This is a genomic window from Streptomyces sp. LHD-70 (assembly GCF_031157275.1).
GTDB lineage: Bacteria > Actinomycetota > Actinomycetes > Streptomycetales > Streptomycetaceae > Streptomyces.
The window spans coordinates 113,549-171,219 of the sequence record NZ_JAVIFW010000013.1; the positions used below are offsets into that span (position 1 = coordinate 113,549).

Annotated in this window: 42 protein-coding genes and 1 other RNA gene (1 of these 43 cut by a window edge); 14 read left to right on the plus strand and 29 right to left on the minus strand. The window is 71.8% G+C overall.

The annotated features are described in order from the left end of the window. Both RCO28_RS25210 and RCO28_RS25215 read right to left on the minus strand, forming a co-directional pair. Positions 1-344, minus strand: partial view of an ABC transporter permease subunit gene (locus tag RCO28_RS25210; protein WP_308943549.1) — the beginning only. 574 nt of this gene lie to the left of the window's left edge; only the first 344 of its 918 coding nucleotides appear in the window; the start codon lies at positions 342-344; the stop codon falls past the left edge of the window. Positions 345-346: 2 nt separating this feature from the next. Then, a complete protein-coding gene (locus RCO28_RS25215) occupies positions 347-1,501 on the minus strand; it encodes an extracellular solute-binding protein (RefSeq protein ID WP_308943550.1) in 1,155 nt (384 codons plus the stop codon). A 285-nt stretch (positions 1,502-1,786) separates the two neighbouring features. Between RCO28_RS25215 and RCO28_RS25220 the strand changes: the two genes are divergently transcribed. Then, on the plus strand, positions 1,787-2,530 hold the full coding sequence (locus tag RCO28_RS25220) for a GntR family transcriptional regulator (protein ID WP_308943551.1): 744 nt from the start codon (positions 1,787-1,789) through the stop codon (positions 2,528-2,530). 11 nt (positions 2,531-2,541) lie between these two features. Next, a complete protein-coding gene (locus RCO28_RS25225; RefSeq protein WP_308943552.1) occupies positions 2,542-3,216 on the plus strand; it encodes an HAD family phosphatase in 675 nt (224 codons plus the stop codon). A 75-nt stretch (positions 3,217-3,291) separates the two neighbouring features. Here the strand turns inward: RCO28_RS25225 and RCO28_RS25230 are convergent, their stop codons facing one another. The 8 genes from RCO28_RS25230 to RCO28_RS25265 all read right to left on the minus strand — a co-directional run bounded on the left by RCO28_RS25230 (position 3,292) and on the right by RCO28_RS25265 (position 13,040). Further along, positions 3,292-3,573: an HU family DNA-binding protein gene (locus tag RCO28_RS25230; protein WP_016645140.1), complete on the minus strand. Its 282-nt coding sequence runs from the start codon at positions 3,571-3,573 to the stop codon at positions 3,292-3,294. A 363-nt stretch (positions 3,574-3,936) separates the two neighbouring features. After that, positions 3,937-5,358, minus strand: a complete 1,422-nt coding sequence (locus RCO28_RS25235; RefSeq protein WP_308943553.1) for an NAD-dependent malic enzyme — start codon at positions 5,356-5,358, stop codon at positions 3,937-3,939. Between the two features lie 422 nt (positions 5,359-5,780). Then, the gene (locus tag RCO28_RS25240) at positions 5,781-8,063 is read right to left on the minus strand and encodes a UvrD-helicase domain-containing protein (protein WP_308943554.1); all 2,283 of its coding nucleotides are present in this window, start codon (positions 8,061-8,063) and stop codon (positions 5,781-5,783) included. Between the two features lie 47 nt (positions 8,064-8,110). Beyond that, entirely contained in the window at positions 8,111-8,878 is a 768-nt protein-coding gene (locus RCO28_RS25245) for a zf-HC2 domain-containing protein (protein WP_308943555.1), read from the minus strand. Beyond that, on the minus strand, positions 8,875-9,459 hold the full coding sequence (locus RCO28_RS25250) for a sigma-70 family RNA polymerase sigma factor (RefSeq protein WP_308943556.1): 585 nt from the start codon (positions 9,457-9,459) through the stop codon (positions 8,875-8,877). Before RCO28_RS25250 ends, RCO28_RS25245 begins: the two co-directional genes overlap by 4 nt. Positions 9,460-9,580: 121 nt before the next feature. Further along, positions 9,581-10,132 carry an ABATE domain-containing protein gene (locus tag RCO28_RS25255; RefSeq protein WP_308943557.1) on the minus strand — a complete coding sequence of 184 codons (552 nt, stop codon included), beginning with the start codon at positions 10,130-10,132 and terminating at the stop codon, positions 9,581-9,583. Between the two features lie 157 nt (positions 10,133-10,289). Further along, complete coding sequence (locus tag RCO28_RS25260) at positions 10,290-11,438, minus strand: uroporphyrinogen-III synthase (RefSeq protein WP_308943558.1); 1,149 nt, start codon at positions 11,436-11,438, stop codon at positions 10,290-10,292. A 210-nt stretch (positions 11,439-11,648) separates the two neighbouring features. Further along, complete coding sequence (locus RCO28_RS25265; protein WP_308943559.1) at positions 11,649-13,040, minus strand: nitrate/nitrite transporter; 1,392 nt, start codon at positions 13,038-13,040, stop codon at positions 11,649-11,651. Positions 13,041-13,410: 370 nt separating this feature from the next. Between RCO28_RS25265 and RCO28_RS25270 the strand changes: the two genes are divergently transcribed. The 3 genes from RCO28_RS25270 to RCO28_RS25280 all read left to right on the plus strand — a co-directional run bounded on the left by RCO28_RS25270 (position 13,411) and on the right by RCO28_RS25280 (position 15,433). Next, positions 13,411-13,704 carry a hypothetical protein gene (locus RCO28_RS25270; RefSeq protein ID WP_308943560.1) on the plus strand — a complete coding sequence of 98 codons (294 nt, stop codon included), beginning with the start codon at positions 13,411-13,413 and terminating at the stop codon, positions 13,702-13,704. After that, positions 13,701-13,994 carry a hypothetical protein gene (locus RCO28_RS25275; RefSeq protein WP_308943561.1) on the plus strand — a complete coding sequence of 98 codons (294 nt, stop codon included), beginning with the start codon at positions 13,701-13,703 and terminating at the stop codon, positions 13,992-13,994. Before RCO28_RS25270 ends, RCO28_RS25275 begins: the two co-directional genes overlap by 4 nt. 179 nt (positions 13,995-14,173) lie before the next feature. Beyond that, positions 14,174-15,433: an MFS transporter gene (locus tag RCO28_RS25280; protein ID WP_308943562.1), complete on the plus strand. Its 1,260-nt coding sequence runs from the start codon at positions 14,174-14,176 to the stop codon at positions 15,431-15,433. On the opposite strand, the gene dacB is transcribed toward RCO28_RS25280, so the two are convergent. From dacB to ftsE, 7 genes are all read right to left on the minus strand, one after another. Beyond that, positions 15,327-16,952: a D-alanyl-D-alanine carboxypeptidase/D-alanyl-D-alanine-endopeptidase gene (gene dacB / locus RCO28_RS25285; RefSeq protein WP_308943563.1), complete on the minus strand. Its 1,626-nt coding sequence runs from the start codon at positions 16,950-16,952 to the stop codon at positions 15,327-15,329. The two genes, RCO28_RS25280 and dacB, sit on opposite strands and share 107 nt — an antisense overlap. Positions 16,953-17,036: 84 nt before the next feature. Continuing rightward, positions 17,037-18,014 carry a PHB depolymerase family esterase gene (locus RCO28_RS25290; RefSeq protein WP_308943564.1) on the minus strand — a complete coding sequence of 326 codons (978 nt, stop codon included), beginning with the start codon at positions 18,012-18,014 and terminating at the stop codon, positions 17,037-17,039. Between the two features lie 135 nt (positions 18,015-18,149). Beyond that, positions 18,150-18,538: a transfer-messenger RNA gene (gene ssrA / locus RCO28_RS25295) on the minus strand. A gap of 122 nt (positions 18,539-18,660) precedes the next feature. Beyond that, positions 18,661-19,161 (minus strand): SsrA-binding protein SmpB, encoded by a 501-nt coding sequence (gene smpB / locus RCO28_RS25300; protein WP_308943565.1) that lies wholly within the window; start codon positions 19,159-19,161, stop codon positions 18,661-18,663. Positions 19,162-19,179: 18 nt separating this feature from the next. Then, positions 19,180-20,343 carry a S41 family peptidase gene (locus tag RCO28_RS25305; RefSeq protein ID WP_308943566.1) on the minus strand — a complete coding sequence of 388 codons (1,164 nt, stop codon included), beginning with the start codon at positions 20,341-20,343 and terminating at the stop codon, positions 19,180-19,182. 68 nt (positions 20,344-20,411) lie between these two features. After that, positions 20,412-21,329 (minus strand): permease-like cell division protein FtsX, encoded by a 918-nt coding sequence (gene ftsX, locus RCO28_RS25310; protein ID WP_308943567.1) that lies wholly within the window; start codon positions 21,327-21,329, stop codon positions 20,412-20,414. 50 nt (positions 21,330-21,379) lie between these two features. Continuing rightward, positions 21,380-22,069 (minus strand): cell division ATP-binding protein FtsE, encoded by a 690-nt coding sequence (ftsE, locus tag RCO28_RS25315; protein ID WP_308943568.1) that lies wholly within the window; start codon positions 22,067-22,069, stop codon positions 21,380-21,382. 318 nt (positions 22,070-22,387) lie between these two features. Between ftsE and RCO28_RS25320 the strand changes: the two genes are divergently transcribed. Further along, positions 22,388-22,579 carry a hypothetical protein gene (locus RCO28_RS25320; protein WP_308943569.1) on the plus strand — a complete coding sequence of 64 codons (192 nt, stop codon included), beginning with the start codon at positions 22,388-22,390 and terminating at the stop codon, positions 22,577-22,579. Between the two features lie 116 nt (positions 22,580-22,695). Here the strand turns inward: RCO28_RS25320 and RCO28_RS25325 are convergent, their stop codons facing one another. The 4 genes from RCO28_RS25325 to RCO28_RS25340 all read right to left on the minus strand — a co-directional run bounded on the left by RCO28_RS25325 (position 22,696) and on the right by RCO28_RS25340 (position 27,998). Beyond that, complete coding sequence (locus RCO28_RS25325) at positions 22,696-23,343, minus strand: hypothetical protein (RefSeq protein ID WP_308943570.1); 648 nt, start codon at positions 23,341-23,343, stop codon at positions 22,696-22,698. Between the two features lie 335 nt (positions 23,344-23,678). Then, positions 23,679-24,785 carry a peptide chain release factor 2 gene (gene prfB / locus RCO28_RS25330; protein ID WP_308943571.1) on the minus strand — a complete coding sequence of 369 codons (1,107 nt, stop codon included), beginning with the start codon at positions 24,783-24,785 and terminating at the stop codon, positions 23,679-23,681. Between the two features lie 97 nt (positions 24,786-24,882). Further along, positions 24,883-26,133 (minus strand): serine/threonine-protein kinase, encoded by a 1,251-nt coding sequence (locus tag RCO28_RS25335; RefSeq protein WP_308943572.1) that lies wholly within the window; start codon positions 26,131-26,133, stop codon positions 24,883-24,885. Between the two features lie 230 nt (positions 26,134-26,363). Beyond that, positions 26,364-27,998: a serine/threonine-protein kinase gene (locus tag RCO28_RS25340; protein WP_308943573.1), complete on the minus strand. Its 1,635-nt coding sequence runs from the start codon at positions 27,996-27,998 to the stop codon at positions 26,364-26,366. 502 nt (positions 27,999-28,500) lie between these two features. Between RCO28_RS25340 and RCO28_RS25345 the strand changes: the two genes are divergently transcribed. The 6 genes from RCO28_RS25345 to RCO28_RS25370 all read left to right on the plus strand — a co-directional run bounded on the left by RCO28_RS25345 (position 28,501) and on the right by RCO28_RS25370 (position 39,587). Beyond that, complete coding sequence (locus tag RCO28_RS25345) at positions 28,501-32,133, plus strand: FHA domain-containing protein (RefSeq protein WP_308943574.1); 3,633 nt, start codon at positions 28,501-28,503, stop codon at positions 32,131-32,133. A 384-nt stretch (positions 32,134-32,517) separates the two neighbouring features. Further along, positions 32,518-33,900, plus strand: coding sequence for an extracellular solute-binding protein (locus RCO28_RS25350; RefSeq protein ID WP_308943575.1), 1,383 nt, complete (start codon positions 32,518-32,520; stop codon positions 33,898-33,900). A gap of 4 nt (positions 33,901-33,904) precedes the next feature. After that, on the plus strand, positions 33,905-35,281 hold the full coding sequence (locus RCO28_RS25355; RefSeq protein ID WP_374991242.1) for a carbohydrate ABC transporter permease: 1,377 nt from the start codon (positions 33,905-33,907) through the stop codon (positions 35,279-35,281). A gap of 116 nt (positions 35,282-35,397) precedes the next feature. After that, positions 35,398-36,201, plus strand: a complete 804-nt coding sequence (locus tag RCO28_RS25360) for a carbohydrate ABC transporter permease (RefSeq protein WP_374991245.1) — start codon at positions 35,398-35,400, stop codon at positions 36,199-36,201. 195 nt (positions 36,202-36,396) lie between these two features. Continuing rightward, complete coding sequence (locus RCO28_RS25365; protein ID WP_308943577.1) at positions 36,397-38,661, plus strand: bifunctional glycosyltransferase family 2 protein/CDP-glycerol:glycerophosphate glycerophosphotransferase; 2,265 nt, start codon at positions 36,397-36,399, stop codon at positions 38,659-38,661. A gap of 71 nt (positions 38,662-38,732) precedes the next feature. Continuing rightward, entirely contained in the window at positions 38,733-39,587 is an 855-nt protein-coding gene (locus RCO28_RS25370; RefSeq protein ID WP_308943578.1) for a class I SAM-dependent methyltransferase, read from the plus strand. A gap of 283 nt (positions 39,588-39,870) precedes the next feature. Here RCO28_RS25370 and RCO28_RS25375 read toward each other — a convergent pair whose 3' ends face one another. The 7 genes from RCO28_RS25375 to RCO28_RS25405 all read right to left on the minus strand — a co-directional run bounded on the left by RCO28_RS25375 (position 39,871) and on the right by RCO28_RS25405 (position 51,520). Continuing rightward, positions 39,871-41,031, minus strand: a complete 1,161-nt coding sequence (locus RCO28_RS25375; protein ID WP_308943579.1) for a glycosyltransferase — start codon at positions 41,029-41,031, stop codon at positions 39,871-39,873. Next, positions 41,028-43,847: a CDP-glycerol glycerophosphotransferase family protein gene (locus RCO28_RS25380; RefSeq protein WP_308943580.1), complete on the minus strand. Its 2,820-nt coding sequence runs from the start codon at positions 43,845-43,847 to the stop codon at positions 41,028-41,030. Before RCO28_RS25380 ends, RCO28_RS25375 begins: the two co-directional genes overlap by 4 nt. Further along, on the minus strand, positions 43,844-47,362 hold the full coding sequence (locus tag RCO28_RS25385) for a bifunctional glycosyltransferase family 2 protein/CDP-glycerol:glycerophosphate glycerophosphotransferase (protein WP_308943581.1): 3,519 nt from the start codon (positions 47,360-47,362) through the stop codon (positions 43,844-43,846). The genes RCO28_RS25380 and RCO28_RS25385 overlap by 4 nt, the downstream gene beginning before the upstream one ends. A 193-nt stretch (positions 47,363-47,555) precedes the next feature. After that, a complete protein-coding gene (locus RCO28_RS25390; protein ID WP_308943582.1) occupies positions 47,556-48,374 on the minus strand; it encodes a TylF/MycF/NovP-related O-methyltransferase in 819 nt (272 codons plus the stop codon). Positions 48,375-48,429: 55 nt separating this feature from the next. Next, complete coding sequence (locus tag RCO28_RS25395; protein WP_308943583.1) at positions 48,430-49,170, minus strand: methyltransferase domain-containing protein; 741 nt, start codon at positions 49,168-49,170, stop codon at positions 48,430-48,432. Positions 49,171-49,321: 151 nt separating this feature from the next. Then, positions 49,322-50,077, minus strand: coding sequence for a decaprenylphospho-beta-D-erythro-pentofuranosid-2-ulose 2-reductase (locus tag RCO28_RS25400; RefSeq protein WP_308943584.1), 756 nt, complete (start codon positions 50,075-50,077; stop codon positions 49,322-49,324). A 30-nt stretch (positions 50,078-50,107) separates the two neighbouring features. Then, positions 50,108-51,520 (minus strand): FAD-binding oxidoreductase, encoded by a 1,413-nt coding sequence (locus tag RCO28_RS25405; RefSeq protein WP_308943585.1) that lies wholly within the window; start codon positions 51,518-51,520, stop codon positions 50,108-50,110. A gap of 48 nt (positions 51,521-51,568) precedes the next feature. Between RCO28_RS25405 and RCO28_RS25410 the strand changes: the two genes are divergently transcribed. After that, entirely contained in the window at positions 51,569-52,582 is a 1,014-nt protein-coding gene (locus tag RCO28_RS25410) for a hypothetical protein (protein WP_308943586.1), read from the plus strand. Beyond that, complete coding sequence (locus RCO28_RS25415) at positions 52,579-55,419, plus strand: stealth conserved region 3 domain-containing protein (protein ID WP_308943587.1); 2,841 nt, start codon at positions 52,579-52,581, stop codon at positions 55,417-55,419. Before RCO28_RS25410 ends, RCO28_RS25415 begins: the two co-directional genes overlap by 4 nt. On the opposite strand, the gene RCO28_RS25420 is transcribed toward RCO28_RS25415, so the two are convergent. Next, a complete protein-coding gene (locus RCO28_RS25420) occupies positions 55,404-57,515 on the minus strand; it encodes a bifunctional glycosyltransferase family 2 protein/CDP-glycerol:glycerophosphate glycerophosphotransferase (protein WP_308943588.1) in 2,112 nt (703 codons plus the stop codon). The two genes, RCO28_RS25415 and RCO28_RS25420, sit on opposite strands and share 16 nt — an antisense overlap. Between the last annotated feature and the right edge of the window lie 156 nt (positions 57,516-57,671).

Sequence of the window (57,671 nt, forward strand, 5' to 3'; positions counted from 1 at the left end):
GAGGCGACCAGGGCCTGGGCGACCACGGCGCCGACGACGGTCGCCAACAGGGCGGTGAGCAGCGAGAGCTGCACGCTTCCGGCGAGCCCCTCCGCGTACACCCCGGTCAGGGCGCCGGTGACGTTCTCGGTGGTGAACCGGGTGGCGCCCGTCGCCGGGTCGGTCGCCGTGAACGCGCCGTACGCCATGGTCCCGGCGGGCAGGCCGAAGCCGACGGCGAGGAACGCGAAGAACGGGACGACGGCGAGCCAGCGGGCCCGGCCCGGACGCGAGCGGCGTCGGGGGGCGGGCCGTTCCGCGCGTACGGCCGGCTTCCGGACCTCCTGGAGAACCTGTTCCGCCATGGTCACCCGACCGCCTTGGCCCAGCCCTGCACGACCTTCTCCTTGGCCGCGGCCTCCTGCTCGGGGGTGGCGGACTTCGGGGTGCCGGTGACCGAGGGGAGCTTCGCGTTGGCGGCCTTGTCGACGGTGCCGTCCTCGACCATGCGGTCGAGCAGCGCGGGCCGCGAGTAGCCCTTGAGCCAGATGTTCTGGCCCTCCTCGCTGTAGACGAACTCCAGCCAGAGGCGGGCGGCGGCGGGGTGCGGGGCGTACTTGTTGACGCCCTGGTTGTAGTACAGCGAGTACTGGCCGTCCTCGGGGACGACGACCTGCCAGTCGACACCCTTGGGCCGCAGCTTGTCGCCGTAGCCGAGGTTGAGGTAGTCCCAGTCGATGGAGATCGGGGTCTCGCCCTTCTGGATGGTGGCGAGGGTGGACTCGGCGGGGACGTAATTGCCCTTCTGCTTCAGCTTCTTGAAGAAGTCGAGGCCGGGTTGTACGTCGCCGAGCGAGCCCCCGTTGGCGAGGGACGCGGCGAAGACGGCGGAGAGCGCGGAGCTGGACTCGGTGGGGTTGCCGTTGAGGGCGACCTTGTTCTTGTACTCCGGCTTCAGCAGGTCCTTGAAGGTCTCCGGACACTTCTTGACGGCCTCGGCGTCGCAGCCGATGGAGATGTAGCCGCCGTAGTTGTCCGCGAAGGACCCGTCGGCCTCCTTCTGCTCCTTCGGCACCCCGTCCCAGCCCTCGACCTTGTACGGGGCGAGGAGCTGCTTGGTCTTGGCGTCCTGCATGTACGCGGTGCCGAGGTCCAGGGCGTCCACGGCGCGGGGCTGGCCCTTGCGCTTGGCGGCGGCGTTGAGGGCCTGCTGGCTGCTGCCGCCGGGGTTCTCGTTGTTGACCTCGATGCCGTACTTCTTCTCGAAGGCCTTGATCATCTCGCCGTAGTTCGCCCAGTCGGGCGCGAGGGCGTAGACGTTCAGCTCGCCCTCCTTCTTCGCGGCCGCGACCAGCTTGTCGAGGCCGCCGAGGTCGGCCGCCGAACGGGCCTTGCCCGCCTTGCTGTTCTGCGCGTCCGCGGTCGGCGCGGCACCGCAGCCGGTGGCCGCGACGGCGGTGACGAGTGCGCAGGCGGCGACGGTCACGGCGCGCCTCGCACCACGGGGACGGTATGCCTTCACGATGGGTACTCCTGGGTCTTTGGCATGCCACCTGTCTGGACAAGCCATCGTCAGTAAGCCGGACGAAGATAACCGCCAAGTGACCGCACGGTAAAGCTCTCAGTGAAGAAAAAGCGCAGGTCAAAAGCGTTATGAAGAGATGTGTTTACCTGGCCCGGGAGCGGTTATAAGCAGGGTCCCGCTCACCGACCCTGTGCACATCTGCGCACAGTTCGGGGGTGCGCGGAACCGACGCCGGATGACATGATCGAGTCCTCCCGCAAGCCCACCCGTCCGAGGAGACAAGTGACCCGACGGCACGAGGAAATCGCCGACGAGCTGCGCCGCGCCATCGCCGACGGCAGCTATCCGGTGGGCGCGGCCCTGCCCTCGGAGTCCGAACTCGCAAGCACCCACGGCGTATCGCGCGGCACCCTGCGCCAGGCCTTCGGCACGCTCCAGTCGGAGGGCCTGATCGGCTCCCGGCAGGGCGCCCGGCGCGTGGTGCTCGCGGCGACGCCCAGTCAGAGCTTCACCGAGCTGCGCAGCTTCGCCCAGTGGGCCCGCGCGGGCGGCCGCACCCCCGGCGGCCGGGTCCTGTCCAGCCGTCGCGCCCGCGCCACCGAGGCCGAGGCCGCCCAGCTCCAACTCGCCCCGGGCGACACGGTGTTGCACGTCCTGCGCGTCCGCACCCTGGACGGCGACCCGGCCCTCCTGGAGCGCACGGTGTACGCGGGCTGGACCGCCGAGGCCGTCGAAGCCCTGCCGGACGACTGCGAGTCGGTGACGCAGAGCCTGTACGACGCGGTCGGCCTGGTGATGTCGCACGGCGAGCACCATCTGGACGCGGTCCCCGCCGGCACGGTGGACGCCCGCGAGCTGTCGGTCCGCCGCGGCTCCCCGCTGCTGCGCGTCCGCCGCACCACGACCACCACCGAGGGCCGCCCGGTGGAGACCTCGGACGACCGCTACCGGCCCGGCACGGTCGTCTTCACCGTCCGCAACTCGGTGCAGACCAACCCCCTGGCCCGCACCTCCCCTGATCATTGAGGAACCCGCAGTTGACGAACCCCGCGCACACCTCGTCCCCCGCGTCCCCCGCGCTCACCCTGCCCCGCCCCGCCGCCCTGCTCTGCGACATGGACGGCACCCTCGTCGACACCGAGCACGCCTGGCTCGACGCGGTCGCGGAGTTCCTGCACGCGCAGGGCTCCCCGTCGAGCGGCCCGACCCTGGCCCCGTTCGCGGGCGCGGCGGTGGCCGACGCCGCCGACCATCTCGTACGGCAGGGGCTGACGGCCCTGACCGCCGCGGAGAGCGCGCGGATCCTGGACCGGGCGTTCACGTCCCGCGTCGCGGCGGGCGTGACCGTACAGCCCGGCGCGCTGCGGCTGCTCGACCGTGCGCGGGCGCTCGGCATCCCCACGGCCCTCGTGACCGCCTCGGAGCGGCACGTGGCGGACCTGGTCCTTGACACGCTCGGCCGGCACCGCTTCGACACCTCGGTCACCTCGGGCGAGACGGAGCGCGGCAAGCCGCACCCGGAGCCGTACCTGACGGCCGCGGCGGCGCTCGGCGTGGACCCGGCGGACTGCCTGGCCGTGGAGGACACCCCGACGGGCGCGACAGCCGCCCTGGCAGCGGGCTGCCGCCTCCTGGCGGTCCCTTCGGTCCCGGGCATCACCCCGGGGCCGCGTACGACGCTGGTGCGGACGCTGGACGAGGTGGCGCTGTAGCACCGACCCCACGGCAAGCAAAGAGGGCGGCACCCGGAACGTTCCGGGTGCCGCCCTCCGCGCTGACGTTGAGGCTTACTTGCCCTTCGCCGCTTCCTTCAGCTTCGAACCGGCCGAAACCTTCACGCTGTATCCGGCGGGGATGTTGATCGGCTCGCCGGTCTGCGGGTTGCGGGCGGTGCGAGCGGCACGGTGGGTGCGCTCGAAGGTCAGGAAGCCGGGGATGGTGACCTTCTCGTCGCCCTTGGCAACGATCTCGCCGACGGTCTCGGCGAACGCGGCCAGCACGGCGTCGGCGTCCTTGCGGGTCACCTCGGCGCGGTCGGCCAGCGCGGCCACCAGCTCACTGCGGTTCATGTTTGTACTCCCGTGTTCTTCTTGCCGTTGAGGCGTGCCACGCGGTCGAGCCGCATGTTCAGCACAGCGAAGCCGATGCTGCCAGGGTCCTTCGTGGGTCCCCGGACCCGGGTCCGTCAGTCGGACCCTCCCGCCTAGAGACGCATCCTGCCCCTAAAAATGGCGGGAAAGCCAATCCGGCACCCTTGGGAGTCACACGAAAAGCGCCACTTCGTCCAAAACGTGACGAAGTTCGCGACGGTCCGTCCAGCTCCAGGCGCCGGACCCCCAGGATTTCAGGGCGCGCCGCCCGCAACCCTAGAGGGCGGGGCGGCGGCGCGGGTTCCGCGACGCGCCGCCCCGACGACCGTGGGAACCGTCACATCAGGCGGTGGGAGCCCCTCCGGCGGCCTTGGCGGCGTTGCGCACCGCTCCGGCGACGGCACCGGCGACCTTGTCGTTGAAGACGCTCGGGATGATGTAGTTCGGGTTCAGCTCGTCCTCGGTGACGACGTCCGCGAGCGCGGTGGCCGCGGCCAGCATCATCTCGGTGTTCACGGTGCGCGACTGGGCGTCGAGCAGACCGCGGAACACGCCGGGGAAGACCAGGACGTTGTTGATCTGGTTCGGGAAGTCGGAGCGGCCCGTGGCCACAACTCCCGCCGTCTGACGGGCGATTGCGGGGTCGACCTCCGGGTCCGGGTTCGCGAGCGCGAACACGATCGCGTCGTCGGCCATCGCCGCGACGTCGTCCCCGCCGAGGACGTTCGGAGCCGAGACGCCGATGAACACGTCGGCGCCGACGACCGCCTGCTTGAGGGTGCCGGTGACACCCTCCGGGTTGGTGTTGTCCGCGATCCAGCGCAGCGGGGAGTCGACGGCGGCGTCCTTGAGGTCGTCGCGGTCGGCGTGCACGACGCCGTGGATGTCGGCCACCACGGCGTGCTTGACGCCGGCGGCGATCAGCAGCTTCAGGATGGCCGTACCGGCCGCACCGGCGCCGGACATGACCACGCGGACGTCACCGACGTTCTTGCCGACCACGCGCAGCGCGTTGGTCAGGGCGGCGAGCACCACGATGGCGGTGCCGTGCTGGTCGTCGTGGAAGACCGGGATGTCGAGGGCCTCGCGCAGGCGGGCCTCGATCTCGAAGCAGCGGGGCGCGGAGATGTCCTCGAGGTTGATGCCCGCGAAGCCGGGGGCGATGGCCTTGACGATCTCGACGATGGCGTCGGTGTCCTGGGTGTCCAGGCAGATCGGCCAGGCGTCGATGTCGGCGAAGCGCTTGAAGAGGGCCGCCTTGCCCTCCATCACCGGCATGGCGGCCATCGGCCCGATGTTGCCGAGGCCGAGCACGGCCGAGCCGTCCGTCACGACCGCGACGGTGTTGCGCTTGATGGTGAGGCGGCGCGCGTCCTCGGGGTTCTCGGCGATGGCCATGCACACCCGGGCCACACCCGGGGTGTAGACCATCGAGAGGTCGTCGCGGTTGCGAATGGGGTGCTTGGACGCCATCTCGATCTTGCCGCCGAGGTGCATCAGGAACGTACGGTCGGAGACCTTGCCGAGCGTGATGCCCTCGATGCCGCGCAGCTGCTCGACGATCTCGTCCGCGTGCGCGGTGGAGGTCGCGGCGATGGTGACGTCGATACGGAGCTTCTCGTGGCCGGAAGCCGTGACGTCGAGGCCGGTGACCGAGCCTCCGTGGGACTCGACGGCCGTGGTGAGCTGCGAAACGGCCGTACCGCTCGCAGGCACCTCGAGCCTGACCGTCATCGAGTAGGAGACGCTGGGCGCCGTTGCCATGCCGACTTCCTCTTTCACCTGTATTTCGCGTGCGTCATCCGATCGTCGCACCTACCGCTGGGTACGTGGTAGCCACCCCGGATTGAGAACGTTTTGTTCTCGCGCTCACCGAGACGGAGTCGGACGCTCACCGAATGGATTCGGAAAACATCTTCCACCATACGAGAAGTGGAGGATCGTGGGAAGAGTTTCCTTGAACGCTGGAGGAACCTCTAGGGAGAACACGAAGAGGCCCGCGCCACCGTGGGTGACGCGGGCCTCTCATGCGGTCCTGGGACCTGTCGTTCAAGTGACACCGACCCGCCATGCTCGCCTCGCGGCAAGTGGTCGCTCGTAGCGACGAAGGTTGGGCCCGGGGGCTTGGATCGGGCCGGTGCCACGTCCAAGGTAACAAAGGTTCCCCGTAAGGCAATTCCCGCGCGTCAGTCCCGCAGCAGGTCCGGTACCCCCGCCGCGTCCGGCTCGTCGCGCCGGCCCGAGACGACCGTGAGCTGCTGGGTCGCGCGGGTCAGGGCGACGTACAGCACGCGCAGGCCCGCCGGGGACTCGTCGGCGATCTCCGCCGGGGAGACCACCACCGTCGCGTCGTACTCCAGGCCCTTGGCCTCCAGGCTGCCGAGCGCCACCACGCGCTCTCCGAGCTCCGCGAGCCAGCGGGCCGCCTCGGCGCGACGGCGCATCGCCACCACCACGCCGATCGTGCCGTCGACCCGGTCGAGCAGCGCCTCGGCCTCCGCGCGGACGCTCGCGCCCAGGTCGCCGTCGGGCACCACCGCGAAGCGGGGCTCGACGCCCGTCGACCTGACCGCCTTCGGGGACGCGGTGCCGGGCATGGCGAGGGCGAGGACCTTCGCCGCGAGCTCGGCGATCTCCGACGGGTTGCGGTAGTTGACGGTGAGTTCGAAGCGGCGCCGCGGCCGGGTGCCGAGGGCCTCGTCGCGCGCGGCGGCGGCCTCGTCCGGGTCCGACCAGGAGGACTGGGCCGGGTCCCCGACGACCGTCCAGGTGGCGTGCCGGCCGCGGCGGCCCACCATCCGCCACTGCATCGGCGTCAGGTCCTGGGCCTCGTCGACGATGACGTGCGCGTACTCGACCCGCTCCTGGGCGAGGCGTTCGGCGCGTTCGCGCTGGGTCTCCTCGCGCTGCGGCATCAGCTCCTCCAGGCCGGTGAGCTGGTCGAGTGGGTCGAGCTCGCGCTTCTTCTTCGGGCGGGCCGGGGTGCCGAGCATCGTCTGCAGCTCGTCGAGGAGCGCCACGTCGTGCACGGACAGGCCCTCGCGGCGCAGCGAGCGGGCCAGGCGGCGGGTCTCGCCCGGGTTGAGGACGCGGCGTGACCAGCGGCCGAGGCGTCTCTCGTCGGCCATCGCGGCGAGCACCAGGCGCGGGGTCAACTCGGGCCACCAGGCGTCGAGGAAGGCCAGGAAGGTGTCCTCGGAGGCCACGTCCTCGTCGAAGGAGGAGCGCAGCTCGGCCGCCAGCTCCGGGTCGGAGTGCCGGTTCGCCGAGCCGGACTTCGCCCACAGCGCGTCCAGGAGCAGCTTGCGGGCGCGCGGGCGCAGGAGGTTCACGGGGGCGGTGCCGCCGAGGGTGGCCTCGCGGATCCGGGCCAGCTCGTCCGCCTCAAGCTCCAGACGGCGGCCGAACGCGACGACCCGGAGCAGAGTGGGCGCGTCCGGGCGTTCCAGGACGCCGCGGGCCGCCTTGCGCAGCACCTTCAGCATCCGCGAGGAGCCCTTGACGCGGGCCACCGGCGGCTCGTCGTACACCGTCGCCTCCGCACCGTCGACGAGCGAGCCGACCGCGCGGATCGCGACCTGCCCCTCCTCGCCGAGCGACGGGAGGACGCCCTCGGTGTACGCGACGAGCAGCGGCGTCGGCGAGACGATCAGGATGCCGCCCGCGTACCGCCGCCGGTCCTGGTAGAGCAGGTACGCGGCGCGGTGCAGGGCGACGGCGGTCTTGCCGGTGCCGGGGCCGCCCTCCACGTACGTCACGGAGGCGGCGGGGGCGCGGATGACCAGGTCCTGCTCGGCCTGGATGGAGGCCACGATGTCCCGCATGGAGTGCGAGCGGGCCTGGCCGAGCGCCGCCATCAGGGCGCCGTCGCCGAGGGCCGGGAGCTCCTCGCCGTCCAGGTGGGCGGTCAGCTCGGGGCGCATCAGGTCGTCCTCGACGCCGAGCACCTTGCGGCCCTTGGAGCGGATCACCCTTCTCCGGACCACCCGGCCGGGGTCGACCGGCGTGGAGCGGTAGAACGGCGCGGCGGCCGGGGCGCGCCAGTCGATGACCAGCGGCGAGAAGTCCGCGTCGAGGACACCGATCCGGCCGATGTGCAACGTCTCGGCGATGTCGGCCGTGTTGTCCGCGCGGATCGCGTCGTCGGCCGGCTCGATCGAGGTGTACGCGCCGTCCGGGCCCTTCTTGCCGTCCTTGCCGAGCAGCAGGTCGATCCGGCCGAAGAGGAAGTCCTCGAACTCGTTGTTGAGCCGGTTGAGGTGCACACCCGCGCGGAACACCTGCGCGTCCCGCTCGGCGAGGGCGCCCGGGGTGCCGACCTGGCCGCGCTGGGCGGCGTCGTGCATGAGGAACTCGGCCTCGTGGATCTTCTCTTCGAGGCGGCGGTAGACCCGGTCGAGATGTGCCTGCTCGGCACCGATCTCCCGGTCGCGTGTGCCTGACGGCAGAGTTCCGTTGTCGACGGCCACCGCGTTCCCCTTCTGCTGTACTGGGCAGCCGTCAACCGTACGCGAAGTTACGCCTCGACCTCCACCAGACGTCGTCCGTCGTGCGTGCGGACCTCGAAATGGTCGATGTCGGACGCGTCCATCGCCGCGCCGCCGTGCACGTACAGCGGGGAGCGGGCCTGGGCGTGCGGGCTGTCCGTGATGCCGTAGCCCCACTTCGGCACCGACCAGGACGTGACCGTCTCCTCCTCGCCGTTCCTGCCGACCGCGACGAGGGTGCACTTGAGGGGGCCCTTGACGTTCTTCAGCTCCAGGACCGTGTGTGTGCCCCAGGGCTTCTTCTCCGTGCCGACGGTCGCCGTGACGTCGGTGACCCGGTCGGTGGCCGCGACCTTCTCCGTCATGTGGTGGAAGAACGCGTCCTGCGCGGGGCTCGTCGAATGCGCCTCGGGACGGCGCGTCCCCGGGCTGTCGTCGCCGGTCACGGCGAGGGCGGCGAGCGGGGCGGTGACGATCAGGGCGGCCGCGGCGGCCAGCATCAGGCGGCCGCGCCTGCGGCGGCCGCCGCGCTCGCGGGCGGTCGCGGCGAGGAGTTCGCCGAGGCGGCGGTCGTCGGCCGCGCGGGGCGGTGCGGGCACGCCGTCCGCGGCGAGCACGGCGAGCATCGGCTCCATTCCGGCGAGCTCGCCCAACTCCCGTACGCAGTAAGCGCATTGGGCGAGATGTGCCTCGAAGGCCGCGGTCTGCCGCTCGTCCAGGACGCCGAGCGCGTACGCCCCCACCGACTCGTGCACGGACTCCCCCGGCCCGAACTCCTGCCCCCCGTACGCGTTCACGACGTCACCCCCCGCTCCTGCAGTGCCAGCTTCATCGAGCGCAGCGCGTAGAACACCCGCGAACGCACCGTTCCGGGTGGTATGCCGAGCGTCTGCGCGGCCTCGTTGACCGTACGGCCCTTGAAGTACGTCTCCACGAGGACCTCGCGGTGCGCGGGCGTCAGGTCGTCAAGCGCGTCGGAGAGCGTCATGAGCCACAGCGCCTTGTCGATCTCGTCCTCCGCGGGCATGACATCGAGGGGCGACGGGTCGACCTCCTGCGGCCGGGCCTGCCGGCTGCGGTGGCCGTCGATGACGATACGCCGGGCCACGGTCACCAGCCAGGGCCGTACGGAGCCGGAGGAGCGGTCGAGGCTGCCGGCGTTCTTCCACGCGCGGATGAGGGTCTCCTGCACGACGTCCTCGGCGCGCTGCCGGTCGCCCGCGACCAGCCGCAGGACGTAACTGAGCAGCGGACCCGCGTGCTCCCGGTAGAGCGCGCGCATCAACTCCTCGTCGACGCCCGCGGGTTCGTACCTGCGGTGGCGCGCCCGCGAGCGGGTGCGGTCGGCTGCCACGACGGAATCCTTGCGCACGCGCACCTCCGCTGTCCCCGTGTTCGTCGGGGTGACCGGTTCGCCGGTTCGCCGGTTCGCTCTGGAGGTACGTACGCGAGGCGCCGTGTGTTCAGCCGTGTTTTCAGTCGCGCGTTCAGCCGTGTGTTCAAAGAGATCTGGCGGTACTTCTGCGGCGGTGCCGGGCCACGCGGACACGGTTGCCGCAGACCTCGCTGGAGCACCAGCGGCGGCGCCGCCCGCGGGAGGTGTCGAGGTACAGCAACGGGCAGCCCTCCCCCTCGCACTGGCGCACCCGGGAGCGGGCCGCCGGGTCGGTGAGCAGGTCGACGGCGTCCCGCGCGACGGCCGCGAGCAGGGCCTCTCCGGCGGGGTCGGGGTGCAGGGCGCGGATGAGGTTTCCGGTGTCCGTCCGTACGACGCGCGGCACGGGCGGAGCGGCGGCGGCACGCGCGTTCAGGCGGGCGAGGGGCTCGGCGGCCTGTCCCCGGCTGAACAACTCCCCGATGTCCGACCGGAGTTGGCGAAGCGCGGTCACGCAGTCCGGGCCGACGGCGGCGAGCGGGGTGCCGCTGGGGGCGATCCCGGCACCGCGGATCCACGTACGGACGGCGTCCGGGCTGTCGAGGTGCTCGGTGGGGTGGGTGGTCGCGAGGAGGTCGAGGCAGATCCTGCCGAAGTCGAACCGCAGCTCGTCCATGGGGCGTCATTCTTCCCCTCCCCGCCCCTTCCCGAAAGACCTGCGGTCGGCCACGGGGCTCCGCCCCGGACCCCGTTCCTCAATCTCCCCCAGCTACCGCTGGGAGGTGCCCCCAGAGGGGCTCAATTTGAGCCCCTCCGACGATTGAAGAACGCCCCTACACGTCCGCGTACTTGGACTCCGCGGCCGGGTCGAGGGCCAAGCGATACCCCCGCTTGACGACCGTCTGGATCAGCTTCGGAGCGCCGAGTGCCGTGCGGAGCCGGGCCATCGCCGTCTCCACAGCGTGCTCGTCGCGCCCCGACCCCGGCAGCGCGCGCAGCAGTTCCGCGCGGCCCACGACCCAGCCCGGCCGCTGGGCCAGGGCGCGCAGGAGCGACATCCCGGCGGGCGGCACGGCACGCAGCTCGCCGTCGACGAGGACGGCGTGGCCGCGGATCTCCACGCGGTGTCCGGCCAGGTGCAACGTACGGACGCGGGAGGGGAGTTCGACGCAGAGCTGCTGCACCATCGGCCCGAGCCTGAAGCGCGTCGGCTGGACCGTGTCGATCCCCTGCGCCTCCAGCGGAAGGGCGGTGACCGGGCCGACGCAGACGGGCAGCACATCGTGGCGCAGGGCGGCCAGGAGCTGGTCGAGGCGGTCGAGTTCGCGGGCCCGGTCGAGGAGGGACGCGGCGGCCGGTGCGCTGGTGAAGGTCAGGGCGTCCACGCCGCGCGCGAGGGTGGCCTCGATCAGCCGGTCCACCGGGCCCAGGTCCTCCGGCGGCATCCAGCGGTAGACGGGCACACCGACGACCTCGGCGCCGCCGACCCGCAGCGACTCGACGAATCCGGGGAGGGGTTCGCCGTGCAGCTGGAGGGCGATACGGCGGCCCTCGACGCCCTCCTCGAGCAGCCGGTCCAGGACCTCCGCCATCGACTCGGAGCTCGGCGACCACTCCTCCGTGAGCCCGGCCGCGCGGATGGCTCCCTTCACCTTGGGGCCGCGGGCCAGGAGTTCGAGGCCGCGGAGCCGGTCGAGGAGCTCCTCGCCCATGCCCCAGCCCTCGGCTGCCTCGATCCAGCCGCGGAAGCCGATCGCGGTGGTGGCGATCACCACGTCGGGCGCCTGCTCGATGATCTGCCGGGTCGCGTCGAGCAGTTCGCTGTCGTCGGCGAGCGGCACGATCCGCAGGGCCGGTGCGTGCAGGACGGCCGCGCCGCGCCGGGTGAGCAGCGCGCCGAGCTCGTCGGCCCGCCGTGCGGCGGTCACGCCGATGGTGAAGCCTGCCAGAGGGCCGTGTTTCGCATGGTCAATCGGGTGCATGAGTGTCTCGTTCACTGAGGAGCATGAGTGTCTCGCCCCGCGCTCGCCTGGTGGTGGTCCCGTCTGTCCTAGGCAGGGCCTTGAGCTCCCCGAGCATGTCAACGGGCCGTGACGGGCTCGGATCGCTCCGATGTCGTACGTGTTACATCGCCACGTTCCATCGTAAGAAATCAGCCCCTCCGGCGTTTGAGGAGCGGGGGTCCGCGGGGCTCAGACCCGGGCGTAGCTGAGCGGGCGCTCGGCCCGCTCAGTGGCCTCGGACGCGACCGAGTCCGGCCGCTTCGGCGTGCCACGCCGCAGGTATACGGCCCAGGTGACCACGAAACAGACGGCGTAACAGACGAGGAACGCCACGAACGCGCCGGTGCCGGAGCCCGCCGTCTGGAAGGACTGCCGGAAGGCCATGTTGATGCCGAGCCCGCCGAGCGCCCCGACCGCGCCGATCAGTCCCATCGCGGCCCCGGAGAGCCGCCGCCCGTAGGCCGCCGCCTCCTCCTTGCTGAGGCCCTGCGCGAGCGCCTTGGCCTGGAAGATGCCGGGGATCATCTTGTACGTGGAGCCGTTGCCGAGCCCGGTCAGGACGAACAGGGCGATGAAGGCCGCGGTGAAGAGCGTCAGCGACTCCTGTACGGACGCGACGATGATCACGGCGGTGGCCGCACCCATGGCGACGAAGTTCCACAGCGTGATCCGGGCCCCGCCGAAGCGGTCGGCGAGCGAGCCGCCCACGGGCCGGATCAGGGAGCCGAGCAGCGGCCCGATGAACGTGATCGACGCTGCCTGCAGCGGCGTACGCCCGAACTGGGTCTGCAGCACGAGCCCGAAGGCGAAGCTGTAGCCGATGAACGAGCCGAACGTGCCGACGTACAGGAGCGCCATGATCCAGGTGTGCGGGTCCCGGACGGCCTCCTTGGCGGCGCCGGTGTCGTTCCGTACGGGCGCGAGGTTGTCCATGAACAGGAACGCGCAGACGGCGGAGACCGCGATCAGCGGGATGTAGATGCCGAGCAGCAGCCGCGGGCCGCCCGCCGCGCCGATCACCGCGAGGCCGACGAGCTGCACGACGGGCACGCCGATGTTGCCGCCGCCCGCGTTCAGGCCGAGCGCCCAGCCCTTCCTGCGCAGCGGGAAGAAGCCGTTGATGTTCGTCATGGACGAGGCGAAGTTGCCGCCGCCGACACCGGTGAGCAGGGCGCACACCATGAACGTCGAGTACGACGTGCCGGGCTCCATCACCAGGAACGCCGCGACGCTGGGGAACAGCAGCAGCGAGGCCGCGAAGACCGTCCAGTTACGGCCGCCGAAGCGGGCCACGGCGAAGGTGTACGGCACCCGCACCACGGCCCCTACCAGCGTCGCCATCGACACCAGGAAGAACTTTCCGGCCGGGTCGATGCCGTACTCCGGGCCCATGAACAGGACGAGTACGGACCACAGCGTCCAGATCGAGAAGCCGATGTGCTCGGAGAGGACCGAGAAGGCGAGGTTGCGGCGGGCGACGCGCTCGCCCGTCTGCTGCCAGAAGCCCTCGTCCTCGGGGTCCCACTGCTCGATCCAGCGGCCCCCCTTGCGCGGTGCTGCGGGGGTGGTCGGGGCTGTCATCACGCCTCCACTGATGGGTCGGGTCGTGGAAGCGACGCTAGGGACGGCGCATTTCAGCCCCGTGCCGTCAGGTGACCTTCGCGCAACCTTGCTCTCACCCGCACCTCAGCGCTGATGTGAGCCGCCTGTTCCCGGATGATCAGCTCTGGCGCGTCATGACCTGTTCATCCATGACCGGAATCCACGCATCCGCCGGGCGGCGCAGCCAGCCCCGCTCCGCCGAGGCCCGCGCACAGGCGGCGCGCAGGACATCGAGCCCGGGGTGCCGCAGGCCCTTGCGCCCTCTCTGTTCAGCGCTCCCGGCAACCGTGTGCCGTAGGGGCAGGCCCAGCGGTACGGTTCAGGAGGAGCACTTCACGAAGGAGTCCGAGTGAGCGCACAGCCAACCGAGGCCGCAACCGTGCCGATCCCTCTCCGCACTCTGGGGGACGTACGCGCCGCACTTGCCGCCGGTCTCGGCTTCCCTGGAGACGCCGAGCGCCTTGAGCGCGAACTGGCGGAGGCACTGAACAACGCCCCCATCACCGACCTCACCGCCGTCTCCCAGATCGTGGAGGCGTACGCAGGACGGCTGCAGCTCGCCACGGACCCGGCCCTCCGCGATGCGGTGACCACAGTCCCGCCCGAGCTGTACGACCTCCAGCCCGAGCGGCGCCGCCCGTGACCCAGATCATCGCCGTGATCGCCAACGACGCGCTGAAACGGCTCGAGTCACTGCCGACCGAGGTCGGCGAGGCCGTCGAACGACTCCGCGCATCACTGGAGGTCATGCCGAGGGCAGGACGCCAGGTGGGTGGCCCCCTCGACGAATACGGCACCGAGGTCTACACGATCCATCTGCCCGGCCCCTACCCCGAGCTGCCCGGCGGCGTCACGGTTGCCTATGCCTTCGCCCCGCATCCGCTACCGGCAGCCGTAGTGATCCGTGCAGTCGTACCGCGCCTCTTCGGCTGAGGGCGCGAACCTCGACGCGCACGGCTAATGACCCGTTCGGCACGTCTCGCGCACCGTCCGGCCGCTGCAAGGCCCTGACTCGACGTCGCTCGGCTGCGCCGGGATCCGCCACCACAGCGCGGACGTCGGCGTCCATAAAGCGCTGGACGCCCAACCCCCGCCCACCCGACGCTTACCGCATGCCCAACCCCTACTCCCGGCTCTTCGAGCTGCCCGGCACGCGTGCCTTTACCCTCGGGAACCTCGTCGCCCGTCTGCCCATGGGCATGTTCGGCGTCAGCGCCATCATCATGATCGCCGAGCGGTACGGCAGTTACGCCCTCGCCGGCGCCGTCACCGCCACCGGTCTCGCCGCGACCGCCGTCGTCGCCCCGTACACCGCGCGCCTCGTGGACCGGCACGGCCAGGCCCGGATCGCCCTGCCCGCCACGGCGGTCGCCGTGGTCGGCTCGCTGCTGCTCGCCCTGTGCGTGCACCTGGAGGCGCCCGCCTGGACCCTGTTCGCCGCGTACGTCCTGACCGCCACCACGCCCAACACCGGCGGCATGTCCCGCGCCCGCTGGCAGCACCTGTACGCGGGCGACCCGGCGCGCCTGCACACCGCCAACTCCTTCGAACAGGCCGCGGACGAGCTGTGCTTCATGCTCGGTCCTGTCGTCGCCGCGTTCCTGTGCACGGCCCTCCTTCCGGAGGCGGGCACCCTCACCGGCGCCGCCCTCCTGCTCACCGGGATCCTGCTCTTCACCGCCCAGCGCTCCACAGAACCGCCACCCCAAAGGGAGGTGACGAAAACCGCCTCCCCTCTGCACGCCCCCGGAATGCTCCCTCTAGTGGTGGTTTTCCTCGCCACAGGTGCGGTTTTCGGCTCCATGGAGGTCGTCACCGTCGCGTACGCAGACACGCAGGGGCACGCGTCCGCGGCAGGCCCGGTCCTGGCTCTGCAGGCGGCCGGTTCGTGTGCGGCGGGGCTGCTCTACGGCACCCGCGCTCCGGGCGGCCCGGCGCGGCGGCGGTTCCTGTTCTGCCTGACCGCGATGGCGGCCCTGATGACCCTTCCCCTGCTCGCCGCCGGGACCGGCTCCCTGCTACTGCTCGCCGGAGCGCTGCTCGTGGCCGGCATGGCGACGGCGCCCACCATGGTCACGGGCATGGGCCTCGTACAGGCCCACACCCCCGAGGGCCGGCTCAACGAGGGCATGACCCTCGCCGTGACCGGCCTGCTCGGGGGCATCGCCTGCGGCAGCGCGCTCGGCGGCCAGGCCGTCGAGCACGTGAGCGCACGGGCGGGCTACCTCGTTCCCGTCGCCGCCGCCGCCCTGGCCCTCGCCCTGTTCAGCACAGTGTCGGTTTACGCCAGGAGCACTCGACGTCGGAGCCCGCGGCAGTCCCCGCCCGCTGCGAGCCCGAAGGCTCCGGCCGCGTCAGAACCGTCTCCTTAGAGGTGGATTTCGCGAGCGTCACCACGATCGCGTCCTCGATGCTCTTCACGGACGGCGCCAGGTAGTTGTTGAGCACGATGCTGAACACCAGCTCCCGCCCGTCGGCGTCCTTCACGTACCCCGAGAGCCCCGACGCACCGGTCAACGACCCTGTCTTGGCGCGGGCGTTGAGCGCCGCCGGGGTGTCACACATCCGGGACCGCAGCGTGCCGCCCACGAACCGGTCCGGGTCGCAGGCCACCGGCAGCGAGTTCAGCCAGTCCGCGTACCAGGGCGCGTCCCGCACCCCAAGCAGCAGCTTCGCCAGCTGCTCGGCGGGGAAGTTGTTCATCCGCGAGAGCCCGGACCCGTCGACCTGCCGCAGCTTCCCCGGCTCCACGCCCTCCTTCTCCAGGAAGCCCTCGACCGCGTCGAGCCCCGAACTCCACGTCCCGCGACCGGACTTCTCGTAGCCCATCTCCTTGACGAGCGCCTCGGCGTGCATGTTGTTGGAGAGCTTCATGAACGGTACGAGGAGCTCCTTCAGCGGCATCGAACGGTGCGCGGCGATCTCCTTCGCGCCCTGCGGCGTGGCCCTGCCGAGCCGGGTGCCGCCCTCGACCCGTACGCCGTGCCGGGCCAGCGCGTCCCGGAACACGGCCGCCGCGTACCCGGTGGGCTCCCAGACCGCCACCCATTCCTTCACCGGGTCACCGCCGACGGGCAGATCGCCGCTGACGGTCACGGTGTTGGTGCCGTGCACACGCTGCACGCTCAGCGTGTTGGGCTCCCCCGCCGCGACCGTACGGGCCCGGTTCTCGATGTCGACGTACCGGGTGCGCGGCGTGAGCCCGATCCGCGGCCGCTGCCCGGCCTCGGCGCCCGGCTCGACCTCGACGATCACGGTCCCGGAGTCGTAGTCGGTGTCGGGGGCCACGGTCAGCGCGGAGATCTGCGCCGAGTAGTACGCGGACTCGTCGTCGGCCGCCCAGGAGCGGCCGAGCCGCTCGGCGTCGAAGCGGGTGTCGTCGGCGACGAGCCGCCCGGTCACCTTGCGGATCCCGGCCTTCGCGACATCCGCGGCGAGCCGGTCGTAGTCCTCGGCGAGCGTCGTCGGGTCGCCGCCGCCGCGCAGATACAGATCACCGGCGAGCGTCGAACCGTGCCGTCTGCCGTGCGCGAGAGCGTCGGTGCGGAAACGGTACTCCGGGCCGAGCAGCGCCGTCGCGGCAGCGGACGTGGGGAGTTTGGTGTTGGACGCGGGCATCAGCCGGCCGGCCGGCTGGTGGCTGTAGACGGTCTCGCCGGTCTCGGCGTCGGCGATCACGACACTTGCCGCGCCGCCCCGCATCCGCGGATCGCCGAGGATCGTGTCGATGGCCTCCGGGAGCCCGGAGCGCACCGCCGAGACATCCGCTCCGGCCGGTGCGCTCCAGGTCAAGGTGGCCGCAAGGCCGACGAGCGCGGGCCAAACAGCGGCGCGCGCAAGGAAGTTGGCCCTCACGGGTCTGCCCTCAGGTCTGCTCTCAGATCTGCTCATGCCACGGCAGGATCCCGGAAACCGGCCCCCGGCGACAGACGCCCCGCACGACCGTCCGCCGGGGGCCTGCTTTCAGCCGAGCTTTCAGCCGAGCCCCCACGCCTTCCCCATCCGGTACGCCGCGCACAGGTCCACGTCCAGGAGGTACGCCCCCGCGGTCCCGCACTGCCCGTCCGCGCTGCCGGGATCGACGGGCTGCCCGTGCCCCATGCCCGTGATGCTGTACGTCTCCACGACACCGCTGCCGTCCGGCCCGTGGAACACCTGGTGCGGGTAGCCGCCCACGGTGTCGCTGACGTCGGCGGTCCGGTCGGCGCCGTGCACATCGGTCCACTGCTCGACGAGATCCGTCATGTTGACCGGCTTCACGGTGGTGTCGGTGCTGCCGTGCAGCACGGTGAGCCGCGGCCACGGCCCCGTGTACCCGGGCCGCGCGGCCCGCACCCGGTCACCCCACTGCTGCGGCGTCTGCGTCGCCCCGGTGTACATGCACACGTACGGCGACCCGGCGGCCTGCGCGCAGCCGTACGGCAGCCCGGCGACGACCCCGCCCGCGCGGAACTTCTCGGGGTACGCGGCCATCATCACGGAGGTCATCGCGCCGCCCGCGGAGAGGCCGGTGACGTGCACGCGGGCCGCGTCCCCCGCGGTGTCGGCGAGCTGCCGGTCCACCATCTGCGCGATCGACGCGGCCTCCCCCTGCCCGCGCGAAGTGTCGCCGTTCTGGAACCAGTTGAAGCACCGGCTCGCGTTGTTGACGCTCTGCTGTTCCGGTACGACGAGGGAGAAACCCCACCGGTCGGCGAGCTCGGTCCAGCCGCTGCCGGGGCCGTACCCGGCGGCGTTCTGTGTACAGCCGTGCAGCAAAACGACGACGGGGCGCCCGGCGGGCAGCCCTTCGGGCGCGTACCGGTACATCTTCAGGGCCCCGGGGTTGGAGCCGAAGCCGGTGACCTGCTCCAGGCTCGCGGCTGCTTGGGCTCGCGGCACGAAGAGGAGCAGGGAACAGAGGGCGGTGATCGCGGTCAGGACGGCGAGTAGTGCGGCTCTGGTCGATGTCATGCGGGGGAAGGTAGGAGCGGCGAGGGAGGCCCGATATGGGTTCGGGACCTATAGAAGCTCCCCTTCAATATGGGATCCGAACACATGAAAAGGCCCCCGATGCATGAGCATCAGGGGCCTTCCCATACATGGGAATTGTGGAGATGGCGGGAATCGAACCCGCGTCCAACGGTGTGGAATCAGGGCTTCTCCGTGTGCAGTTCGCTGCGATTTTCTCAGCCCCGGTGATCACGCGAACAAGTCTCCGACGGGCTCAGCCACTGTTTGATTTCCCTTCACACCCCGTGACCGGGTGTGAAGGTTTAGTTCCCTAGATTATGCCAGGATCCGGGTCGGGAACTTCCCCGGGCTGACACCCATTAAGGGTCCTTCACTCACCGCCTATCAGGCAGCGAGGGCGAAGGACTGGGAATCGCGCTTGGTGTTGGCGATTATTGGTTGCGACATATGGTTAACGAGATCATTGCCGCTTCCTCGACACGCTTCCCCTGCTTCGACATCCGCTGTCGAAACCGATCATCCCCATGTTGATTTTTCAAGGTGGGCCCAGAGCGGACCCGGTGCCCCGTCACCTGCGGAGCGTGCTCCATCGTACAGACAGAACGCGCGACGGTGCCAGCTAATTCCCGGCACCCCGAGGAACCCCTCAGGCGCGCTGCTTCCGCCGGACCGCCGACATCGCCCGGTCCGCCTCGCGGCGGTCCTGCTTCTCGCGCAGCGTCTGCCGCTTGTCGTACTCCTTCTTGCCCTTCGCGAGCGCGATCTCGACCTTGGCCCGGCCGCCCTTGAAGTACAGGGCGAGCGGCACGATCGTGTGGCCGGTCTCCTGGGACTTGGACTCCAGCTTGTCGATCTCCACCCGGTGCAGCAGCAGCTTGCGCTTGCGGCGCGCGGCGTGGTTGGTCCAGGTGCCCTGCGCGTACTCGGGCACGTGCACGTTGTGCAGCCAGGCCTCGTGGCCGTCGATCTGCACGAAGCCGTCCGCCAGGGAGGCCCTGCCCTGGCGCAGCGACTTGACCTCGGTGCCGGTCAGGACGACGCCGCACTCGTAGGTGTCGATGATGAGGTAGTCGTGACGGGCCTTCTTGTTCTGGGCGATGATCTTCCGCCCGTCACCTTTGTCCTTGTCTTTTTTCTTCGCAGCCATAGTGCGGCCATTTTCGCACTACGAGGGGGTGCCGAGGCCACTCAATACTGTGCGGGCCCGGGCCTCCGCGCCCTCGTCCACGTCCACGTCCGGGGTGATGCCGCGGCCGTCGACCCTGCGGCCCGACGGCGTGCGGTAGTGGCCGACGGTGAGCTCGGCGACGGAACCGCCGGGCAGCCGGCTCGGCATCTGCACCGAGCCCTTGCCGAAGGTCCGCGTGCCCAGGACGACCGCCCGGCCGCGGTCCTGCAGCGCTCCGGCGAGCAGTTCGGCCGCGCTCATCGTGCCGCCGTCGACGAGCGCGACCAGGGGTCTGCCCGTGTCGCCGCCCCCGCGTGCGTGCAGGGCGCGCTGCTCACCTCGTACGTCGTACGTCGCGACCAGGCCGCCGTCGAGGAACGCGGACGCAGCGGTCACGGCCTCCGCGACCAGGCCGCCGGAGTTGCCGCGCAGGTCGAGGACGATGCCGGTGCCGTGCGGGGCGGTGCGGACCGCTTCGCGGACGCGTTCGCCGGTGCCCTTGGTGAAGGAGGAGACCTTGATCCACAGAGTGCCGTCGGCCCGCTGCTCCACGATGACGGTGGGGGTCTCCAGGCGGGCCCTGCGCAGGCTCTCGGTCCAGGCGTGCGAGCCGCGCTGCAGGCCGAGCTCCACCTCGGTGCCCGCCTCGTCCCGGCTGCCGCGCAGCTGGTCGACGACGTCACGGACCGGGCGGCCCGCTATCGGGCGGCCGTCGATGGAGCGGAGCCGGTCGCCGCTGCGGATGCCGGCGCGCTCGGCGGGGCCGCCGCGCTGCACCCGGTCGACCTCGATCCGGCCGTTCTCGGCCCGCCGGGTCCACAGCCCCACTCCCGTGTACGCGCCGTTCAGCTCCTCGGCGAACGCGCGGTACTCGGCCGGGTCGTACACCGTGCCCCAGCGGTCGCCGCTGCGGCTGACCTCTTCCTCGGCGGCCTCGGCGGGGGACTTGCCGTCGGCCATGGCCTCGGCGGCGGCGTCGCGGACGCGTTCTCTGTGGGAGGTGGAGGCGGTCGAACGGGCCGACGGGTCCGGCTCGTTGTGATCGAGACCGCTGAAGGAGCCCGTCGCGGCGCCGGTGGCGAGCACTCCCGCGAAGACCAATGTCAGGGCAGCCCCGCGGCGGACGCTGCGGGGCCGGGAACACTGATCGAGGCCCGACATGTCGGTGAGTCTAGGACAACGCAGGGCGCCGCACGGCCGGTTGACCGTACGGCGCCCTGGTAGGTGCGTCACACCTTGAGGTACTTGCGCAAGGCGAAGAAAGCCGCAAGAGCGGGCATCAGCAAGCCGATCGCGAGGACCAGCGGCAGCTTGGCGATGAGCTGGTCCCAGCCGACGAACTGGATCAACTGAAGCTTGTCCGCGAGCGCGAGACCGTGGTCGATGAGGAAGTACCGGCCCACGACCAGCATCACGCAGGCGACCCCGGCACCGAGCAGACCGGCGAAGGCGGCCTCCATGATGAACGGCATCTGGATGTAGAAGCTGGACGCACCGACGAGCCGCATGATCCCCGTCTCACGTCTACGGCTGAACGCCGATACGCGCACGGTGTTGACGATCAGCATCATCGCGACGATCAGCATCAGCGCCATCACCGCGAGCGCCGCGTAGTTCATGCCGTTGAGCAGCTCGAAGAGGTTGTCGACGGTCTTGCGCTGGTCCTCCACCGCCTGGACGCCGTCCCGCCCGTCGAAGGCCGACTTGATGAGCTGGTACTTCTCCGGGTCCTTCAACTTGATCCGGAACGATTCCTGCATCTGGTCCGGCGTAAGGGAGTTGACCAGCGGGGAGTCGCCGAACTGCTCCTTGTAGTGCTTGTACGCCTCGTCGCTGGACTCGTGGATGACGTTCTCGACGGACGGCATGTCATCCAGGTCCGCCTTGACGGCGTCCTTCTGGTCCGACGTGACCGCGCCCTTGGTGCACTTCGGGTCGGTCTCCGCGTCTCCCTTGTTGCAGAAGAAGATCGCGACGTTGACCTTGTCGTACCAGTAGCCCTTCATCGTGGTCACCTGGTCGCGCATGAGCAGCGAGCCGCCGAAGAGCGCCAGGGAGAGGGCGACGGAGACGATGACCGCGAAGGTCATCGTGAGATTGCGGCGGAGACCGACGCCGATCTCCGACAGGACGAATTGGGCGCGCATGGCGTCCTTTCAGTGCTCGTTAGCTGCCCGGTACTGCTGGGGGCTCCTGCTCAGTGCTGGTAGCCGTAGACGCCGCGCGACTGGTCGCGGACGAGGCGGCCCTGCTCCAGCTCGATGACGCGCTTGCGCATCTGGTCCACGATCTGCTGGTCGTGGGTGGCCATCACGACGGTGGTGCCGGTCCGGTTGATGCGGTCGAGCAGCTTCATGATGCCGACGGACGTCTGCGGGTCCAGGTTTCCGGTGGGCTCGTCGGCGATCAGCAGCATCGGGCGGTTCACGAAGGCGCGGGCGATGGCCACGCGCTGCTGCTCACCACCCGAGAGCTCACCGGGCATCCGGTCCTCCTTGCCGCCGAGGCCGACCAGGTCGAGCACCTCGGGGACGGTCTTGCGGATGGTGCCGCGCGGCTTGCCGATCACCTCGAGCGCGAACGCGACGTTCTCGCCGACGGTCTTGTTGGGCAGCAGGCGGAAGTCCTGGAAGACGGTGCCCAGCTGACGCCGCATGTGCGGCACCTTCCAGTTGGACAGGCGCGCCAGGTCCTTGCCGAGGACGTGCACCTGGCCGTGGCTGGCGCGCTCCTCGCGAAGGAGCAGCCGCAGGAAGGTGGACTTTCCGGAGCCGGAGGACCCCACGAGGAAGACGAACTCGCCCTTCTCGATCTCGAGAGAGACATCCCTGAGTGCAGGACGGGTCTGCTTCGGGTAGGTCTTGGACACGTTGTCGAATCGGATCACGGATGCGCCTCGTACGTCTGGGGGCGTCGGGGGTAGGTGAGCGTGACCCTACGCGAAGCGGCGTGCGCAGCGCAGTCGGCGTCCTGGGTTGCGCGGTTTATCACGGATCTGACCGGCGTGCGGCCTGGAACACTTCGGGCTGAACCAGTGGAGTTCCGGCGGGGCGCGCCGAAATCCGGGGAAGCTGGCACAGTGGTAGAGGGAACGGTTGCGTTCCCCTGAGCGTTGTGCGGAGGCAGACCGGAGCACCGAGACTGCGTCACGGCGTGGGGCAGATTCGTTGCAGGGCGGCTTCGCCGCGCGGGAGGAGGAGGCGGCATGACCTTTGACAGGTTGGTCTGCGCGAACTGCGCGGCGCCGGTGAGCGAAGGGCGCTGCCCCGTATGCAGGGCGAACCGCCAGCGGATGCAGCAGGAGGGCCCTCTGGCCGGGCTGAACCCGGTGACCCTGATCGCGCTGCTGCTCGTGCTGATCGGCGCTGTGGCGCTCCTGGCCCACCAGGCGGCCTGAGCCGCCACTCTCTGCGCGTACGGACATCACGGCGCGTCACGAACATGACGAAAGGGCCCGGAGCGGGATGCTCCGGGCCCTTTCGGCTACTGCTGTCGTCCGGCTACCGCCGGTGATCAGGCAGCGGCGCCGCGGCCACCCACGAGACGGGGCAGCATACGGAAGCCGACACCGCCCGCGATCATCGTGGCGGCACCGACCAGCAGGAACGTGGTCTCGGCGGCGCCCGTCTCGGCGAGCTCCCCCTTGTCCTTGCCCTCGCCGGCGGGGACCTGCGGAGCGGTGTCCGTCAGGCCCTCCTTGCCCTGACCCTGCTCGACGGGCTCGTTGCCGCCGTCGGGGTCGGTGTTGTCGTTGCCGCCGCCGTTGTTGCCGTCACCCGGCTCGGTGGGCTCATCGGTCGGCGGGTCCGTCGGGTCCGGCTCGTCGGTCGGCGGGTCCGTGGGGTCCGTCGGCTCGTCGGTGGGCGGGTCCGTCGGGTCCGTCGGCTCGTCGGTCGGCGGGTCCGTGGGAACGTCGGTGGGCGGGTCCGTCGGGATGTCGGTCGGCGGGTCCGTCGGCTCGTCGTCGTCGCCACCGCCACCCGGCAGGTCGACGCCGACCTCAAGGCCGTTCTCGTCGACGCCGACTCCGGCCTCGGCAACGCCCAGGTCGACACCGATGCCCACTGCGGAAGCGGCGCCGGCCGCGGCCAGCGAAGCACCGGCGGCGATCACCGCACCGGCCGCTATCCGCGCTACGCGGATCCGCGTCTTCTTCGTCATCTGCTGCTACCCCCAGTAGCTGTTTCGTTTTATGGAGCAGCGCCCAGGGCAAAGGCCTATTGGGAGACCGAGAGTGGTCTTTCGCCCCCCGTCACACGTGCCCCGGCATACGCGTACCGCGGGCAACCCTTCCCACAATTAAAGGCCGCGTCAAGGCCGTTGAGCGCCATATGTCCGCTATCAAGGCAGTTGACCGTGGTACGGAGATCCGACTGTGACGGAAAAGGCAACTGCCGCTCAAGAGGGGCCTCCTGAGCGGCAGTTACTTTGTCGACAAAGCCCCGGCGTTCGCGCCCGCTTCGCCCCTGCTTCGGCTGCTTCTCCTGCTGCTTCTGCTACTTCTCCTGCTGCTTGCGCCAGCGGATCCCGGCCTCGAGGAAGCCGTCGATCTCGCCGTCGAGCACCGACTGCGGGTTGCCGACCTCGAACTCCGTCCGCAGGTCCTTCACCATCTGGTACGGGTGCAGGACGTACGAACGCATCTGGTTGCCCCAGGAGCTGCCGCCGTCGCCCTTGAGGGCGTCCATCTTGGCGCGCTCCTCCTGGCGTTGACGCTCGAGCAGCTTGGCCTGGAGGACGTTCATGGCGCTCGCCTTGTTCTGGATCTGGGAGCGCTCGTTCTGACACGAGACCACGATGCCGGTGGGGACGTGCGTGATGCGGACCGCGGAGTCCGTGGTGTTGACGCCCTGGCCGCCGGGGCCCGAGGCGCGGTACACGTCCACGCGCAGCTCGGACTCGTCGATGTCCACGTGGTCGGACTGCTCGACGACCGGGAGGATCTCCACGCCCGCGAACGAGGTCTGGCGGCGGCCCTGGTTGTCGAACGGCGAGATGCGCACCAGGCGGTGCGTGCCCTGCTCGACGGAGAGCGTGCCGTAGGCGTACGGGGCCTTGACGACGAAGGTGGTCGACTTGATGCCGGCCTCTTCCGCGTACGACGTCTCGTAGATCTCCGTGCCGTATCCGTGGCGCTCGGCCCAGCGGAGGTACATGCGCTGGAGCTGCTCGGCGAAGTCGGCCGCGTCCACGCCGCCGGCCTCCGCGCGGATGTTGACCAGGGCCTCGCGCTCGTCGTACTCGCCGGACAGGAGGGTGCGGACCTCCATCTCGTCCAGCGCCTTCCTGACCTCGGTCAGCTCGGCCTCGGCCTCGGCACGGGTGTCCGGGTCGTCCTCCTCCTCGGCCATCTCGAAGAGCACGCCCAGGTCGTCGAGGCGGTTGCGGAGGGCCTCCGCCTTGCGGACCTCGGCCTGCAGATGCGACAGGCGACTGGTGATCTTCTGCGCCGCCTCCGGGTCGTCCCACAGGGACGGTGCCGCGGCCTGCTCCTCGAGCACGGCGATATCGGCCCTCAGCTTGTCCAGATCCAGGACGGCCTCGATGGACGTCATGGTGGAGGCGAGGGACTTGAGCTCTTCGGAAACATCGACGACTGCCACGACACCAGCCTAACGGCTCGACGAACGGGGACTCTCCCCCCTGTGGACAACCGGCGTCCGGCCCGTGATTCCGGGGCCGCGAGGGGTCTGGTACGGCTCAGGGGACGACCGGGGCGGACGGGCTCGCGCCCTTGTTGTCCTGCGGGGTCGCGTCCGCGTCGTCCCCGCTGAGGGCGAGCCAGCCGCCCACGCCGACCGCCGCCGCCACTCCCACCGCGGCCGCGGTCAGGGCCAGGCGGCGGCGCCGGGCCTCCATGCGGTGCCGGGCCGAGCCGGGGCGCGGGGCCCCCGCGGCACGCGGGGCGCGGGCCGTGCCCCGGGCGCCGCCCGCGAGCTCGTCCGGTCCCGGCACCCGCATCGACGTGTGGGTGTCGCGGTTGGAGTCCGTCGCGGTGCCCGGCACGAGCGGCACGGCACCGCGCCGGGGCGTGCGGGGCTCGGTGGGGTACTGCTCGTTCTCGGCGTACGGGGCGGGCTCCTCCTGCGACTCCGCGTCCGGCTCGTCCACGTCCAAGGGGCCCATCCCGGCGAGCAGGGGCAGCTGTTCGCGCAGCCGGGCGGCGAGTTCGGAGGCGCGCAGCCGGGACGCGGGCGCCTTGGCGAGGCACTGCACGAGCAGCTGCCACAGCTCCTCGGGGATGCCGGGGAGCGGGACCACGGTCTCCGTGACGTGCCTGCGCAGGACGGCGCCGGGGTGGCCGCCGCCGAACGGGGTGAATCCGGCGAGGAGTTCGTACAGGACCGTCGCCAGGGCGTAGATGTCCACGGCGGCGCGCGGGGGCAGGCCCTCGATGATCTCGGGGGCCAGGTAGTCCGGGGTGCCGATCACCTTCGTCGCGCGCGTGCGCCGGGGTGAGTCGACGAGCTTGGCCACGCCGAAGTCGGTGAGGAGCGCGGGGTGGGAGCCGCCCGGGCCGAGCGGGCCCTCCATGTCGAGGAGGACGTTCTCCGGCTTCACGTCGCGGTGCACGATGCCGGCGGCGTGCGCGGCTGCCAGGGCGTCGGCCACGTCCGCGGCGATGGCGACGGCCGCCTCGGGGGCGAGCCTGCGTTCCCGGTCGAGGCGGGTGCGCAGGTCGGTGCCGCGGACGAGGTCCATCACGAGGGCGAGGTCGTTGCCGTCCACGACGAGGTCGCGCACGCCGACGACGTGCGGGTCCGAGAGGCTGAGCAGCGCCGTCCGCTCCTGCACGAAGCGGCCCACCAGCTCCTGGTCGGACGCGAGGTCCTCACGCAGCAGCTTGATGGCGACGGGGCCTTCGGGTCCCTCGCCGAGCCACACCGTGCCGGCGGAGCCGCGCCCCAGGATCTGGTTCGCGGTATACCGGCTGCCGATTTTCCGTGCCAAAACTGCTCCTACGGGCTCCTGTTGGCAACAAAGCTACGCGGCTCCGTCACCAACCTTCACGTCCGCGGCGGAAATCACCCTCTGGATGTCGACAAATCTCCAGGGTGGGGGGCGAGTTGGACGGGATCGGGACAGGGCAGGACACGAGAACGGCCACCACGCGTGCGTGGTGGCCGTTCTCGTAGTGCGCTCAGCGGACGTCGTACGGCTCCGCGGTGGAGGTCGTACGGCTACTGCGTGCCGCCCGAGCCGCCGCCCGTGCTGCCCGAGTCACCGCCGAGGTCGCCGACCCAGCCGGTGACCGTGGTGAACCAGTCGGAGAGCTGCTCCCAGTAGTTCTTGCCGGTGCCGATCCACTCCTGGAGCGGGCTCAGCTCCCAGATCAGCCAGCCCGCCACGAACAGGATGACGAGCGAGAACAAGCACCCCTTGAGGCAGCCGAGGCCCGGGATCCGCATCGGGTTGGCGCTGCGGCGCGGCTCGCGCGGCGGGCGCTCCTGCCGGGGCGGCTGCTGCGGCGGCGCATACCGCTGCGGCGGCTGCTGGGGCTGCGGTGCGGGGGCGTACCGCTGCGGCTGGTGCTGCTGCGGGTGGCCGTACCCGGCCGGGGCCTGCTGCTGCGGCTGCTGGACCTGGCGCTGCGGACGGCGGCGGCGCAGCGGGTCCTGGCTCGGGTCGAGGTACTGCTGGACCTGCGTCTGTTCGTTGCGATCGCGCGCCGCGCGGAGCTGGTTCTCCCAGGGGTGCGGGCCGTCCGGCTCCGGCGGCCCGTCGGGACGCGGCGGCACGGGCGGCATCACCGAGGTCGGGTCCGCGTCACCGGAACCCGAGGGTCCGGTGTGCTGCATGACGCTGGTCGCGGCGTTGGGGTCGGCGTCGCCGTACGAACCGGCGTTGCTCGGCAGCGCCTGGGTGGGGTCGGCGGCGCCGGGGGTCCCGGGGACCGGGGCGGGCGCCGGGTCGGGCGCGAGCAGGACGCCCACGCCCTCGGCGGCGGCGATCTGCGCGGAGTTCGCGTGCACCCCGATGCCCTCGGAGACGGTGCGCAGGGCGCGGCCGAGACTCTCGGCGCTGGGCCGTTCGTCGGGGTTCTTGCGCAGGCAGCGCTCGATGGCGGTCCAGAGCGGCTGCGGGACGGTGCTGGGGCGGCGCGGCTCCTCGCTGAGGTGCCGGTGCAGCACTTCGAGTGCGGTGCCGCCGGCGAACGGCGGGCGTCCGGTGACGAGTTCGTAGAGCAGGATTCCGGCACCGTAGATGTCCACGGCGGAGGTCTGGGGGCGGCCCTCGGCGGACTCGGGCGCCACGTACGCGGGCGTGCCGACGAATTCGTGGGTGCGGGTCAGGCCCGGGGAGTCGGCGAGGCGGGCGATGCCGAAGTCGGTCAGCATCGGGCGCATGCCGCCGTCGTCCTCCTTGAGGAGGACGTTGGCGGGCTTGAGGTCGCGGTGCACGACGCCGTCGGCGTGGCTCGCGGCGAGCGCGTCGGCGATCTGCGCGGTCAGGAGGGCGGCCGCGACCGGGGTCATCGGGCCGTTCTCACGGATGTACCGGTGCAGGTCGGGGCCGTCGACGAGGTCCATGACCAGGGCGAGCAGATCGCCCTCGACCACCAGGTCGCGCGTGCGGACGATGTTCTCGTGCGTCAGGCGGAGCAGCACGGAGCGTTCGCGCAGGAAGCGCATCACGACGTCCGCGTCGTTCGCCAGCTCCTCCTTGAGGACCTTGATCGCGACGGTCTCGCCGGGCTGCCCGGCCACTGCGGCCTCGGCGCCCGCGGTCTCGCGCTGGCGGGCTCGCCAGACGGTGCCCGTGGCGCCGCGTCCGAGCGGCTCCTCGAGCAGGTACTTGCTGCCTACCGGCCGCACGTCATGCGCTCCCTGTCGATCTGGTCCTGCTGGTCTGATGTCCGGTTGCTGTCACTGGTGCTGATCACCGGTTCTGGTCAGTGCTGCTGGTCGCCGACTCGTCGCGGGCTTTCGCGCGGGTGCTCGTCCAGTGTTGCCGATCCACTGTAGTGGGGCCCGGACGGCGCCGGTCTGGCGTTGTCTGCCCAGGCGCCACCCTCGTACACGTTCCTGTGCGTCCCGTGTACGCGGTGGAAGCGGCTGAAGGGGAAGACGTGCGACTGCGGTGGTTGGTTGCCGCGGACGTCCGGGCGGGCCGTCCACAACGATCCCATCCGGCCTGTGCAGGCACTTTTGCGAGCAGACCCAGCCAATCAAGATCACTTGATGGTGGGTGGCGGGCGTGTTGTCAGTGCCAGGTGCGAGGATGCACAGCAGCACGGAGCCATGCCGTGTTCGGTGGGGGGAGTCACATGGGCCGTCCTCCTGCCGGGCACCCGCGCAGAAGGGACCGCTGACGGCGATGCAGATCCGGCTGTCTGTCCTCGGGCCGCCCGGCGGCCGGACCCCGCAGTCCGGCCAGGGCGCGCCGCCCCGTGCCTGTGACGTGCTGGTCACGGCGCCCACCGGGACCGCCCTTGCCGCCGTGGCCTCGGGCCTGGCGGCGGCTGCAGGAGTCCCGGACGGCCCGGCGGTGGTGTACGCGGGCAGGGACCGCCTGGACGCCGCCACCGCCACGCTCGGCGAGCCCCCCTTGATCGACGGCGCCGTGCTCTCCCTGCAGGGCCCCGCCGAGCCCGCCCCGTCCACCTCGGGCGCCCCGGCCCGGCTGCATGTCGTCGCCGGTCCGGACGCGGGCGGTGTGCATCTGCTGCACGGCGGCCGGATCAGCATCGGCCGCTCCGCCGACGCGGACGTGCCCCTTGACGACCCGGACGTCTCCCGGCTGCACTGCGCGGTCACGGTCGGTGAGGACGGCCGTGTCTCGGTCTCCGACCTGAATTCGACGAACGGCACATCGGTCGACGGCCGCCCGGTGACCGACCGCCCGGTGCGGCTCTCGCCGGGCGCGCTGCTGCGGGTCGGCGAGTCCACGCTCCGGCTCGGCGCCGCGCGGGACGAGCCGCCGCTCCCCGCCTTCGCGGACGGCGAGGGCCAGCTGCGCGTCGGCGCAGAGCCGGACCCGGGCCCGCCCTCCGCGCGCGTGGCGGCCGAGTCCGGCGGACAGCCCCCGCTGGGTTCAACGGTCCGGGGATACGGGGCATCGGCGCCCTTCTCCGGCGCGGACGGGCCGGGTCGGGCACTGGGCCAGGGCGCGAACGAGCCGAGTCGCGCGCCGGGCCAGGGCGCGTCCGGACCCGGAACGCCGCCCGGGGACGGTGGGTACGGCTCGCCGGACGACGCCACCAACGCGCGCGGGATCTCCTCCGGCGGGGCGCCCGGCACCGCGGGCGGCGTCAACTCCGGTACGGGCAGGGGTGATTCATCCGGCACGGGCAGGGGTGATTCATCCGGCACGGGCAGGGGCGTTTCATCCGGTACGGGCAGGGGCGTTTCATCCGGCGCGGGCAGGGGCGATGCACCTGACGCACCCGGCTCACCGCAGCCGTACGCGACGGGTCCGGCGGACGAGGACGACACCGCGTACGACGCGTACGACCCGTACGAACGGAACCGCACCGGGACGCCCGCGCGGGGCACGACCGTGCCGCGGCAGGTGCGCAGGCGCGGCGGGATCGGCGCCTGGGCGCGGCGCATCACCGGCGGGCGGACCGAACGTGAGGCGGAGGGGGCCGTCCCGGCGGGGGCGCTCGCGCCCGTGGAGCCGGCCGTTCCGGAGGCCTGGCCCGATCCGGCCACGCTGCTCCTGACCGCCCTCGGCCCCGGACCACGGCTGTGGGAGCGCGACCCCTCGCACCCCGAGGCACTGGCGGTACGGCTCGGCACAGCGGACCGGACGGCGCCGGACGGCGGACTCCTTCCGGCCGTGCCCGTGACGGTCGGGCTGCGCGAGGCGGGCGCGCTCGGCCTCGCCGGGCCCCGGCCGCGCCTGGCCGGGCTCGCCCGCGCGGCGCTGGCCCAGCTCGCCGCACTGCACTCCCCCACCGACCTGGAGATCGTGCTCATCAGCACGGACCGGGGCCGCGGCATCGAGGAGCGCACCGCGCAGTGGTCCTGGCTCGGCTGGCTCCCGCACGTGCGCCCCGGCCACGGCCAGGACTGCCGACTGCTGTTCGCGTACGACCGCGAGCAGGCCGCCGCCCGGACCGGCGAGCTGCTGCGCCGCCTGGACGAGCACCTTCAGGAGGAGGGCCGCGGCCCGGTCACCGGCGGTGCGGTCGGCTCGGGGGCGCCGGACGCGTCCAGGCCGGAGGTGGCGGCCCCCGAGGAGTCCATAGCCTCGACGGGCCCGGCGTACGCCCCCACGGCCGAGGCGGCGGCGGGCGCGACCAGCGCCGCCACCCCGGCCTCCACTGGCGGTCGACAGGCCCCACAGCGACGCGAGTTCACCGGCCCGCTCACCGTGCTCGTCGTCGACGGGGACCCGGGTTCGGCAGCGCTGCGGGAGGCCACCGTGCGCCTGACGGCCGAGGGGCCGGCGGCCGGTATCCATGTGCTGTGTCTCGCCGAGACGCCCGCCGCCTCGCCCGCGTCCCCGATGACGGCGACGTACGAGGCGGCCTGTGCGGCTTCGCCCGCGTTCCGCGCGTGTGGTGCCGTGGCGCTCCTGAGCGGTGATGTGGCGACCGCGCTGCGCCTGCTGCGTACGTCGCAGGGCCGACCGGTCGGGCACGGCACCGTCGCCTCGGTGGACGCCGTGTCCGCCGCGTGGGCCGAGCGGTTCGCCCGCGCCCTGGCGCCGCTGCGCCCTGCGGACGCGGGCGGCGAGCGGCACGCGCGCGTGGCCGCGCCCCTGCCTCAAGCGGCCCGCCTGCTCGACGAGTTGGGGCTCGCCCGCGCCACCCCTGCCTCCCTGATGGCGCGATGGGCGGCGGCAGCGGACGACCCCGACGCGCTGGGCGGCCGCGCCCAGGCCGTGCTCGGTGCGGGCCCGCGCGGCCCGCTCTGCGCCGACCTCGTGGCGGCGGGCCCGCACCTCCTTGCGGAGGGCCCGGCGGGCAGCGGCCGTACGGAACTGCTGCGTTCCGTTTCCGCCGCCCTGGCCTCCGCGGAGCGGCCGGACCGGCTGCGCCTGGTCCTGGTGGACGGCGCGGGCACCGAGCGCGGCGACGGACTGCGGGTCTGCACGGACCTGCCGCACGTGACGGCGCATCTGGCCGCCAACGACCCCGTACGGATGCGGGAGTTCGCGCAGGCCCTGACGGCGGAGCTGAAGCGGCGGGCGGAGCTGCTCGGCCGGATCGACTTCGCGGAGTGGCATACGCAGCAGGCGGTGGCGCGGCGGCTCGTCCCGCAGCGCAGCCGCTCCGCGAGCGGGGCCGGTCGCTCCGGGGCCGGGCCCGGGCCCGGTGGCGCAGCGGACCTGTCCGGTTCCGGGGATCTCTCCGGCTCCGGGGACCTGGACAGTCCGCCGAGTACGACCCTCAAGTTGCGGCCGCCGCAAGGGCGTTCGGCGGCGGGTGCCGCTCGTGGTTCGGATGGTACGGGCGGTTCCGGTGGCGCCGGGCAGCCGTCCGCCGTGGCTCAGCCCCAGCCGGATTCGCCCCTTCCGCGCCTCGTGGTGGTCGTGGACGACCTGGACGCGCTGGTCGCCCCGGCCCTGGGCGCGCCCGGCCGGCCGTCGGCGGGCTCGGTGGTCCGCGCCCTTGAGGCCGTCGCACGCGAGGGGGGTCGGCTCGGTGTGCACCTGGTGGCGGCGTCGGGACGCCCGGAGCGTACGGCGGAGACGGAGCTCGCCCGCCGGGCTACCCTGCGGATCGTGCTCGACGCCCCCTCCGCGGCGCCCGAGGATCCGGCGCCGGGGCGTGGGTGGCTGCACACGGCGGCCGGGGCGGAAACTCCGTTCCAGGCGGGGCGGGTGACGGGGCGTATTCCGCGGACGTCCACGCTCCGCCCCACGGCGGTGCCGTTGGAGTGGCACCGGATGGGGGATCCTCCGGAGCGCCGCCCTGTACGAGAACTGGGCAACGGGCCGACCGACTTGGCGCTGCTTGCCAGTGCGTTGGAGCGGGCGGCGTCCGTTCCGGCGGGGTAGGGGGTCTTTCCGGACGCGGTCCCGTCCCGGGTTCTTTCCGGACGAGGTCCCGTCCCGTCGGCTCGGGCGCCGTCGATCGCCCTTCGGGCTCGTCCTCAAGCGCCGGACAGGCTGGTTTTGATCCCCTCCCCGCCCCTTCCCGACTGTGTCCGATATGCGGCTGGCGCCGCGTGGCTGCGGCGCTGTTTGGTCAGCTGCCGCGCCGTCGTGGCTGGTCGCGCAGTTCCCCGCGCCCCTAAAAACCAGGGGCAAACACCGCATCGCAGCATCACGAGCCGATCACGATCGTCCACCCCGCCTCGCAGGCGCTATTGCCCGAGGTGGGTCCCGGGCGTAGACCTGTCCGAACAGCGCACCGCACGGCGTTCACGAGACGGGGCAGAGATGCGTACAACGCGTACAACTCTTCGTACACGTAAGGAAGTTGGGAGAGGCAGAGTCGCCGTGGCGTTGGTTGCCGTCGGGGCGCTCGCGCTGGCCGGGTGCGGCAGCGGCGGGGAGGGCGAGAAGGGCGAGGGCAAGGGCGGCGCCGCGCAGAAGCCCACCGTGAAACTGCCCGAGCTCGACGGCCAGAAGGTGTCCGTCGCCGCCGTGTGGGGCGGTGCGGAGCGCAAGGTGTTCCTGCAGGTGCTCGACGAGTTCGAGAAGCGGACCGGCGCCGAGGTGTCCTTCGTACCGGCGCAGGACCCGATCATCGGCTTCCTTGAGTCGAAGGTCGCGGGCGGTGAGCCGCCGGACGTGGCGATGCTGCCGCAGGTCGGCGCGATCGAGCAGGCCGTGGCCAACAAGTGGGCCAAGCCGGTCGGGCCGGAGGCGCAGAAGCAGCTGGAGAAGAACTACGCCGCAGGGTGGCGGGAGCTCGGCGCTGTCGACGGCGAGCAGTACGGGGTGTACTTCAAGGCCGCCAACAAGTCGCTCGTCTGGTACAACACCGCCGTCATGGAGAACGCCGGCGGGCAGGAGCCGAAGACCTGGGACGACTTCCTGCAGACCGCGCAGATGATCTACGACTCGGGCATCGCCCCGGTCTCCGTCGGCGGCGCCGAGGCGTGGACGCTCACCGACTGGTTCGAGAACATCTACCTCTCCCAGGCGGGGCCCGAGAAGTACGACCAGCTCGCCCAGCACGAGATCAAGTGGACCGATCCGTCCGTGAAGAAGGCGCTCAGCACACTCGGTGAGCTGTTCGGCGAGAAGGGCTTCGTCGCGGGCGGCCAACGGGGCGCACTCGGCACGGAGTTCCCCGAGTCGGTCAAGCAGACCTTCGTCGGCGGGGACCAGCCGAAGGCGGGCATGGTCTTCGAGGGCGACATGGTCTCGCTCGCCATCGCGGAGACGGACGCGAAGATCGGTACGGACGCCAAGGTGTTCCCCTTCCCGGCGGTCGGCGAGGAGTCCCCGGCCGTGGTCGGCGGTGACGCCGCCGTCGCCCTGAAGGACAGCAAGGGCGCCCAGGCCCTGCTCACGTATCTGGCCTCGCCGGACGCGGCGGCGATCTGGGCGAAGGCGGGCGGATTCGTCTCGCCGAACAAGAACCTCGACTTCGCGGTGTACCCCAACGACGTGCAGCGCGACATCGCCAAGGCCCTGATCGCGGCGGGCGACGACATCCGCTTCGACATGTCCGACCAGGCGCCGCAGGCCTTCGGCGGCACGCCCGGCAAGGGCGAGTGGAAGGCGCTGCAGGACTTCCTGAAGAACCCGAAGGACGTCGCGGGTACGCAGAAAGCCCTGGAGGACGCCGCGGCCAAGGCGTACAAGGACTGACACGGTGGCCTCGGAGGTACGCGCCGGAACTCCGGCGGCAGGCACCACGAGCGTCAAAGGCACCCACAAGCGCAGCGTCACCGGCACGCGCAAGCGCATGGCCACGGCCTTCCTGCTGCCCGCGCTTGTGCTGCTCGGCGCGCTCGTGGTCTACCCGATCGGGTACTCGGTCCACCGCAGCTTCTTCGACAAGTCCGGCGACTTCACCGGATTCGGCAACTACGTCACGCTGTTCACCGACGACACCATCCTCACCGCGATCCGCAACAACGCGATCTGGGTGGTGCTCGCGCCGACCATCGCCACCGCGCTCGGCCTGATCTTCGCGGTGCTCACCGAGCGGATCCGCTGGGGCACGGCGTTCAAGCTGCTCGTGTTCATGCCGATGGCGATCTCGATGCTCGCCGCGGGCATCATCTTCCGCCTGGTCTACGAACAGGACCCGGACCGGGGTGCGCTGAACGCCGTATGGGTGGGTGTGCACGACTCGTTCGCGGAGTCCTCGGCGTTCCCGAAGGCGCATCCGGGCCAGGAGTCGCCGCTGAAGCCGGGCGGCGGCGGCAGCTTCATCACGCGTACGACGGTGGCGGCGGGCGAGCCCGTCGCGCTGCCGTTGCTCGGCGTGCCCAAGGAGCAGATGCCGGGCGAGGCGGCACCGGCGAAGGCGGCCGCGGCCGAGCCCGGCAAGGTCACGGGTACCGCCTGGCAGGACTTCACGCTCGGCAAGGGCGTGGGCGAGCGCAACGCCCCGGACGCCTCCGAGTCCGGCTACCCGGGCATCACGATCGAGGCGGTGAAGGACGGCAAGGTCGTGGAGTCCACGAAGGCCGCCGCCGACGGCACCTTCGAGCTGTCCGCGAAGGCCGATGGGGCCCGACTCCGCTTCCCCGCAGGCAACTTCAGGGAGCCCTACAACGGCGTCGACTGGCTGGGCCCGGACAAGGTGCTGCCGTTCATCGGGGTCAACTTCGTGACGCTGTCGGTGATCCTCGCGTACGTCTGGATGTGGGCGGGCTTCGCCATGGTGCTGATCGCCGCCGGGCTCGCGGCCATTCCGCGGGAGCTCCTGGAGGCGGCGCGGGTGGACGGCGCAGGCGAGTGGCAGGTCTTCCGCCGGGTGACGGTGCCGCTGCTCGCGCCGGTGCTCGCGGTGGTCCTGGTGACCCTGATGATCAACGTCCTGAAGATCTTCGACCTGGTCTTCATCATCGCGCCGGGCGACGTCCGCGACGACGCCAACGTCCTCGCGCTGCAGCTCTACAACTCCTTCGTGGACCGCGACTCGGGCGTCGCGAGCGCCATCGCGGTGCTGCTGTTCCTCCTGGTCGTCCCGGTGATGGCCTTCAACGTACGGCGACTGCGCAGGGAGGTGCGGCGATGAGTGCGCTCGGCGACACCGCGCGGACGGAGCAGGAGAGCCGGACGGAGAAGGGCAGCCGGACGAAGGCCGAGCGGTCCGCCGCGTCCCGGATCGCCGGGGCGCTCAGCGGTGGCCTGATGCGGGTGTTCCTCCTGGTCGTGGGCCTGCTGTGGCTCGTGCCGACCATCGGTCTCGCACTGTCCTCACTGCGTGAGCCCGCCGACATCAGCGCGAGCGGCTGGTGGGAGGTGTTCACGATCCCCTCGCAGATCACCGTCGAGAACTACACCCACCTGCTGCGGGACGAGACGATCACCAACTCGCTGCTCTCCACGGTGGCGATCACGGTCCCGTCGACACTGCTCGTGGTGGTGATCGGCTCGCTCGCCGGGTACGCCTTCGCGTGGATGGAGTTCCCGGGGCGCGACTGGTGGTTCCTCGGGGTCGTGGGGCTGCTCGTGGTGCCGGTGCAGGTGGCGCTGCTTCCGGTGTCCCGGCTCTTCGGCACCATCGGGATCTTCGAGACGACGCTCGGCGTGATCCTCTTCCATGTGGCGTTCGGCCTGCCGTTCGCGATCTTCCTGCTCCGGAACTTCTTCGCGGAGATCCCGAGGGAGCTCCTGGAGGCGGCCCGGCTCGACGGCGCGGGTGAACTGGGGCTGTTCTTCCGGGTGGTGATGCCGCTCGGCGGGCCCGCGATCGCCTCGCTCGGCATCTTCCAGTTCCTGTGGGTGTGGAACGACATGCTGGTCGCGCTGATCTTCGCCGACTCCAAGAACCCGCCGATCACGGTCGCGCTCCAGCAGCAGGTGCGGCACTTCGGCGACAACGTCTCGATCCTCGCGCCGGGCGCGTTCCTGTCGATGGTGATCCCGCTCGCCGTGTTCTTCGCCTTCCAGCGGCAGTTCGTCTCCGGGGTGATGGCTGGCGCCGTCAAGTAGCGGCGGCGGGTCACGCACCGTACTCCGTTCGGCTCAACTTGCCGGATTCGTACGTGAGTTGACCACGTAGCCCACGAGGGCGGTCTCGGGCGGGATTCCGCGGGCCGCCCTCACCCCTTTGGCACATTCGGCGTAACCGGACCCTCCATTTAGGGGTTGTCGGGCAGTATGCCCGCGCCCACCCATGGATGTGCCTTGCCCCGGTTCAGTGTCATCGTCCCCGCATACAAGGTGCAGGCATACCTGTACGAATCGCTCCACTCCGTCCTGAGACAGTCCTTCACGGACCTGGAGCTGATCGCGGTCGACGACTGCTCACCGGACGGTTCGGGCGAGATCATCGACGAGCTCGCGGCGGCCGACCTGCGGGTCAGGCCCGTGCACCTGACGGAGAACGTGGGCCTCGGGCGCGCCCGCAACGCCGGCATGGAGCACGCCACCGGCGACTACCTGATCTTCCTGGACGGCGACGACACCCTCACTCCCGGCGCCCTCGCCGCCACCGCCGACCGCCTCAAGGAGACCGGCTCCCCCGACGTCCTGATCTACGACTACGCCCGCACCTACTGGACCGGCCGCGAAGTGCGGAACATGCAGGCCGCGCAGCTCTCCCAGGACGGCCCGGCCCCCTTCCGGCTCGCCGACCGGCCGGGCCTGATGAAGCTGCTCATGGTGGTGTGGAACAAGGCCTACAGCCGGGAGTTCATCGAGCGGGAGGGCCTCCGGTTCCCTCCCGGTTACTACGAGGACACCCCGTTCACCTATCCAGTTCTGATGGCAGCGGAAACGATCGCCACCCTGGACCGGGTGTGCGTGCACTACCGGCAGCGCCGCCAGGGCAACATCCTCGGCACGACCAGCCGGAAGCACTTCGACATCTTCGACCAGTACGACCGGGTCTTCGCGCACTTCGACGCCCGGCCGGAGTTCGCCGCGTGGCGGCCCGTCGTGTTCCGACGCATGGTCGACCACTACGCGACCGTCTTCGCCAGGCCGGAACGGCTGCCCCGCCGCAGCCGCCCCGAGTTCCTGCGCAGAGCCCGCGAGCAGTACCGCCGCCACCACGTCCCCGGGCTCCGGCTCGACCCGCGCGCCCGGGTGCGGCACGGCCTCATCCGCTTCGCCGCCCACCGCACGTACCGCGCGCTGCGCCTCGCCAAGGCCGCGAAGCTCCGGCTCCGGACCCTCGTCAAGGCCGTGCGGCGGGACGCGCGGGCGGGACTGCTGCGGCTGCACTACCGGGTCCAGCTGTGCCTTCCGGTACGGGACGACCGCGCGGTGTTCGCCGCGTACCGGGCACGTGGGCACGGCGGCGATCCGGGGGCCGTCGAGGAGAAGGTCCGCGAACTCGCGCCGCACATCCGCACCGCGTGGATCGCCGGGCCCGCCCACCACCACACCGTCCCCACAGCCACGAGGAGGATCACCCCCGGCACCGCCGCGTACTGGACGGCCCTGGCCCGCTCCAAGTACCTGGTCCTCGGCACCGACCTCGGCCACCGCCTGGTCAAACGCCGCGCCCAGGTCCGCGTCCAGGCCGAACACGGCACCCCGCTCAAGCGGATGGGCCTCGACCTTCAGGACCGCCCGGCCGCCGCCCGCGGAGCGGACTTCGCGGCGCTCCTCGACGACGCCGACACCTGGGACTACGTCCTGTCCGCCAACCGCCACTCCACTCTCGTCCGGGAGCGCGTCCTGCCCGGCTCGTACACCACCCTGGAGTACGGACAGCCGCGCAACGACCGCTTCCTGCACGCCGGTTCGCAGGACGTCGCCCACCTCCGGGACAGCCTCGGCATCCCGCAGGGCACCCTCGCGATCCTGTACGCCCCGACCGCCCGGGACCACCGGCGCAGCCAGCACCGGCCCCTCGACCTCGACCGGGTGCTGCGCGCACTCGGCCCCCGCTGCACCGTCCTGACCCGCGCCCACCCCACGTACGGCGAACCCCTCAGCGGCGGGGAGCACGCGCGGATCGTCGACGTCTCGGACCACCCGAGCGTCGAGTCGCTGTGCCTGGCGAGCGACGCGCTGATCACGGACTACTCCTCGCTGATGTTCGACTACGCCAATCTGGACCGCCCGATCGTCCTGTTCACCGACGACCGCGAGGTGTACGAGGCGACCCGCGGCACCTACTTCGACCTGCGGTCCTGCCCGCCGGGCCCACTGGCGCAGGACGAGGACGAGCTGATCGACATCTTCGCCACGGGCCACTGGCGCGGCTCGCGCTCGGCGCAGTTGCGGGCCGCGTTCCGGGAGCGGTTCTGCGCCCTGGACGACGGGCGGGCCGCGGAGCGCGTGGTCCGCCATGTGTTCCTCGGCCAGAGCGCCGGTCTGCCGCCGGTGCTGCCGCTCGCCGACCGCCGCCCGGCACCGGTCCCACCGGTGGGCGAGCACCTGCCCGAGCAGTCGCAGGGGCCGGTACCCGGCGCCCTGCTGCCCACCAACGACAACTGAAGAAGCAGCGCACCGTCACCCCCCACGCGCACCACGATGCCCATCGCACGCACCTGACAACAGGAGCACCCATGAGCACCACGTCCGCCACCGAGGCACTGCCCCGCCCCACGCGGCTCTCCGATGTGAAGGGCTGGTTCTTCCCCGCCGACCAGTTGCTCTTCGACTGGTTCCTCGACCGGCAGCGCGAGCGCGACCAGCGCGGCGACATCCTCGAACTCGGCGCCTACCTCGGCAAGAGCGCCATCTTCATGGGCTCCTACCTGCGGGACGGCGAGACCTTCACGGTCTGCGACCTCTTCGACTCCCCCGCGCCCGACGACCCCAACTCCAAGGAGATGAACCGCTCCTACTCGACGCTGACCCGCCGCGCCTTCGAGGCCAACTACCGCTCCTTCCACGACGAGCTGCCGACGATCCTCCAGGCCCCGTCCTCGGTCATCGCCGACGAGGTGGCCCCGGACAGCTGCCGCTTCGCGCACATCGACGCCTCGCACCTGTACGAGCACGTGCACGGCGACATCCTCGCCGCCCGCGAACTCCTCGGCCCCGACGGCATCGTGGTCCTGGACGACTTCCGCGCCGAGCACTGCCCGGGGGTCGCCGCCGCCACCTGGGGCGCGGTCGCCACGACGGGCCTGAAGCCGCTGTGCATCACGGCCACGAAGTTCTACGGGACGTGGGGGGCGTACGACGAGGTGCACGGGGAGCTGCGGGAGATGCTCCGCACCCGCAAGGATCTGTGGCACGGGGTGGAGGAGGTCGCCGGATACCCGCTGATCCGGATCGACGGCAAGAAGGCCAAGGCCCCGGCGCAGCCGCGGTCCCGCTACGAGGGTGAACCCCCGGCCCCGACCCCGGCCCCCGCCGAGCCGACCCACACCGGTCTGGCCCGTCTGGCCCGCACGCTCAAGGGCCGCCGCTGAGCCCTGCCGGGGGCTTCTTCCCCTGACCCGCCCCTTCCCGAAACTGGGGCTCCGCCCCAGACCCCTCCCCCAAGCTCTCGGCTTCGCTCGAGCAGGGGGGACCCCCATCTCAAACGCCTGAGGGGCTGGATTTGCCGGTGGGGCGGGTTTTTCAGGGGCGCGGGGAACTGCGCGCCCAGCCACGAGGGCGCGGCAGCCGAACGACAAGCGCCGCAGGCCTCGGGAAGGGGCGGGGAGGGGGTCCGAACGACGGCACGCGAGTCGACGGTGCGGGACGGTCGGCCTAAAGCTCGAGCAGCCCGAACAGCTCCTCCCACGCCCGCAGGATCTCCACCTCGGAGAACCGCTGGACGTTCTTGCGGGCCCGCACCCCCATCGCATCCCGCAACCGCGGATTCCCGGTGAGCCGCACCAACCGGTCGGCGAGGGCGGCGCTGTCCCCGGCAGGGGCCAGCAACCCGTCCTCGCCGTCCCGGACGATCTCCCGTACGCCCGGCGCGCAGTCGAAGGCCGCACACGGCACCCCGCTCGCCATCGCCTCCATCAGCGCCAGCGGAAACCCCTCCCCGCGCGAGGACTGCACGAACACCGAGGCGCCCGCGAGCGCCCCCGGCACATCGTCCGTACGTCCCAGCCACCGCACCGACCCGTCGAGCCCGAGCCCCTTGCACTGGGCCCTGAGGTCGGCCTCCTCGACGCCCGCGCCGTAGATCCGCAGGGTCCAGTCGGGGCGTTCGGGGGCGACCAGGGCCCAGGCGTCGAGCAGCATGTCGATGCCCTTCTGGTCGTGCAGGCGGCCGATGGAGGCGACCACCTTCTCGGTGCGCGGCGAGGGCACCTCGGGCAGGTGGGCCAGGGCGTTGGGCATGAAGCCGACGTTGTGCATGCCGTCGGCGATCCAGTCGTCGGCGTCCTCCTGGGTGAGGGTGAGCCAGCGGTCGACGTGCGGATAGTTCTGCTTGATCCAGCGGTAGCGGTGACAGGCCCTGGTGTACGCGTACGACTCGTGGCTCATGCCGATCACGGTGAGCCCGGCGGTGTCGGCGGCGCGGACCCACTCCATCGGCCAGACCTGCGTGACGATGACGACGCCGCCGGGGCGGGCCGCGCGGAACAGGGCGGACAGCTCGTCCACGGCCCGCTGCTTGTCGGCGGCGCGCGCGGCCTCCCGGCGCCGCTCGGCGGGCCGGAGGCGGCGCGGTCCGGTGAGGCGGCGCGGGGCCGGCGGGTGGGCGGGGTGCAGGGCGGTCATCGGGTAGCCGAGGGGCTCGGGGAGGGTGAGCTTGAGCTCGGCGGGGTGCACGCCGAGGGTGTGGACGCGGTGGCCGTGGGTCCGGAAGAGCCGGGCCATCTGGTGCATCCAGGCGGTGACGCCGCCCAGTTCGTCGGTGCTGTTGGAGAACAGGAAGATGTCCCGCTCCCGGACGTCCGCTGCCGTGCTCATGTGCGGTTCCTCCTGACGGACTTCGCGGGCCTGGCGAACAGGGCGTCGACGACGGCACGCGCGGACTCCCCGCGGTCGTACGTCCCGAACTCGGCCGCGAACGCACGGCGTTGCTCGGCGTGCCCGGTGTCGGCGGGCTTGAGGTCGGCGAGCGTACGCAGCAGCTCGTCCTCGGTCTCGACGACGGGGCCGGGCGCCCGCTCCCGCAGGTCGAAGTAGCTGCCCCGCTCGGCGGCGTACACGTCCAGGTCGGGTGCGAACAGCACGATCGGGCGGTCCAGGAGGGCGTAGTCGAACATGATCGACGAGTAGTCCGTCACCAGCACGTCGGCCAGGCAGAGGAGTTCGCTGACGTCGTGGTGGTCGGAGACGTCGAGCAGCGTGCCGGGGGCGCACACCGGAAGCTCCGCCCGCTCCATGTAGTGGGCGCGCACGAGCAGCGTGTGCCCGTCCCCGAGCTGCTCGGTGAACTTCCGTACGTCGACGCGGAGTTGGTGCGGCCGTCCGTCCTTCGGTGTGCCGCGGAAGGTGGGCGCGTACAGGACGATCTTCTTGTGGTCCGGGATGCCGAGCCGGGCGGCGAGTGCGGGGCGGGGGAAGCGGCCCTCGGTCTCGTCGCGTGCGCGGGCGGCGACGAGCCGGTCGTTGCGCGGGTAGCCGAGCGGGAGCAGCTTCTTCTCGGGCAGCCGGTAGGCGCGCGCGAGGGTCTGCACGTCGTGCTCGGAGCGGACCAGGAAGTGGTCGAAGCGGTCGACGGCGCGCTGCAGCTTCGCGCGCTGCGGCGTGTTCTGCATCCGCACACGCGTCTCGTCGAAGCCCATCCGCTTGTACGCGCTGCCGTGCCAGGTCTGCAGGTACGTGGTGTGGGCGGGCTTGTCGAGCGCGTGCGGGAAGCCCTGGTTGTCGACCCAGAACTCGGCGCGGGCCAGGGCCCACAGGTACCGCCAGGACCAGCGCCGCACCAGCTTCGCGTCCGCCGGGAAACCGGCGGGCGAGGAGGCGTAGGACCAGGTGCTGCGCGTTCTCGGACCCCGGGCGCGCAGCTCCTCGTGGATCGCGCGGGGGCTGTCGCCGTACGCCTTGCCCATGTGGGCCTCGAAGACGACGGAGCGGCGGCGGACCGGGAGCTTCACCAGGAGCCGGTTGTAGACGCGGACCTTGACGGATCCGGAGTGCAGCCGGTCACGCTTCTGCCGCAGGGTCTTGAGGAGCTGCCGGACCTTGCGGGTGGGCCGGAAGTGGGTGACGTACGTCGTCAGGCGGCGGATCGTGCGGGCGGGGCGGCGGCAGGCCTGCAGTTCGAGCGCGAGGTGATGGCCCGCGGTGGCGTACGGCAGCCAGGTGTCGGCGGAGAGCCGGCCGGACAGGCGCGGCCTGGCGGGGAAGCGGCCGCCCTTGCCGACGACCTCGCGTTCGGCGAACACCTCGGCGAGGGCGCTCTCGCCGCCCGCGGTGAGCACGATCCGGGTGTCCCAGATGCGCTCGCTCATACCGCGTACGGGCAGCAGCGCCGGATCGACCCGGAGCCGCCAGCCCAGCCACTCGCCGTGGTGCACGGCCTCGTCGACGGGCAGCCGGAAGACCCGCTTGCCGCCGCGCAGCCGCAGTTCGAGCCGGACGGTGACGTCGGTGGCGGCGGGGAGCTTGTCCAGCGGGAGCACGACCTCGCCCGCCAGCTCCAGGCGGCCGGCCTCGGCGGTGCAGCGGGTGAGCCGGTTGAAGAGCCTCAAGGCCTCGAACGGGCGGTGCTGGTGGCCGAGTTCGCCGACGTCCGAAGGGTGCGCGGCGCTCCAGTGGATCCGCCCGTCGCACTCGACCAGCGGCGAGACGACGGTGCCGTGCCGGGCCAGGGCGTACGCGGCGGCCTGCACGCCGTCCGGATCCCCGGCGGCGAGCAGGGTCACGCACATCCGCTCCGCGGGCGGCAGGTCGGCCCAGCGCTCGGGGGCGATATGGGCGGTGAGGCGGGCGTGGGCCTGGGCGGCGAGCTCGGCGCGCTCACCGCGGGGCAGCCGGAGGAAGCTGCGGGCGAGCGGCAGCAGATGGTCGGTGACGAAGGCCCGCTCGCGGGCGTCACGCAGCTCGGTGAGGTCGCGGCGCGCCAGCTGGAGCCCGATCCGCCCGGACGCTTCGAGCAGGGCGTGCAGGTCGGTGCCGTGGTCGACGGGGGCGCGGTGGGTGACGATCAGGTTCGGTACGAGGGTGATGCGGCGGGCGGCGAGCGCGGCCCGTACGCCGAAGTGCACCTCGCTGCGGGCGAGGTCCTCGGCGTGCCGCAGGGCGTGCCGGTCCATGGCGTCGCGGCGCAGGCAGAAGCCGCTCACCAGGGCGTCCCTGGCGACGAGTTCGGGCACCTGGGCGAGGTCGGTGACCGTGCGGGTGCGGGCGTGCAGCGCGTCCTGCCAGGGCGGGCCCTGCTGCTTGCCGCCGGGTCCGGCGAGGCGGGTCCAGCGGCCCGCGACCAGGTCGGCGTCGGTGCGGCGGGCGGCCTGGAGGAGGTTGCGCAGGGCGTGTGCCTGGAGCCGTTCGCCGGAGTCGAGGAGCAGGACGTGGCGGCCGTGGGCGGCGTCGAGGCCGAGGTTGCGCAGGGCGGCGGCGCCGCGCACCTCCTGCGGGGCGTCGATGACGCGGACCCGGTCGGGGTGGCGGGCGGTGAGGAGGGTCGCGGTGCGGCGTACGTCCGCGTCGGTACGGTCTCCGACGAGCACGACCTCGACGGAGCGCAGGCTCTGGCCGAGCGCCGATTCGGCGGTCGCGGTCATCGCGTCGGGGTCGTCGCCGAGGGTCACGACGACGCTGAACTCCGGGGTGTTCACGGCCTGCCTCCGTTCTGCGCGAGTCCGTTCTGCGCGAATCCGTGCTGCACGTAGTCGGCGACGCGGGCGGCTGCGCGGCCGTCGTCGAGGTCGCAGTACGTCTCACGGAACGCGGCGTACGCGGCGGCGTGTCCGGCGGTGGCCGCCTCGGGGTCGCGCAGCGCGTCGAGGAGTTCCTCCTGCCCGGCGATGAGCGGTCCGGGCGCCTTGGCCTCGAAGTCGAAGTAGAAGCCGCGCAGGGTGTCGCGGTAGTGGTCGAGGTCGTGGGTGTGGAAGAGCATCGGGCGGCCGGTCTGCGCGAAGTCGAACATCAGCGAGGAGTAGTCGGTCACCAGCACGTCGCTGATCAGCAGGAGTTCGGCCACGTCCGGGTAGCGGGTGACGTCGCGGACGAAGCGGCTGCCGGGGACGGTGCCGCCGACGAGGTAGTGGCGGCGCACGAGCAGGACGTGGTCCTCGCCGAGGGCGCGTTCGGCGGCGGTGAGGTTGAGCTGCAGGTCGAGCCCGTAGCGGCCGCCGGTCTTGGGCTGGTTCTCGCGCCAGGTCGGGGCGTAGAGGACGACCTTGGCGTCGTCGGGGATGCCTAGGCGTTCGCGGACGGCGGCGGCGACCTTGGCGCGGTCGGCGGCGTGCAGCAGGTCGCTGCGGGGATAGCCGTACTCCAGGACCTCGCCCTCGTACCCGAAGGCGCTGCGCAGGATGGGGGTGGAGACGCGGTTGGGGCTGACGAGGGCGCTCCACTGGGCGGCGCGCCCTGGCAGCGTGGCGATGTAGGCGGGGTCGGCGGAGACGCTGCCCGTGACGTCCCGGCCGATGCGCTTGAGCGGGGTGCCGTGCCAGGTCTGGACGACGGTCTGGCCCTCGGCGCGCTCGAACCACTGCGGGAGCTGGGTGTTGGTGACGATCGCCCGGCAGCGGGCCAGGGCCTCGTACCACTCGGCGCTCCACAGGACGACGGGCCGGGCGCTGGGCGGCACCACGGCCTGCTGGTCGCGGACCACCCACAGGTGCTCCAACCCGAGGTCTCTGCCCGCGAGTTCCTCGTGCACGGCGCGCGGCGAGTCGGAGTGCTGGCGGCCGTCGAAGCTGCTGTAGAGGACGGCATCGCGGCGCGGGGAGGCGCGCAACTCCTGGTAGTGGGCGCGGAGTTCGCTCTGGCGCACGGCGCCGCGGTCGGCCTCGGGCAGGGCGCTGCCGGAGGCGATGAGGAGCCGGTCGTGGGCGCGCCGCTCCAGGCTGAACGCCCTTCCGCCCAGGGTGCGTACGAGCGGCAGAGCCTGGTGCTGTCCGGGGGCGACGTGCATGGGCAGGGCCTCGCCGAGTCCGCCCGCGGCCCGGAAGTACAGGTACCAGCGGCCTTCGGCGAGCGGCAGCTCCCCGGCGAGCCCGGCGACGGCGGCGGGCGCGAGGGCGGCCTTGAACCGCCCGTCGTCCTGCTGCACGGGCAGGGTGATCTCCTCGCCGTATCCGCTGTGCCTCAGGACCAGGTCGACGGGCCCGGTGTCGAGCGCGGGGAAGCTGCCGCCGATGGTGAGTTCGCCGCCGTCGTCCCAGGTCAGGGTCTCGGCGATGGGGCGTACGGTCTGGTCGCGCAGCTCCAGGTTGCCGCTGGCGTTGGCGGTCGGATACAGCTCGCGGCCGGGGCGAAGGGCGTACCGCCCGGACGGAAGCGTGTCCCGGGCTCCCACCGGGACCCTGCTGTCGTCGGCGCGCAGCAGATACGCGCCCCAGGGCTCGGCCTCGCGCGGCTCCGCGTCCTCGGCGGGCGCGAACACGGAGAGCGGCACACGCGCGGTGAACGTCCGTCCTTCCACCTCCAGTTGGACGTCGACGCCCTCCTTGGAGTGCCAGTTCTCCACCCGCAGGCGCATCCCGGTGACCGGCTCCAGGAGGCTGCCCTCGAAGACGATCTCGTCGCCCTCCTGGCGGTGGCCGGTGAGCTGGGCGAGGGTGCGCTCCACTTTCAGCTGGAGGCGGCCGCGGCTGAGAACCGGCACCACGCGCGCGTGCTCGTCGAGATAGTGCACGGCGGCCGGGATCGCGCCGCCCGCCATCCGCAGCGGCCCGCGGTGCAGCGCCCCGCCGCCGAGCACGGCCGTCTCGGCCTGCCAGACGGCGCTGCGCCGCGAGGTCAGCAGCTTCCCGGGGTCGACGACGGCCTCGAACCCGGCCCAGTCGTAGCGGTGCAGCCCCTGCCGCGACGCGTACGTGGCCTCGCGCGATGCGGTCGTACGCGCCTTCAGCGGCAGCAGACGCCGCTTGCCGAGCCGCAGCCAGACGAACTTGACGCGCCCGGCGAGGCGGCCCGCGGGCAGGTTGCGGCGGTAGGCGAAGCCCTTCAGGTGCAGTTTGCCGTCGCGCCATTCGGCCTGGGAGATCCGGGTGACGAGCGGGAGCTCGGATCGTTTCAGCGCGGTCACGTCGCGGGGCAGGGGCGCGCCCGCCACGACCGGGTACTCCGCGCGCCGCCTGCGCAGCCCCCGCACCCGGAACGCGCCGGGGTGGCCCTTCTCGTACGCGAGGAGGGCGAGGATCTCGTCGATCCTGCGCTCGGTGACGAGCTGCCACTTGACGCGCAGGTGCAGCGGCAGGCCGGTGAGCACGGAGCGGTCGACGGTGGCGGCGTATCCGCCCGCGTGCTCCAGGAACGCCTCGTGGTAGGCGGGGTCGCCGTCGGGCAGTACGTCGAGGAAGTAGCGCAGGTCGGTGACGAGCACGGAGGAGTCGTAACGCCGTTTGCCCTCGGCCCACTTGGTGTGTCCCTCGGAGCCCGGCTCGGCGGCCGCGGCCCGCTCGGCGAGGAACGCGGAGGCCGTCGTACAGGCGGCGGTGCGCTCCTCGACGGCGCGGGGGGTGGTGCGGCGGTTGGTGATGGAGCCGTCGCGGTCGCGCCAGAGGTAGACGGTGTCGTGCAGCACGTCCACGGAGTCGGCGAGGAAGTGCGCGGGCACGATGACGGGCGTGTCCTCGAACAGCACGCCCTCGGGAAAGGCGAGTTCGTGCCGGTCCCAGAACTCCCTGCGGAACACCTTGTTGCAGGCGATGCGGTCGGCGAGCAGCGACCAGTCGCGGCTGACGTGGGTCGCCGCACGCGTGGCGCGCATCGCCTTCTTGAACATCCAGGACTGCTCGGTCCTGCCGTTCACGCGCAGCCGGTGCACATTGCCGCTGACGAAGTCGGACCCGGATTCCTCAAGGGCCGCCAGCATCTTCTCGTACGCGTCGACCGGCACCAGGTCGTCGCTGTCCACGAAGGCGAGATGTGTGCCCCGGGCGTGCCGCGCCCCGGCGTTCCGCGCCGCGCCCAGGCCGGCGTTCTCCTGCTGGACGAGTCTGAACCGCGGGTCGCGCGCGGCGTGTTCGCGGGCGATGCGGGCGCTCCCGTCCGTGGAGCCGTCGTCGATCATGACCACTTCGAGGTCGGTCATGGTCTGGCCCGCGAGCGACTGCAGGCAGGCGCCGAGGTAGTCCTCGACGTTGTGGACGGGGACGACGACGCTGAGGCGGGGTGCCATGCGGTGCACACGATCCTTCCGGGCGGCAGGGCTACACAGACAAGCCCTTTTACAGGCCTACGGGTTAACAACAGGTGGCGCTTCGCACAGTCACCCCATGACGGCCGTTCGAGTGAAAACAGGCCGATCCCGACCCCACGGCGCTCACACCGTGTGACCGGGACCGGCTCAACTCGCCTGTGCGAAGGGCCTGTTACGGCTTGACGGCGATCCGCCCCTCGTCCATGCGGAGCAGCAGGAGCCGCTCGCCGGTGCGCTCCAGGAACTCGTCGACGGCCTGGCGGGATCCCTGCCAGTAGCCGTAGTCGTCGATGAGCAGGACGCCGCCGGGCGCCAACCGGTCGTAGAGGTGCTCGAGTTCGTGCTTCGTGGAGCTGTACCAGTCGGTGTCGAGGCGCAGGATGGAGATCTGCTCGGGGGCCTGCTCCGGGACGGTCTCCTCGACCTTGCCGACGACGTAGTGCATCCGCTCCGCGGGGTAAGGGACGCTCTCGAAGCCGGACTTGACGTCGTCGAGGTCGGCGACGGCCCAGATCGGGCGGTCCTTGCCCTGGACCTCCAGGAGCTCCCGCGCGTGCCTCCCGTCGCGCCGCACGTCCTCCTCGGTGGGCGGGGTCATGCCCTCGTACGTGTCGAAGAGGTAGAGGTGGCGGTCGGTGGCGCCGAGCGAGAGCAGGGTCTTGGCGCAGGCCTGCATCGAACCGCCGCGCCAGACACCGCACTCCACGATGTCGCCGGGGATGTCGTGGTTGACGACGTGCCGGATGGCGAGAATGAAGGCGTTGAGCTTCTCCGGCGAGGTCATCGTGCGCGGCTTCACCTCGCGGATGATCGCCTTCGCCTCGTCGTCGTAGTCGTCCGGGAACACCAGGCTCTTGGGCTTCGGCTTCGCCTTGGGCGCCGGGGCCTGCGCGGCGGGGCCGGCCGGCTGCGGGGCGGGGGCGGTCGCCCGGGTCAGGTGGTATCCGGTCAGCTGCTTCAGTACGCCGTTCACTGCGTTTCGCCATGCCATGCGGCGGGACGATACGCGCGCGCCGCCACCGATGTCACGTTTCGTCAACGAATCCTTACCCTCCGTGTGGGGCAGGGCTGTTGGGCGCCGCGGACCGTACGGGCTCGGGCACGGCGTCGGGCCTGCCGCACTGTGCGCGCCTGGCCAGCGGCTCGGGCAGCGGGACGCCCTCGACGCCGCCGACGCGGTTGGCCCACCAGCGGGTGGTGGCCCGAACAAAGGTCATGGTGAGGCGGGGATACTTCTGCGGCTTACGGAAGACCCCGACGGTGTCCCCCCAGTAGGCGTGCTTGGCGTCGATGCTCTTGTAGCTGTGCCAGATGCCGTTCCTGGGCGGGAAGTCGGTGAAGACCTCGACGAGTTCGAGCTTCGTGTACGCGGCCAGGGCCCTGAAGCCGTCCGGGTAGTAGCGCCAGCAGTCCTGCTGGTCGTGGACGTGGCCGCGGGACGGGGCGGTGAGGAAGGCGGTGCCGCCGGGCTTGAGCACGCGGGCGATCTCCAGCATGGACGCCCAGAAGAACGGGATGTGCTCGAAGGCCTGCCCGGAGAGCAGGAAGTCCGCGCTGTTCGACTTCACCGGAACGCGGTACGGCTTGGGCATCACGCGGTCGACGTTGGGGCCGTCCCACACGTCGACCCCGCAGTAGTCGATGTCCCGCCCCTTCAGGAGCTCCTGGTGCGTGAGCTTCTGCCCGTCCGAGATACGGGAGCCGAGGTCGACGACCCGCTGCCTGCGGTCGGTGGGCATGTACTCCTCGATGCAGAGCGCCATCTGCTCGTACGCGGACCTGTGCACGGTGCCTCATCCTCAACTCGGTTGCGTTGCGGTCATCAACGGGTCGGCGGGGGACGAGGTCACGCCAAATTGAGCCCCTCCGGCGATTGAGGAGGCCCGTCCGGCAAGACTTCGGGAAGGGGCGGGGAGGGGAACAAAGCGCGCAGCGCCCCTACAGCGGCAGGCGCCGGAAGACCGGCCGGGGCACGTGCCGCAACGCCGACATCACCCAGCGGAGCGCCCCCGGCACCCACACCACCTCCGCCCTGCGCCGCAAACCCCCCTCGATCGCCTCGGCCACCGCCTCCGGCGTGGTCGCGAGCGGCGCCTCCCGCAGGCCCGCGGTCATCCGGGAACGTACGAACCCGGGCCGTACGACCATGACGTGCACGCCGGAGCCGTGGAGCGCGTCGCCGAGGCCCTGGGCGAAGGCGTCGAGGCCCGCCTTGCTGGAGCCGTAGATGAAGTTCGCGCGCCGGGCCCGCTCGCCCGCGACCGAGGAGAGCACGACGAGCGAGCCGTGCCCCTGCCGCCTGAGGGCCGCGGCGCAGACGAGTCCGGCGGAGACGGCGCCGGTGTAGTTGGTCTGGGCGACGCGGACGGCGGCGAGCGGGTCGCCCTCGTCGCGCTCCTGGTCGCCGAGGATGCCGAAGGCGAGCAGCACCAGGTCGATGTCGCCCGCGGTGAAGAGCTTGCCGATGGCCTCCTCGTGGCGGTCGGGGTCGAGCGCGTCGAAGGCGTGGGTGTGCACCTCGGCGCCCATGTCGCGCAGTTCGGCGGCGGCGGACTCCAGGGCCGGACCGGTCCGGCCGGCCAGGTGGACGGTGCGGGTGCGGCGGGCGACGAGGCGGCGGGCGGTGGCGAGGGCGATCTCGGAGCTGCCGCCGAGGACGAGCAGGGACTGCGGGGTGCCGAAGGCGTCCTTCATGTTCGGGTTCTCCTCGAAGAGCGAAAGGGATCAGAGCGCGAGGCGGCGCGCGAGGTCGGATGTGAAGACCCCGGAGGGGTCCAACTCGGCCCGCAGGGACCGGAATTCACCGAGCCGGGGATACATCGCGGCGAGGAGTTCGGGCCGCAGCCGGGAGTCCTTGGCGAGGTAGACCCGGCCACCGGCGGCGGCGACCTCCTCGTCGAGCTCGTCCAGGAAGCCGCCGAGCCCCGGCAGCCCGGCCGGGATGTCGAGGGCGAGCGTCCAGCCCGGCACCGGGAAGGAGAGCCAGCCCGGGTCGGCCGAGCCGAAGCGCTTCAGGACGGCGAGGAAGGAGGGGCAGCGGCGCTCGGAGATGCGCTGCACGATCCGGTGCAGGGTGCCCTCGGCCCCGTATCCGACGACGAACTGGTACTGCACGAGGCCGCCGCGGCCGTAGATGCGGTTCCAGTGCGGGACGCCGTCGAGGGGGTGGAAGAACGTGGAGATGCGCTGGAGTTCGCCGGTGCGGGAGCGGGGGGCCTTGCGGTACCAGAGCTTGTTGAAGAGGCCGACGGTGGTGCGGCCGAGCAGCCCCTCCGGGACGAACGCGGGCGGCGCGGGCAGCGTGCCGGGCCGGAAGGCGAGCGGGTCGCGCCGGGCCCGGTCCGGCAGCGCGTCGAGCCGGGCGTGCTCGCCGCGGGTGAGGACGGAGCGGCCGAGGGCGGAGCCGCGGGCGAGCAGGTCGATCCAGGCGACCGAGTAGCGGTAGCGGTGGTCGGTCTCGGCGAGGCGGGACATCAGGTCGTCGAGGTCGGCGGCGCGTTCGGTGTCGACGGACATCAACGAGGTCTCGACGGGCAGCAGTTGGACGCTCGCGCGCAGTACGACACCGGTCAGGCCCATCCCCCCGGCGGTGGCGTCGAACAGCGGATCGCCGCGCCGCAGGGTGCGCACCTCGCCGTCGGCGGTGAGCAGGTCGAGGGCGGTGACGTGCCGGGTGAAGGAGCCGGAGACGTGGTGGTTCTTGCCGTGGATGTCGGCGCCGATCGCCCCGCCGACGGTGACGTAGCGGGTGCCGGGCGTGACGGGCACGAACCAGCCGAGCGGAAGCAGCACTTCCATCAGCCGGTGCAGGCTCACCCCGGCGTCGCAGACGACCGTGCCGGACTGGGCGTCGATGGTGCGGATGCGGTCGAGCCCGGTCATGTCGAGGACGGCGCCGCCCGCGTTCTGCGCGGCGTCCCCGTAGGCGCGGCCGAGGCCCCGGGCGATCCCGCCGCGCACCCCGCAGGCGAGCACGGCCTCGGCGGCCTCCTCGTACGTGCGCGGGCGGACGATGCGGGCGCTGGTGGGGGCGGTGCGGCCCCAGCCGGAGACAGAGACGGTCTCACTCGTTTCAGCCTCTTCAGCTTTTTCAGCCTTTTCGGCCCTTCCGACCACTTCAACCGTTTCGGCAGACATGGCGTGACCATAACGTCGCAAGAAGAACAAAAGGCGCAAAGTAGGCGAATGCATCGACTTGGGTTCGTCGTACGGAGCCGGTCGCACCGGTTCCGTCTGGAGCGGCTCGTCGCGGGCCGATCCCCTGGGCGCGGGGCCCTGCTGCCGCCTCCCGCCCACCTCTCGCTCCGGGACAGCCGGACGCTCAACCTCGCTCTCGACCCGCCCGAGCCGGTGGGCCGCGCCCGACTCGTCCTCTCCCGCGGCGGTGTGCGCCACGAGGTGCCGCTCGCCGTGGAACGCCTCGCGTCGGGCGGCGGCCGGCTGCTCACCGCGACCGTCACGCTGCGCGGTCCCGGCGCCGAACCCGGCGCCTCCGGCCTGCGGCTGGCCGACGGGGTCTGGCGGCTGACGGTCGTGACGACCGGCCCGGAGGGCCGCGTACGGCGGCGGGGCCTCGCCCTCGCCCCTGAGGTGCCGCAACCCGCGACGCCGACGCTGCGGTACGCGCCCGACTCCCGCACCGGCGCCCTGCTCAGGCTCGTGCGCTGCCGCGGCGGCCGGGCCGCGCTCCAGGTCACCCGGCCCCTGCCGCACGCCGAGCTGGTCCGCTTCGCGCCGCGCGGCGACGGCGGCACGGTGCACGGCCGCCTCGTCGCGGCACCGCCCGAGGGCTGGCGCGCGGAGGCGGTACGGCGCCGGGACGGCGTCGTCGTACCGGCCCAAGTGACCTGGCGGGGAAGCGAGTTCAGCCTCGACCTGCCGCTCGGCGGGATGACAGGGGCCGGGGCGGGGCAGTGGGTGTGGGACTTCCGGCTCGTCCGGGACGACCGGGACGACCGGCCCGACCGGCCCGACCGGCCCCTTCGCGGCCGGGCGACCGCCCGAGGCCCGAGGGTCGCGGCCCGCCGCGAACTGCCGCTCGCCCGCCGCCTCACCGACGTACGCGACCCGGCGACCGCGTTCCCGGCGCCGTTCCGCGTCTACGCGCTGCCCTGCGGCTCGCTCGTCCGGGCGCACGCCCACTTCACGAAGTCCGGCGCGTTCGCCGTGACCTGCCTCGAACTGACGGAGGGCCGATGAAGATCACGTACCTGTTGACCTGGGGCGACGAGATGGGCGGCACCGAACTCGCCGTCTACACCCAGGCCAGGCACCTCGCCGTGCGCCATGAGGTGGAGGTGCTGTCGGTCTTCCGGACGCGTCCCGAGCCGTTCTTCCCCGAGGCCCGCGAACTGCCCGTGCGCTACCTGGTGGACCGGACGGCGAGCCCCGAGCGGCCGGTCCGCGAGTCCCGCCTGGACGATGAGACCTGCCGTACCTTGGCCACGCTGCCCAGCGAACTGGTCGAGCCCGCCTGGGAGTCGGCGTTCGACCGCCTCTCGGACATCGAACTGGCGGCGGCGCTTCCCGTCCTCGACACAGACGTACTGGTGACGACCTCCCCGGCGCTGATGGCCGCCGCGGTGACACACGCACCGGCCCGAGTGGTGACGGTGCACCAGGAGCACCGCCCCTCGCAGCGCCGCGACGCCTCCGTCGAGCCGCTGCTCCGCCACGGCCCCCGGCTCGACGCCCTGGTCACGCTGACCGAGCGCACCCGCCTGTGGCTGGCCGAGTCCCTGGGCACGAGCGCACCCGAGCTCGCGGTGATCCCCAACGCCGTCCCGGACGGGTTCCGGCCGAGCGCCGACGGCGAGGGCCGGGTGATCGTGACGGCCGCGCGGCTGGCCGGGGAGAAGCGCGTCGACCACGCGGTCCGCGCGTTCGCCCGGATCGCCGACGCCCACCCCGACTGGACCCTGCGGATCTTCGGCAGCGGCCGCCTTGAGCAGGAGCTGCGCCGCCTGATCGACGGTTCGGGTCTCCAGGACCGGATCGAACTCCTCGGCCCCTGCCGGGACATGGCCGCCGAGTGGGCCAAGGCGGGCCTGAGCGTGCTGACCTCCGACCACAACGAGGCGTTCCCGCTGGTCCTCCTGGATGCCCTGGCGGCCGGGGTCCCGGTGGTCGCGTACGACGTACTGACCGGGCCCGCCGAGATCGTCCGGCACCAGGTCGACGGGCTGCTCGTGCCGCCGGGCGACATCGACTCGCTCGCCGCCGCGCTGAGCGCCCTGATGGGTGACCCGGAGACCCGCAACGGCTATGGGATCGCCGCGCGCCGGGGCGTGTACGGACGGTTTTCCTCCGTCCGGGTCACCGGCCTCTGGGAGGAGCTGTACACCCGGCTCGTGGCCCGCCGCGACCGTCCCGAGCGGCTCGCCGAGCGGGCCGACCGGGTCGCCGCCGCGATCGGTTCGGGCGGCGGCGTCTTCCGCGCCACCGCCCCGTACGCGCTCAGCGCCCCGCCGTCCCCCGACGAGTCCGCCCGCGAGAACGAGATCCTCGAATGCGGAGCCGCCAAGCGCCTCGTCCGCTCCGCGGGCCGTCTCGCCGAGCAGCGGGACGACCTGACGCTGCCCGCCGCCGTCGACCGGAACCTCGAACTCGCCGCGTCCGCCCTGGAGTCGTACGCCGTCCCGTATGTGCTGGTGCGCACGGGCGCGACGACGCACACGCTCGCCGTGGACGCCGACCACCGCGGCCTCGCCCTGAAGGCCCTGGCCGAGGCCGCGTCCGGCGAGGCGGTCTACGCGGAGCCGCTCGGGCCGCGCGGCGCCGCCCCCGGCCCGGTGCTCGCCGAACGCCTGGACGCGGTGGGCGAGGTCGCCGGGGTGAAGGTCTTCCGGCCGGTCACCACGTCCACGCTGTCCCTGCGGTACGGGGCGGGGCAGGCCTGCACGGTGGCGTTCTGGACCAGGGAGCCGAGGGGGCTCGGTGGGCCGGGACAGCGGGAGGGCGGGCCGTGGCGCGCGCCGTTCGGCTCGACCCTGGCGGGCGCGGAGCTGCCGGACCTGCGGCCCTCGGCGGAGCTGACCGTCGCCGGGCGCCGCTACCCCACCCTCCAGGTCTTCGCCGAGCGCCTGACGCGGGACGTCGACTTCCCCGTCGACGCCGTCTACACCTGGGTGGACGACTCCGACCCGCACTGGCGGGCCCGGCGGGACGCGGCGCGCGGGTCGGCCGACGAGTCGGCGGACAACGGCGCGGTGCGCTTCCGCGACCGCGACGAACTCCGTTACTCGCTGCGGTCGTTGGCGCAGTACGCCCCGTGGATCCGGCACGTCTGGCTGGTGACGGCGGGCCAGCGCCCGAGCTGGCTGGCCCCCGGCCACCCGGGCCTGACGGTGGTCGACCACGAGGAACTCTTCCCGGCCCCGGAGACGAGCCTCCCCACCTTCAACTCGCACGCCATCGAGGCCCAACTGCACCGCATCGAGGGCCTGTCGGAGCACTTCCTGTACTTCAACGACGACATGTTCCTCGGCCGCCCCACCACCCCCGACACGTTCTTCCTCAGCTCGGGCCTGCCCCGCGTCCACTGGTCCGCGGCGAACGTGCCCCCGGCGGGTCCCGCCCCGGACGACGAGGGCTACCTGGCGGCGGCGAAGAACAACCGCGCGCTGCTCCGCCGCGACTTCGGCCGCACCCTCACCCACGGCCTCCTGCACGCCCCGTACGCCCTGCGCCGCAGCATCCTCGACGAGCTCTCCGAGCGGTACGCGGACGAGCTGGCCGCCACATCCCGCAGCCGCTTCCGCTCCCGCTCCGACCTGTCCCTGGTGTCGTCCCTGTTCCAGCACTACGCGTATCTGACCGGCCGCGCGGTGCCCGGCGGGATCACGTACGACTTCGTCGACATCGCAGGGCGGGCGGGGCACGCGCGGCTCGGGCGGGTCCTGCAGAGCCGCGACAAGACCGCGTTCTGCCTCGGCGAGTCCCCGGACGGAACACTCAGCGAGCAGGAGAAGGCGCTCGCGACGCGGGCCTTCCTGGCGGCGTACTTCCCGGTGCCCTCGCCCTACGAGCGGGCCTGATCCCGGGCCAGGAACAGCCGCCGGACGACGCGTTCGGCGGCGTTCCCGTCGTCGTACGGGCAGAACCGGGCCCGGAACGCCGCGCGCAGCTCGCTCGTCCGGGCCGTGTCCCACGCCTGGGCCTGGAAGAGGAAGCTCAGCTCCTCCTCGCTGGTGGCGACAGCGCCCGGGGTGTCGCCGGGGTTTCCGGAGAGCAGGTCGAAGTAGGTGCCACGGGCGAGGCGGTAGGCCTGCCAGTCGGGGGCGTACGTGATGATCGGCCGGTCCAGGCAGGCGTAGTCGAACATCAGCGACGAGTAGTCCGTGACCAGCGCGTCCGCCGCGAGGCAGAGCTCCTCCACGCACGGGTGCGCGGTCACGTCGAGGAGTTGGGGGTGCTCTTCGAGCCCGGCGCGGGCGCCGTAGAAGTAGTGGGCGCGGACCAGGACGGTGACGTCGGGCCCGAGGGCGCGCACGAACCGCGGGAGGTCGAGCCGAGGCTGGAAGCCCTTCTGGTAGTCGCGGTGGGTGGGCGCGTAGAGCAGCACCGTGCGCCCGCCCTCGACGCCCAGCTCCTTCCGAATCCGGGTGACGTCCTCCGAACTTGCCCTGAAATACCGGTCGTTGCGCGGATACCCCAGTTCGAGCGCCTCGTACGTGGACGGGTAGACGCGCTCCCAGACCTCCGTGGAGTGCGGGTTCGAGGAGAGGCTGAAGTCCCACTGGTCGGTGTGGTCGAGGACCTTCTGAAAGCTGATGCCGTGTGTGCCGGCCGGGTAGCGGCGCTGGTCGAGGCCCATCTTCTTCAGCGGGGTGCCGTGGTGGGTCTGCAGATAGACCTGTCCGGGGCGCTTCACGAAGCCGCCGGGAAAGCTGGAGTTGTTGACGAGGTACGTGGCCCTGGCCATGACCTCCCAGTAGCGCCGCGAGCCCTCGATGACGTACGCGACGCCGGGCGGGACCTTGTGCCGGTTGCGGCTGCTGACGACCCAGACGCCCCGCACGTGCGGGGCGAGCTCGCGGGCCTTCTCGTGGATCGCGAGGGGATTGCAGGAGAGCCCGCGGTTCCAGTAGGCCCCGTAGACGGCCAGCTCCGGGTCGAGGGAGCGGTACCGGTCGGTCCGGTACGACACCTTCATGACCTGGGCGCGCAGCTTCTTCTTGCGCCGCGCGAGGGTCGCACGGGCGGCCCGCACCCGCCCTTCGAGCAGGCCCCGGGCCCGAAAGGCGGCGTACGAACCGGAGAACACGCCACCGCCCTCCCCGCAGAGCCGAGCGGCACGACGAAAGAACTCGGCGCGGTCGGCGGGACGGATGCGCTGGGGGTCGTGAAGCACAGCGAGCAGGTGCGCGACCACAACGGGAAACAGCCGCGCCGGCACTTTCAGCGCACCCAGCACCGGGGCGCTGTGCCCACCCGTTCCGCCCTGCGGAACGCCTGCCCACAGCGGGGCAAGGAGCTCCTCGTACCGCTCAATCAAGGCGAAGTGGTGGCGCCCTGCCGTGGCAGCAACCCTCCGCCGCCGCCACCGCACACAAACCCGCTCAAGCCCCCCGACCCGCTCCCCGGCAAGGAGCACCCCCAACTGCACCGGCACGACATCCTCGTAAGGCTCGACCCCCGGGGTGAACGCCAACCCCTGGCCCGCCCAGAAGGTGCGCCGGAACACCCGATTCCAAGCCACGCAGGTGACGGCGAGCGGATCGCCGTCCAGCCGGTCCCCGCTCCCCCGCACGCTCTCCCACCAGTCCATACGCTCGTGATCGAAGACGAGCACATCGAGCGCACCGGCACCCAGCTCCCGGTCAATCGCCTCCAGCGCCCCGGGCAGCAGCACGTCGTCCCCGTCAAGGAACAGCAGGAACTCGCCGCACGCGCGAGCGGCCCCCACGTTGCGCGCACCCCCCGCACCCGCGCGCGCGTCGAGGCGTACGAGTTGCACGCGCGGGTCGCGCCGCACATACTCCGCGGCGATCGCGGCGGAGGCGTCCGGCGAGCAGTCGTCGACGACGATCAGTTCGAGGTCCGTGAAGCCCTGACTCAGCGTGGACTCCAGGCATTCGCGCAGGTAGCCCTGGATGCGGTGGACGGGGACGACTACGGAGAAACGGACCATGGGCACCGACCGTAGCCAGGTGCGTACGCCCTGTCGAAGACCGATGGTCACCCTTTCGGGCGACTTCCGGCAAAAAGATTGACGCGAGGGGGCACATCGGACAAATGCACCGTCATGTCCGGCGGTGTGCTCCGGTGTCTCGCTGCGAAAGGCCCC

Excerpts from the sequence above, each read along its gene's own strand:
- RCO28_RS25230 (WP_016645140.1), bottom strand. The coding sequence starts at position 3,573 with ATGAACCGCAGTGAGCTGGTGGCCGCGCTGGCCGACCGCGCCGAGGTG.
- RCO28_RS25235 (WP_308943553.1), bottom strand. The coding sequence starts at position 5,358 with ATGGCAACGGCGCCCAGCGTCTCCTACTCGATGACGGTCAGGCTCGAG.
- RCO28_RS25255 (WP_308943557.1), bottom strand. The coding sequence starts at position 10,132 with ATGGACGAGCTGCGGTTCGACTTCGGCAGGATCTGCCTCGACCTCCTC.
- RCO28_RS25260 (WP_308943558.1), bottom strand. The coding sequence starts at position 11,438 with ATGCACCCGATTGACCATGCGAAACACGGCCCTCTGGCAGGCTTCACC.
- RCO28_RS25265 (WP_308943559.1), bottom strand. The coding sequence starts at position 13,040 with ATGACAGCCCCGACCACCCCCGCAGCACCGCGCAAGGGGGGCCGCTGG.
- RCO28_RS25280 (WP_308943562.1), top strand. The coding sequence starts at position 14,174 with ATGCCCAACCCCTACTCCCGGCTCTTCGAGCTGCCCGGCACGCGTGCC.
- dacB (WP_308943563.1), bottom strand. The coding sequence starts at position 16,952 with ATGAGCAGATCTGAGAGCAGACCTGAGGGCAGACCCGTGAGGGCCAAC.
- RCO28_RS25290 (WP_308943564.1), bottom strand. The coding sequence starts at position 18,014 with ATGACATCGACCAGAGCCGCACTACTCGCCGTCCTGACCGCGATCACC.
- smpB (WP_308943565.1), bottom strand. The coding sequence starts at position 19,161 with ATGGCTGCGAAGAAAAAAGACAAGGACAAAGGTGACGGGCGGAAGATC.
- RCO28_RS25305 (WP_308943566.1), bottom strand. The coding sequence starts at position 20,343 with ATGTCGGGCCTCGATCAGTGTTCCCGGCCCCGCAGCGTCCGCCGCGGG.
- ftsX (WP_308943567.1), bottom strand. The coding sequence starts at position 21,329 with ATGCGCGCCCAATTCGTCCTGTCGGAGATCGGCGTCGGTCTCCGCCGC.
- RCO28_RS25320 (WP_308943569.1), top strand. The coding sequence starts at position 22,388 with ATGACCTTTGACAGGTTGGTCTGCGCGAACTGCGCGGCGCCGGTGAGC.
- RCO28_RS25325 (WP_308943570.1), bottom strand. The coding sequence starts at position 23,343 with ATGACGAAGAAGACGCGGATCCGCGTAGCGCGGATAGCGGCCGGTGCG.
- RCO28_RS25345 (WP_308943574.1), top strand. The coding sequence starts at position 28,501 with ATGCAGATCCGGCTGTCTGTCCTCGGGCCGCCCGGCGGCCGGACCCCG.
- RCO28_RS25350 (WP_308943575.1), top strand. The coding sequence starts at position 32,518 with ATGCGTACAACGCGTACAACTCTTCGTACACGTAAGGAAGTTGGGAGA.
- RCO28_RS25360 (WP_374991245.1), top strand. The coding sequence starts at position 35,398 with ATGCGGGTGTTCCTCCTGGTCGTGGGCCTGCTGTGGCTCGTGCCGACC.
- RCO28_RS25370 (WP_308943578.1), top strand. The coding sequence starts at position 38,733 with ATGAGCACCACGTCCGCCACCGAGGCACTGCCCCGCCCCACGCGGCTC.
- RCO28_RS25375 (WP_308943579.1), bottom strand. The coding sequence starts at position 41,031 with ATGAGCACGGCAGCGGACGTCCGGGAGCGGGACATCTTCCTGTTCTCC.
- RCO28_RS25385 (WP_308943581.1), bottom strand. The coding sequence starts at position 47,362 with ATGGCACCCCGCCTCAGCGTCGTCGTCCCCGTCCACAACGTCGAGGAC.
- RCO28_RS25390 (WP_308943582.1), bottom strand. The coding sequence starts at position 48,374 with ATGGCATGGCGAAACGCAGTGAACGGCGTACTGAAGCAGCTGACCGGA.
- RCO28_RS25400 (WP_308943584.1), bottom strand. The coding sequence starts at position 50,077 with ATGAAGGACGCCTTCGGCACCCCGCAGTCCCTGCTCGTCCTCGGCGGC.
- RCO28_RS25405 (WP_308943585.1), bottom strand. The coding sequence starts at position 51,520 with ATGTCTGCCGAAACGGTTGAAGTGGTCGGAAGGGCCGAAAAGGCTGAA.
- RCO28_RS25410 (WP_308943586.1), top strand. The coding sequence starts at position 51,569 with ATGCATCGACTTGGGTTCGTCGTACGGAGCCGGTCGCACCGGTTCCGT.
- RCO28_RS25415 (WP_308943587.1), top strand. The coding sequence starts at position 52,579 with ATGAAGATCACGTACCTGTTGACCTGGGGCGACGAGATGGGCGGCACC.
- RCO28_RS25420 (WP_308943588.1), bottom strand. The coding sequence starts at position 57,515 with ATGGTCCGTTTCTCCGTAGTCGTCCCCGTCCACCGCATCCAGGGCTAC.